64 protein-coding genes and 1 other RNA gene (1 of these 65 cut by a window edge) are annotated in these 53,947 nt (G+C 66.2%); 32 read left to right on the forward strand and 33 right to left on the reverse strand.

Annotated elements, in window-relative coordinates; translation table 11 throughout:
• Positions 1-90 precede the first annotated feature (90 nt).
• The 3 genes from C4S70_RS14305 to C4S70_RS14315 all read right to left on the reverse strand — a co-directional run bounded on the left by C4S70_RS14305 (position 91) and on the right by C4S70_RS14315 (position 3,338).
• Positions 91-801, reverse strand: a complete 711-nt coding sequence (locus tag C4S70_RS14305) for an SDR family oxidoreductase (RefSeq protein ID WP_235003837.1) — start codon at positions 799-801, stop codon at positions 91-93.
• Positions 802-848: 47 nt separating this feature from the next.
• Positions 849-2,324 (reverse strand): carnitine 3-dehydrogenase, encoded by a 1,476-nt coding sequence (locus C4S70_RS14310; RefSeq protein ID WP_104008797.1) that lies wholly within the window; start codon positions 2,322-2,324, stop codon positions 849-851.
• Positions 2,325-2,420: 96 nt separating this feature from the next.
• Positions 2,421-3,338, reverse strand: a complete 918-nt coding sequence (locus C4S70_RS14315; RefSeq protein WP_104008798.1) for a BKACE family enzyme — start codon at positions 3,336-3,338, stop codon at positions 2,421-2,423.
• Positions 3,339-3,416: 78 nt separating this feature from the next.
• Between C4S70_RS14315 and C4S70_RS14320 the strand changes: the two genes are divergently transcribed.
• Complete coding sequence (locus C4S70_RS14320; RefSeq protein WP_104008799.1) at positions 3,417-4,391, forward strand: GlxA family transcriptional regulator; 975 nt, start codon at positions 3,417-3,419, stop codon at positions 4,389-4,391.
• A 70-nt stretch (positions 4,392-4,461) separates the two neighbouring features.
• Here C4S70_RS14320 and C4S70_RS14325 read toward each other — a convergent pair whose 3' ends face one another.
• On the reverse strand, positions 4,462-4,884 hold the full coding sequence (locus C4S70_RS14325) for a PaaI family thioesterase (RefSeq protein WP_104008800.1): 423 nt from the start codon (positions 4,882-4,884) through the stop codon (positions 4,462-4,464).
• Between the two features lie 40 nt (positions 4,885-4,924).
• On the opposite strand from C4S70_RS14325, the gene C4S70_RS14330 reads away from it, so the two are divergent.
• Positions 4,925-5,728 (forward strand): enoyl-CoA hydratase, encoded by an 804-nt coding sequence (locus C4S70_RS14330; RefSeq protein ID WP_104008801.1) that lies wholly within the window; start codon positions 4,925-4,927, stop codon positions 5,726-5,728.
• 402 nt (positions 5,729-6,130) lie between these two features.
• On the opposite strand, the gene C4S70_RS14335 is transcribed toward C4S70_RS14330, so the two are convergent.
• The 3 genes from C4S70_RS14335 to C4S70_RS14345 form a co-directional block, all read right to left on the reverse strand.
• Complete coding sequence (locus C4S70_RS14335) at positions 6,131-6,358, reverse strand: hypothetical protein (protein ID WP_104008802.1); 228 nt, start codon at positions 6,356-6,358, stop codon at positions 6,131-6,133.
• 154 nt (positions 6,359-6,512) lie between these two features.
• Positions 6,513-7,178, reverse strand: a complete 666-nt coding sequence (locus C4S70_RS14340; RefSeq protein ID WP_104008803.1) for an alpha/beta hydrolase — start codon at positions 7,176-7,178, stop codon at positions 6,513-6,515.
• Complete coding sequence (locus tag C4S70_RS14345) at positions 7,175-7,807, reverse strand: DNA-3-methyladenine glycosylase family protein (RefSeq protein WP_104008804.1); 633 nt, start codon at positions 7,805-7,807, stop codon at positions 7,175-7,177. Before C4S70_RS14345 ends, C4S70_RS14340 begins: the two co-directional genes overlap by 4 nt.
• A 99-nt stretch (positions 7,808-7,906) precedes the next feature.
• Between C4S70_RS14345 and C4S70_RS14350 the strand changes: the two genes are divergently transcribed.
• The 6 genes from C4S70_RS14350 to C4S70_RS14375 all read left to right on the forward strand — a co-directional run bounded on the left by C4S70_RS14350 (position 7,907) and on the right by C4S70_RS14375 (position 12,965).
• Positions 7,907-9,151, forward strand: coding sequence for an MFS transporter (locus tag C4S70_RS14350; RefSeq protein WP_104008805.1), 1,245 nt, complete (start codon positions 7,907-7,909; stop codon positions 9,149-9,151).
• A 43-nt stretch (positions 9,152-9,194) separates the two neighbouring features.
• A complete protein-coding gene (gene trmFO, locus C4S70_RS14355; protein WP_104008806.1) occupies positions 9,195-10,568 on the forward strand; it encodes a methylenetetrahydrofolate--tRNA-(uracil(54)-C(5))-methyltransferase (FADH(2)-oxidizing) TrmFO in 1,374 nt (457 codons plus the stop codon).
• 17 nt (positions 10,569-10,585) lie between these two features.
• Positions 10,586-11,431: a tRNA glutamyl-Q(34) synthetase GluQRS gene (gene gluQRS, locus C4S70_RS14360; RefSeq protein ID WP_104008807.1), complete on the forward strand. Its 846-nt coding sequence runs from the start codon at positions 10,586-10,588 to the stop codon at positions 11,429-11,431.
• Between the two features lie 242 nt (positions 11,432-11,673).
• Positions 11,674-11,961, forward strand: a complete 288-nt coding sequence (gene rpmB, locus C4S70_RS14365) for a 50S ribosomal protein L28 (RefSeq protein ID WP_104008808.1) — start codon at positions 11,674-11,676, stop codon at positions 11,959-11,961.
• 108 nt (positions 11,962-12,069) lie between these two features.
• Positions 12,070-12,420, forward strand: a complete 351-nt coding sequence (locus tag C4S70_RS14370; RefSeq protein ID WP_104008809.1) for a hypothetical protein — start codon at positions 12,070-12,072, stop codon at positions 12,418-12,420.
• Positions 12,421-12,467: 47 nt separating this feature from the next.
• Positions 12,468-12,965 carry a copper chaperone PCu(A)C gene (locus C4S70_RS14375; protein WP_104008810.1) on the forward strand — a complete coding sequence of 166 codons (498 nt, stop codon included), beginning with the start codon at positions 12,468-12,470 and terminating at the stop codon, positions 12,963-12,965.
• A 34-nt stretch (positions 12,966-12,999) separates the two neighbouring features.
• Here C4S70_RS14375 and C4S70_RS14380 read toward each other — a convergent pair whose 3' ends face one another.
• Positions 13,000-13,701: an NAD-dependent deacylase gene (locus C4S70_RS14380; protein ID WP_104008811.1), complete on the reverse strand. Its 702-nt coding sequence runs from the start codon at positions 13,699-13,701 to the stop codon at positions 13,000-13,002.
• 43 nt (positions 13,702-13,744) lie between these two features.
• On the opposite strand from C4S70_RS14380, the gene C4S70_RS14385 reads away from it, so the two are divergent.
• Positions 13,745-14,206, forward strand: a complete 462-nt coding sequence (locus tag C4S70_RS14385) for a low molecular weight protein-tyrosine-phosphatase (RefSeq protein ID WP_104008812.1) — start codon at positions 13,745-13,747, stop codon at positions 14,204-14,206.
• A 161-nt stretch (positions 14,207-14,367) separates the two neighbouring features.
• Here C4S70_RS14385 and C4S70_RS14390 read toward each other — a convergent pair whose 3' ends face one another.
• A complete protein-coding gene (locus C4S70_RS14390; protein ID WP_104008813.1) occupies positions 14,368-15,333 on the reverse strand; it encodes a LysR family transcriptional regulator in 966 nt (321 codons plus the stop codon).
• A gap of 86 nt (positions 15,334-15,419) precedes the next feature.
• Here C4S70_RS14390 and hisD point away from each other — a divergent pair, with 86 nt between their 5' ends.
• The 3 genes from hisD to cuyB all read left to right on the forward strand — a co-directional run bounded on the left by hisD (position 15,420) and on the right by cuyB (position 18,518).
• On the forward strand, positions 15,420-16,718 hold the full coding sequence (gene hisD / locus C4S70_RS14395; RefSeq protein ID WP_104008814.1) for a histidinol dehydrogenase: 1,299 nt from the start codon (positions 15,420-15,422) through the stop codon (positions 16,716-16,718).
• Positions 16,719-16,729: 11 nt separating this feature from the next.
• Positions 16,730-17,740 (forward strand): D-cysteate sulfo-lyase, encoded by a 1,011-nt coding sequence (cuyA, locus tag C4S70_RS14400; RefSeq protein ID WP_104008815.1) that lies wholly within the window; start codon positions 16,730-16,732, stop codon positions 17,738-17,740.
• 100 nt (positions 17,741-17,840) lie between these two features.
• Positions 17,841-18,518: a cysteate racemase gene (gene cuyB, locus C4S70_RS14405; RefSeq protein ID WP_104008816.1), complete on the forward strand. Its 678-nt coding sequence runs from the start codon at positions 17,841-17,843 to the stop codon at positions 18,516-18,518.
• Positions 18,519-18,545: 27 nt separating this feature from the next.
• Here cuyB and C4S70_RS14410 read toward each other — a convergent pair whose 3' ends face one another.
• Positions 18,546-18,845 carry a hypothetical protein gene (locus tag C4S70_RS14410; RefSeq protein ID WP_235003839.1) on the reverse strand — a complete coding sequence of 100 codons (300 nt, stop codon included), beginning with the start codon at positions 18,843-18,845 and terminating at the stop codon, positions 18,546-18,548.
• Positions 18,846-19,118: 273 nt separating this feature from the next.
• Here C4S70_RS14410 and lepA point away from each other — a divergent pair, with 273 nt between their 5' ends.
• Together lepA and C4S70_RS14420 are read left to right on the forward strand one after the other, a co-directional pair.
• Entirely contained in the window at positions 19,119-20,918 is a 1,800-nt protein-coding gene (gene lepA / locus C4S70_RS14415; RefSeq protein WP_104008818.1) for a translation elongation factor 4, read from the forward strand.
• 71 nt (positions 20,919-20,989) lie between these two features.
• Positions 20,990-21,211, forward strand: coding sequence for a DUF2905 domain-containing protein (locus C4S70_RS14420; protein ID WP_104008819.1), 222 nt, complete (start codon positions 20,990-20,992; stop codon positions 21,209-21,211).
• A 19-nt stretch (positions 21,212-21,230) separates the two neighbouring features.
• On the opposite strand, the gene C4S70_RS19330 is transcribed toward C4S70_RS14420, so the two are convergent.
• The 4 genes from C4S70_RS19330 to rpsF form a co-directional block, all read right to left on the reverse strand.
• Positions 21,231-21,365 carry a hypothetical protein gene (locus tag C4S70_RS19330; RefSeq protein ID WP_268807790.1) on the reverse strand — a complete coding sequence of 45 codons (135 nt, stop codon included), beginning with the start codon at positions 21,363-21,365 and terminating at the stop codon, positions 21,231-21,233.
• A 167-nt stretch (positions 21,366-21,532) separates the two neighbouring features.
• Positions 21,533-22,153, reverse strand: a complete 621-nt coding sequence (gene rplI, locus C4S70_RS14425; protein ID WP_104008820.1) for a 50S ribosomal protein L9 — start codon at positions 22,151-22,153, stop codon at positions 21,533-21,535.
• A 12-nt stretch (positions 22,154-22,165) separates the two neighbouring features.
• Positions 22,166-22,393, reverse strand: coding sequence for a 30S ribosomal protein S18 (gene rpsR, locus C4S70_RS14430; protein ID WP_104008821.1), 228 nt, complete (start codon positions 22,391-22,393; stop codon positions 22,166-22,168).
• 29 nt (positions 22,394-22,422) lie between these two features.
• Positions 22,423-22,776, reverse strand: coding sequence for a 30S ribosomal protein S6 (gene rpsF, locus C4S70_RS14435; RefSeq protein WP_104008822.1), 354 nt, complete (start codon positions 22,774-22,776; stop codon positions 22,423-22,425).
• Positions 22,777-23,051: 275 nt separating this feature from the next.
• Here rpsF and C4S70_RS14440 point away from each other — a divergent pair, with 275 nt between their 5' ends.
• Positions 23,052-23,591, forward strand: a complete 540-nt coding sequence (locus C4S70_RS14440) for a hypothetical protein (protein WP_104008823.1) — start codon at positions 23,052-23,054, stop codon at positions 23,589-23,591.
• A 101-nt stretch (positions 23,592-23,692) separates the two neighbouring features.
• On the opposite strand, the gene C4S70_RS14445 is transcribed toward C4S70_RS14440, so the two are convergent.
• Positions 23,693-24,802, reverse strand: a complete 1,110-nt coding sequence (locus tag C4S70_RS14445) for a porin (RefSeq protein ID WP_104008824.1) — start codon at positions 24,800-24,802, stop codon at positions 23,693-23,695.
• Positions 24,803-25,078: 276 nt separating this feature from the next.
• Entirely contained in the window at positions 25,079-25,708 is a 630-nt protein-coding gene (locus C4S70_RS14450; protein WP_235003840.1) for a cytochrome P460 family protein, read from the reverse strand.
• A 99-nt stretch (positions 25,709-25,807) separates the two neighbouring features.
• Between C4S70_RS14450 and C4S70_RS14455 the strand changes: the two genes are divergently transcribed.
• The gene (locus C4S70_RS14455; protein ID WP_146064220.1) at positions 25,808-26,149 is read left to right on the forward strand and encodes a hypothetical protein; all 342 of its coding nucleotides are present in this window, start codon (positions 25,808-25,810) and stop codon (positions 26,147-26,149) included.
• 6 nt (positions 26,150-26,155) lie between these two features.
• Here C4S70_RS14455 and C4S70_RS14460 read toward each other — a convergent pair whose 3' ends face one another.
• From C4S70_RS14460 to fumC, 4 genes are all read right to left on the reverse strand, one after another.
• Positions 26,156-28,213, reverse strand: a complete 2,058-nt coding sequence (locus tag C4S70_RS14460; protein WP_104008860.1) for an ASKHA domain-containing protein — start codon at positions 28,211-28,213, stop codon at positions 26,156-26,158.
• Between the two features lie 91 nt (positions 28,214-28,304).
• On the reverse strand, positions 28,305-28,529 hold the full coding sequence (locus tag C4S70_RS14465) for a ribbon-helix-helix domain-containing protein (protein WP_104008826.1): 225 nt from the start codon (positions 28,527-28,529) through the stop codon (positions 28,305-28,307).
• Positions 28,526-28,714, reverse strand: coding sequence for a DUF4169 family protein (locus tag C4S70_RS14470; RefSeq protein WP_104008827.1), 189 nt, complete (start codon positions 28,712-28,714; stop codon positions 28,526-28,528). The genes C4S70_RS14465 and C4S70_RS14470 overlap by 4 nt, the downstream gene beginning before the upstream one ends.
• Positions 28,715-28,836: 122 nt before the next feature.
• Positions 28,837-30,234, reverse strand: a complete 1,398-nt coding sequence (fumC, locus tag C4S70_RS14475; RefSeq protein WP_104008828.1) for a class II fumarate hydratase — start codon at positions 30,232-30,234, stop codon at positions 28,837-28,839.
• 211 nt (positions 30,235-30,445) lie between these two features.
• Here fumC and C4S70_RS14480 point away from each other — a divergent pair, with 211 nt between their 5' ends.
• Positions 30,446-31,030 carry a hypothetical protein gene (locus C4S70_RS14480; RefSeq protein ID WP_104008829.1) on the forward strand — a complete coding sequence of 195 codons (585 nt, stop codon included), beginning with the start codon at positions 30,446-30,448 and terminating at the stop codon, positions 31,028-31,030.
• 6 nt (positions 31,031-31,036) lie between these two features.
• On the opposite strand, the gene C4S70_RS14485 is transcribed toward C4S70_RS14480, so the two are convergent.
• Both C4S70_RS14485 and ssrA read right to left on the reverse strand, forming a co-directional pair.
• Entirely contained in the window at positions 31,037-31,501 is a 465-nt protein-coding gene (locus C4S70_RS14485; protein ID WP_104008861.1) for an SspB family protein, read from the reverse strand.
• A gap of 154 nt (positions 31,502-31,655) precedes the next feature.
• Positions 31,656-32,004: a transfer-messenger RNA gene (gene ssrA / locus C4S70_RS14490) on the reverse strand.
• Between the two features lie 99 nt (positions 32,005-32,103).
• On the opposite strand from ssrA, the gene C4S70_RS18525 reads away from it, so the two are divergent.
• On the forward strand, positions 32,104-32,289 hold the full coding sequence (locus tag C4S70_RS18525; protein WP_146064221.1) for a hypothetical protein: 186 nt from the start codon (positions 32,104-32,106) through the stop codon (positions 32,287-32,289).
• Positions 32,290-32,291: 2 nt separating this feature from the next.
• On the opposite strand, the gene C4S70_RS14495 is transcribed toward C4S70_RS18525, so the two are convergent.
• The gene (locus C4S70_RS14495; protein WP_104008862.1) at positions 32,292-32,744 is read right to left on the reverse strand and encodes an iron-sulfur cluster assembly scaffold protein; all 453 of its coding nucleotides are present in this window, start codon (positions 32,742-32,744) and stop codon (positions 32,292-32,294) included.
• 80 nt (positions 32,745-32,824) lie between these two features.
• On the opposite strand from C4S70_RS14495, the gene hisI reads away from it, so the two are divergent.
• On the forward strand, positions 32,825-33,184 hold the full coding sequence (gene hisI / locus C4S70_RS14500; RefSeq protein ID WP_104008830.1) for a phosphoribosyl-AMP cyclohydrolase: 360 nt from the start codon (positions 32,825-32,827) through the stop codon (positions 33,182-33,184).
• 82 nt (positions 33,185-33,266) lie between these two features.
• On the opposite strand, the gene meaB is transcribed toward hisI, so the two are convergent.
• Positions 33,267-34,256: a methylmalonyl Co-A mutase-associated GTPase MeaB gene (gene meaB / locus C4S70_RS14505; RefSeq protein ID WP_104008831.1), complete on the reverse strand. Its 990-nt coding sequence runs from the start codon at positions 34,254-34,256 to the stop codon at positions 33,267-33,269.
• A gap of 148 nt (positions 34,257-34,404) precedes the next feature.
• Between meaB and C4S70_RS14510 the strand changes: the two genes are divergently transcribed.
• From C4S70_RS14510 to C4S70_RS14555, 10 genes are all read left to right on the forward strand, one after another.
• Entirely contained in the window at positions 34,405-35,046 is a 642-nt protein-coding gene (locus C4S70_RS14510) for a DUF3108 domain-containing protein (protein WP_160114882.1), read from the forward strand.
• Between the two features lie 43 nt (positions 35,047-35,089).
• A complete protein-coding gene (gene hrpB / locus C4S70_RS14515) occupies positions 35,090-37,543 on the forward strand; it encodes an ATP-dependent helicase HrpB (RefSeq protein ID WP_104008833.1) in 2,454 nt (817 codons plus the stop codon).
• A gap of 63 nt (positions 37,544-37,606) precedes the next feature.
• Positions 37,607-38,011: a PaaI family thioesterase gene (locus tag C4S70_RS14520; RefSeq protein WP_104008834.1), complete on the forward strand. Its 405-nt coding sequence runs from the start codon at positions 37,607-37,609 to the stop codon at positions 38,009-38,011.
• 9 nt (positions 38,012-38,020) lie between these two features.
• Positions 38,021-38,683, forward strand: a complete 663-nt coding sequence (locus C4S70_RS14525) for a DNA-3-methyladenine glycosylase I (RefSeq protein ID WP_104008835.1) — start codon at positions 38,021-38,023, stop codon at positions 38,681-38,683.
• 45 nt (positions 38,684-38,728) lie between these two features.
• Positions 38,729-39,409, forward strand: coding sequence for an eCIS core domain-containing protein (locus C4S70_RS14530; RefSeq protein WP_104008836.1), 681 nt, complete (start codon positions 38,729-38,731; stop codon positions 39,407-39,409).
• 145 nt (positions 39,410-39,554) lie between these two features.
• Complete coding sequence (locus C4S70_RS14535) at positions 39,555-40,457, forward strand: Hint domain-containing protein (RefSeq protein WP_104008837.1); 903 nt, start codon at positions 39,555-39,557, stop codon at positions 40,455-40,457.
• A 79-nt stretch (positions 40,458-40,536) separates the two neighbouring features.
• A complete protein-coding gene (locus tag C4S70_RS14540; RefSeq protein WP_104008838.1) occupies positions 40,537-41,823 on the forward strand; it encodes a lipoprotein-releasing ABC transporter permease subunit in 1,287 nt (428 codons plus the stop codon).
• Complete coding sequence (locus C4S70_RS14545; protein WP_104008839.1) at positions 41,816-42,496, forward strand: ABC transporter ATP-binding protein; 681 nt, start codon at positions 41,816-41,818, stop codon at positions 42,494-42,496. The genes C4S70_RS14540 and C4S70_RS14545 overlap by 8 nt, the downstream gene beginning before the upstream one ends.
• Before the next feature lie 400 nt (positions 42,497-42,896).
• Complete coding sequence (locus C4S70_RS18690) at positions 42,897-43,070, forward strand: hypothetical protein (RefSeq protein ID WP_160114883.1); 174 nt, start codon at positions 42,897-42,899, stop codon at positions 43,068-43,070.
• A 13-nt stretch (positions 43,071-43,083) separates the two neighbouring features.
• Entirely contained in the window at positions 43,084-43,497 is a 414-nt protein-coding gene (locus C4S70_RS14555) for a cytochrome c (RefSeq protein ID WP_380218666.1), read from the forward strand.
• 40 nt (positions 43,498-43,537) lie between these two features.
• Here the strand turns inward: C4S70_RS14555 and C4S70_RS18695 are convergent, their stop codons facing one another.
• The 3 genes from C4S70_RS18695 to proS all read right to left on the reverse strand — a co-directional run bounded on the left by C4S70_RS18695 (position 43,538) and on the right by proS (position 45,577).
• Entirely contained in the window at positions 43,538-43,702 is a 165-nt protein-coding gene (locus tag C4S70_RS18695) for a hypothetical protein (protein ID WP_160114884.1), read from the reverse strand.
• A gap of 27 nt (positions 43,703-43,729) precedes the next feature.
• Positions 43,730-44,071: a hypothetical protein gene (locus C4S70_RS14560; protein ID WP_146064223.1), complete on the reverse strand. Its 342-nt coding sequence runs from the start codon at positions 44,069-44,071 to the stop codon at positions 43,730-43,732.
• A 153-nt stretch (positions 44,072-44,224) separates the two neighbouring features.
• Entirely contained in the window at positions 44,225-45,577 is a 1,353-nt protein-coding gene (gene proS / locus C4S70_RS14565; protein WP_104008842.1) for a proline--tRNA ligase, read from the reverse strand.
• Positions 45,578-45,777: 200 nt separating this feature from the next.
• Here proS and C4S70_RS14570 point away from each other — a divergent pair, with 200 nt between their 5' ends.
• From C4S70_RS14570 to C4S70_RS14580, 3 genes are read left to right on the forward strand one after another with little or no spacing between them, the layout of a single operon-like run.
• Positions 45,778-46,839 carry an AI-2E family transporter gene (locus C4S70_RS14570; RefSeq protein WP_268807791.1) on the forward strand — a complete coding sequence of 354 codons (1,062 nt, stop codon included), beginning with the start codon at positions 45,778-45,780 and terminating at the stop codon, positions 46,837-46,839.
• A gap of 2 nt (positions 46,840-46,841) precedes the next feature.
• Positions 46,842-47,537 carry a P-loop NTPase family protein gene (locus C4S70_RS14575; RefSeq protein WP_104008844.1) on the forward strand — a complete coding sequence of 232 codons (696 nt, stop codon included), beginning with the start codon at positions 46,842-46,844 and terminating at the stop codon, positions 47,535-47,537.
• Positions 47,538-47,586: 49 nt separating this feature from the next.
• Positions 47,587-49,131, forward strand: coding sequence for a Ppx/GppA family phosphatase (locus C4S70_RS14580; RefSeq protein ID WP_104008864.1), 1,545 nt, complete (start codon positions 47,587-47,589; stop codon positions 49,129-49,131).
• 6 nt (positions 49,132-49,137) lie between these two features.
• Here the strand turns inward: C4S70_RS14580 and C4S70_RS14585 are convergent, their stop codons facing one another.
• The 6 genes from C4S70_RS14585 to scpA form a co-directional block, all read right to left on the reverse strand.
• The gene (locus C4S70_RS14585) at positions 49,138-49,428 is read right to left on the reverse strand and encodes a hypothetical protein (protein ID WP_327315676.1); all 291 of its coding nucleotides are present in this window, start codon (positions 49,426-49,428) and stop codon (positions 49,138-49,140) included.
• A gap of 137 nt (positions 49,429-49,565) precedes the next feature.
• A complete protein-coding gene (locus tag C4S70_RS14590) occupies positions 49,566-50,579 on the reverse strand; it encodes an endonuclease/exonuclease/phosphatase family protein (protein ID WP_104008846.1) in 1,014 nt (337 codons plus the stop codon).
• 41 nt (positions 50,580-50,620) lie between these two features.
• On the reverse strand, positions 50,621-51,298 hold the full coding sequence (locus tag C4S70_RS14595; protein ID WP_104008847.1) for a molecular chaperone DjiA: 678 nt from the start codon (positions 51,296-51,298) through the stop codon (positions 50,621-50,623).
• The gene (locus C4S70_RS14600) at positions 51,277-51,831 is read right to left on the reverse strand and encodes a GNAT family N-acetyltransferase (RefSeq protein ID WP_104008848.1); all 555 of its coding nucleotides are present in this window, start codon (positions 51,829-51,831) and stop codon (positions 51,277-51,279) included. Before C4S70_RS14600 ends, C4S70_RS14595 begins: the two co-directional genes overlap by 22 nt.
• Positions 51,828-52,436, reverse strand: a complete 609-nt coding sequence (locus tag C4S70_RS14605; protein ID WP_104008849.1) for a VOC family protein — start codon at positions 52,434-52,436, stop codon at positions 51,828-51,830. The genes C4S70_RS14600 and C4S70_RS14605 overlap by 4 nt, the downstream gene beginning before the upstream one ends.
• 97 nt (positions 52,437-52,533) lie before the next feature.
• A protein-coding gene (gene scpA / locus C4S70_RS14610) for a methylmalonyl-CoA mutase (protein WP_104008850.1) crosses the window boundary here: on the reverse strand, positions 52,534-53,947 show its 3' portion. It continues 716 nt past the right edge of the window; the window shows 1,414 of its 2,130 coding nt (coding positions 717-2,130); the start codon falls outside the window, past its right edge; its stop codon occupies positions 52,534-52,536.

Below are 53,947 nucleotides of genomic sequence, written 5' to 3' on the forward strand. Positions count from 1 at the left end.
ACAAGGCTCAGACGCCATACACCGCCCCGTCATCACCCTCGGCCAAGGGCGGTGACGGGGGCAGATTAGCAAAGCCAAGATACAGAAGGGTCAGGGCCTGGGATCGGGGTTCACCGTGTGCCCGTCCACGGCAATCACCTGTCCCGACACCAGCCTTGCGGCGTCCGACGCCAGAAAGACCGCCATCTCGGCCACGTCGCGCGCCTCGATGAACCGCCCCATCGACGTGCCCGCGGCATAGCCGGCATAGACCTGATCCCGCGTCATCCCCTTGGCGGCGGCTTCGCGCTGCAACACGCCCTCCATCCGCAGCCCCTCGACCGCGCCGGGACAGATGGCATTGGCGCGCACGCCGTAGGCGCCCAACTCCATCGCCAGCGTCTTGGTCAGCCCGATCACGCCCCATTTCGCCGCCGCATAGGGCGACCGGTTCGGATAGCCATATTGACCCGCCGTCGAAGAGGTCAGGATCATCGCCCCCGCCCCCTGCGACTTCATCATCGGCGCGGCGTATTTCGCGGCCAGGAACGCACCATCGAGGTTGACCGCGATGCAGGCCCGCCAGTCGTCCAGCGTCACGCCCTCCACCGGCGCCGTCGGCCCGGCGATCCCGGCATTGGCGCAGAGCACGTCCAGCCCGCCCCATCCCCGGCGGATCTCGTCGAACATCGCCGCCATTGCCGCCTCGTCCGCAACGTCCACAAGCGACCGCCCCCAGCCATCGGGGCAGGTGTCCAGCGCCGCGCCATCCACATCCGCCACCCAGACCCGCGCGCCCCGCGCCGCGAACGCCTCTGCCATCGCGCGCCCCACGCCCGAAGCCCCGGCGGTGATCAAAACCCGCTGGCTCACTTCGGCGCGCGGATCGACGCGCCCGCCCCCTCGGGATAGCCCAGCCCCGCCTGCGCCCGCGCGATCCGCGCCATGTTGGCCTCGATCTCGGCGCGCGGCGCACAGGGGCGACGGGTTTCTAGACTGACATGCAGCAGGAAATGCTCGCCCGTCGCGATCAGATCCTCGCCACGACACATCCGGTGAAACAGGTGCAGCTTCTTGCCCTGCCCCAGCAGCATCTGCGTGCGCACCGCGATCCGGTCGCCCGCCAGTGCCTCGTCCAGATGCCGGATATGGCTCTCGGCGGTGAAATAGCTGCCCCCCGAAGCGATGTAATCCGCATCGCAGCCGATCAGCTCCATGAAACGGTCGGTCGCGCGCGCAAAGGCGTCCAGATAGCGCGATTCGGTCATGTGCCCGTTATAGTCGGTCCAATCGAGCGGCACGGCCTGCGCAAAGGTCAGGATCGGGCGCGAAAGGTCCTCCACCTCGTCGATCCGCCGCGCCAGGTCGGTGCCTGCCTTCAGCCGCGCATCCTGCGCGTTCAGCACCGCACCCGCGCCCCAGTCGTTCGCCTTGAGCGCCCGCATCATTCCGACCAGGTTATCGTCGCGGATCCGCTCCAGTTCGCGGATGGAATAGGCGCCGGATTGCGCATCCGACTGCTCGGCGATCATGTCCACCAGATCGTCGGTGAATTCGGGCACGTCCATCAGCCGGGTCCAGGGCCACTGCAGCGCCGGGCCGAACTGCGCCATGAAATGCCGCATCCCCGCCTCGCCGCCGGCCACACGGTAGGTCTCGAACAACCCCATCTGCGCCCAGCGAATACCGAAGCCCATGCGGATCGCTTCGTCCACCTCTTCGGTGGTGGCGATCCCGTCCTTCACCAGCCACAAAGCCTCGCGCCAGACGGCCTCCAGAAAGCGATCCGCAACATGGGCTTCGATCTCCCTGCGCAGATGCAGCGGGAACATACCCATGGCCTCCAGTGCCGTCTTCGCCCGAGAAATCACTTCGGGGTCGTTTGCCTCGGTGGTCACCAGTTCCACCAGCGGCAGCAGATAGACCGGGTTGAACGGATGCGTCACCACGATCTGACCGGGGCGCGCCGCGCCCTGCTGCAACTGCGAGGGTCGGAAACCGCTGGTGGACGACCCGATCACGGCGCCCGGATCGCATGCCGCCTGGATCTCGCCATAGACCTTCCGCTTCAGCTCCAGCCGTTCGGGCACGCTTTCCTGCACCCAAACCGCGCCTCCCACGGCCTCGTCCAGCCGCCCGTGAAAACTCAGCCGCCCCTCCGGCGGCAGCGGCGCGTCCGACAGGCCCGGCAAGGACCGCCGCGCATTCGCCAGAACCTCGCCGATCTTCCGTTCCGCCTCTGGGTCGGGATCGAACACGCGCACGTCCCACCCGTTCAACAGAAACCGCGCGGCCCAGCCGCCACCGATCACGCCCCCGCCGACAATCGCCGCAACACCCGCCATGACAGACTCCTCCCGCTTCTTTCTGGTCCGAAATACCCCGGGGGTCCGGGGGCTGGCCCCCGGTCCCGCCCCGTCCACCCGCGCGGCCGGCCCGCCTCAACGCGCCCGCGGCGCCCGCTTCACCAGACCCAGCTTGCCCCGCACCTCCTCGGGGCCGATCACCCGCGCCCCCATGTTCTCGACGATGGTCACCGCGCGCTCCACCAGTTGCGCATTGGTTGCCAGCACGCCCTTCTCCAGCCAAAGGTTATCCTCCAGCCCCACGCGCACATTTCCCCCCGCCAGCACGGCGGCGGCAACATAGGCCATCTGGTTGCGCCCCAGCGAAAAGGCGCTGAAGGTCCAGTCCTCGGGCACGTTGTTCACCATCGCCATGAAGGTGTTCAGGTCGTCCGGCGCGCCCCACGGCACCCCCATGCACAGCTGCACCAGCGCCGGACTCTCCAGGATCCCGTCCTTCACGAGCTGCTTGGCATACCACAGATGCCCGGTGTCAAAGGCCTCGATCTCGGGCTTCACGCCCAGCGCGGTCATCATCCGCCCCATCGCCTGCAACATGCCCGGGGTGTTGGTCATCACATAGTCCGCCTCGGCAAAATTCATCGTGCCGCAATCCAGCGTGCAGATCTCGGGCAGACACTCGGCCACATGCTCCACCCGCGCAGCCGCGCCGATCATGTCGGTGCCCGCCTCGTTCAGCGGCAGAGGCGCCTCGGGCGGCCCGAACACCGCATCGCCCCCCATTCCCGCGGTGAGGTTCAACACCACGTCCACATCCGCCTCGCGTATCCGCTCGGTCACCTCGCGGTAATACTCCACCTTGCGCGACGGCACCCCGGTTTCAGGGTCGCGCACATGGCAATGCACCACGGCCGCGCCGGCCCGCGCCGCCTCGATCGCGCTTTCCGCAATCTGCGCCGGGCTGCGCGGCACATGCGGGCTGCGATCCTGCGTGCTGCCCGATCCGGTCACGGCACAGGTAATGAAGACCTCTCGATTCATGGACAGTGGCATCGGCACTCCTCCTGTGAACTTTCGCAAATCCTGCCCTGCCTTGCCCGTCACAAGTTTTCTCAATACGAAGAAAACTTGATGACACGCGAAAAAAACATCCTGACAACCGGCACCGCCCCCCTCGACGTGGCCGTGCTGGTGATGAATGACAGCAACACACTGTCGCTGGCGGCGGCCGTGGACCCGATGCGCGCGGCCAACCGGGTGGAGCGGCGGCGCCTCTTTCACTGGCACTACCATACCGCTACCGGCGCCCCGGCGCGGCTGACCAGCGGCATCGACGTCCCCGGAGAGGCCCTCGCGCGCCTCGATCGCTGCGACCTGCTGCTGGTGGTGGCGGGCTTCAACCTCGAACGACACGCAACCCCTGCCCTCTGCGCCGGGCTACGCCGAATCGCCGCGACCGGCGCGGCAATCGCCGGCATCGACGGAGGCCCGTGGCTCATGGCTACGGCCGGCCTGCTCGACGGCCGGTGCGCCACCACCCATTGGGAAGACCTCGACCGCTTTGCCGCACGCTTCCCCGAGATCACGGTCCTGCCCCACCGCTATCATATCGATGGACGATTTCTCACCAGCGGCGGAGCCATGCCGGCGGTGGACATGATGCTGCACCTGATCGGCGCGCGTTTTGGCGCACCGCTCGCCACGCGGGTTGCGGGCGCCTTCATCCACGACACCCCCGCCCGCCCGATCCGCGCCCAATCCCGCATCGGCGCCGACCCGCGCCACAACCACGTCACCGCCCGCGCCAGCGCCCTGATGGAACAGACCATCGGCGCGCCCCTGCCGGTGCGCGACATCGCGCGCCAATGCGGGGTCAGCCCGCGCGTGCTGGAACAGAACTTCCGCCAGCGCCTCGACACGACGCCACGGGCGCACTACCTCGCGCTGCGCCTCGCCGAAGCCCGCCGCCTGGCCACCGATACCGGCCTGCCCATCATCGACATCGCGCTCGCCACCGGCTTTGCCTCGCCCTCCAGCTTTGCGCGCGCCTTCCGCGCGGCACATGGCACTTCCGCCCGCGCCCTGCGTCGGGTCCACTCTCCCTGACCAGCGCCCCGCTTCTTTCTGGTCCCCAATACCCCCGCCGGAGGCACGCGCCCGCAAGGGCGCGTTCATCTCACCGCGCGGGCGGAATCGAATAGGTCATCGTCGCCCGCGCCACCGGCTCCGGCCTGCCTTCGGAAAACATCAGCACATCCCCCACCGCCAGGCTGCGGCCCAGCTTGAGCAGCCGGCATTCGGCCACCACGTCGCGACCCGCCTCCGGCTTGCGCATGAAATCCACCGAACAACTCGTCGTCACCGCCAGCGCCTTGCGCCCTACCCGCGCCAGCACCATCGCATAGACCGCGCAATCGGCCAGCGCGAACATGGATGGCCCCGACACGGTGCCGCCCGGCCGCAAGTGGCGTTCATCCGTCAACAGCCGCATCGTCAAGGACGTCTCTTCCAGCCGGTCGATCGCGAAATCGTCGCGAACCTGCGGGAACACCTCGGCCATGTAATCCATGACCTCCTGCGCATTCATTGCCAGAGTCATTCTTTCCCTTTCCTCCTGCCCATCCTAGAGTTGCCCCGAGATGCACGAGGAGGACAAGATGGCAATTCTGGAACGTCACGACACAGGTGCGGTCGCCCATCTTCGGATGAACGCCCCCGAGCGCCTCAACGCGCTCAGTGACGAGATGCTGGCCGCCCTGCAATCCGCATTCGACGCGCTGAAGGAGGATCGCTCGATCCGCGCGGTGATCCTGTCAGGCGCGGGCAAGGCATTCTGCGCAGGACATGACCTCAAGCAGATGACCGCCGCCCGCCAGGCGCAGGACGGCGGCAAGGCCTACTTCAAGGATCTCTTCGACCGCTGCACCCGGATGATGCTGACGATCCAGGAACTGCCGCAGCCGGTCATCGCCCGGGTGCACGGCATCGCCACCGCAGCGGGCTGCCAGTTCGTGGCATCCTGCGATCTGGCCATTGCGGCCGAGGGCACGAAATTCGGCGTGAACGGCGTCAACATCGGCCTTTTCTGTTCCACCCCCATGGTCGCGCTCAGCCGGAACATTCCGCGCAAGCAGGCCTTCGAGATGCTGACCACGGGGCGGTTCATCGACGCCACCCGCGCCGAGGCGCTGGGCCTCATAAACCGCGCCGTCCCGCCCGAGGATCTGGAGCGTGAAACGGCGGAACTGGCAGAAACCATCGCGTCGAAACTGAGCGCCGCGGTAAAGATCGGCAAGCGGGCCTTTTATGAACAGGTGCAGATGCCGATCGAACAGGCCTATGCCTATGCAGGCGAGGTCATGGTCGAAAACATGCTCTATCGGGATACGGAGGAAGGCATCGCCGCCTTCATTGAAAAGCGCGACCCAGAGTGGCAGCAATGACCGGCCCTGCCCCTGACCTGGACCACGCCGCCCCCATAATTGCGGCAGAACGGGGGCAAGACTTGGATTGTTTCATGGCAAGAACCTGACTGTTTCCAAAATCAGACTCAGAAACCGCCATCAATCGTGCTACGTTTACAATGTATTAAGTATTCTGTTGTGTGACGAAACATTTTTGCTGGACCGTCTTGCTCGATCGGTGCTCATGGTCATGCGCCGGGGTGGTGATCGGCAAGGCGGCCCAATTGATTCCGCTCCCTGTCTTTCCGACCAGGACGGGATCGCCACCGAGCACAGCCCCAACCTTGCGATCACGGCAGGTGGTCACAGCATGTGAGTCCGCCGCTGTGCCGCGCTCACATACCCCCCCGTTTCAGACCGATACCCCCTTCGCATGGAGGCTCAAACCTGCCCCGACTGCCGGCATTCGCGCCGAACGCCGGTGATCTCGGCGGCCGGCAAATGTGGCAGCGCCTTCGGGCGGCTTCGCCTCAGCTGCCGTCGCTGATCCCGGTATCGCGCGGTGCGGCTCTTGCCGCTTGTCCAAACCATAACCCCCAGAACAATAACAAAAATCCCGATGTTCGGACTCGAAAACAACAAAATCATTCCAATCAGTACGATCAGCATTCTCTGATCCCGTTTGTATTTGCATTGGCTCCTGTCGCTATATCGCGTCAGACCAAAAACTCAAAAGATTTTCCTCAAATTCCCCCAAAATGCGACCCAAAGCCCAAAAGAGGCGAACAATTCGCCGCAAACAGCGAAATTGTAGAAGACCGCCTTACAACCCCAACTTGTCTCGCATGAAGGCCAAAGCAACCCCGAGTCCATCCGGGGAAATCCCGTGGCCGGTGCCTTTCATGACATGCGCATAGACGTCCTTGAAGCCGGCCTTCTGCAGCCCCTCGACCGCCTCGGGCAGCGACTGGACAGGCACTACGTCGTCCTGATCGCCATGCACCAGAAGCACCGGCATGCGCACCTTGACCTCCTCGGCCAGAAGATCGGGATGCAAGAGACGGCCCGAAAAGGCGACGACGCCCGCAATGGGATCATCGCGGCGCGGGACGATGTGCAGGCTCATCATCGAGCCCTGCGAGAACCCGAACAGCACCACCTGCTCAGGCAGCACGTCCTCGTCCACCATCAGCGCGTCGAGAAAGGCGTTCAGATCATCGGCCGCCGCCTGCATGCCAAGTTCGGCCTCTTCCTGCGACGATCCGTCGATCCAGGGGATCGGGAACCACTGATAGCCGAACGGCATGCCGGGAATCGATTCGGGCGCGTCCGGCGCCACGAACAGCGTATCGGGCAGATGCTCGCCCAGCGGATCGGCCAGGCTGAGCAGGTCGGCCCCATTGGCGCCATAGCCATGAACGAAAACCACGATTGAACGGGTCGTGCCCGACAGCGGCCCCTTGCGGCCGGCCCTGAGAACGCGTGTCATCTGATCCCTTCCCTGCCTCGTGCCAGACGGTAATAGGCCCACAACAACCGCGCCGCAACCGACCGCCAGGGCGACCAGGCCTCGGCCATTTGCCGCAGTGCGCGCTCCTTCGGGCGTTCTGGCAACTCGAACAGGATCCGCGCCGATTCCTGCAGCGCCAGATCACCGGGCGCGAACACGTCCGCGCGACCCAAGCTGAACATGGCATAGATCTCGGCGGTCCAGACGCCGATCCCCGGAACCGCAACCAGCGACTTCACCACCTCGCGGTCGGGCATTTCGCGCAAGGCGGCATAGTCGATGCCCGCTTCGGCCAAGGCCTTGGCATAACGGATTTTCTGCCGGCTCAGCCCCGCCGCGCGCAGCTCGTCCTCGCTGGCGCGCAGGATCGGTTCGGGGGCCGTAAACCCCGCCGCCTGCATCCGCCCCCAGATCGCGTCGGCCGCCGCGACCGAAACCTGCTGGCTCACGATCGCCCCCAGAAGCTGTTCGAACCCGTCCGCGCGCCGACGCAGAGGCAAGGGGCCGGTTTGCGCAAGCGCAGCCGCAAAGCGCGGCTCGCGGTCCGCCAACCATTCCGCCCCCTCGGCCACACAGGCCGGAGTTTCGATGATACGTCCGACGGCCACAGCTACCCCCGCATTTTTCGTTCCACGCCCATGCTGACGCCACGCCGCAGGCGTGGCAACCGCATTGCATGTTAACACATTCAGGGATAGGCAGACGTCATGACCGCCGTGACCGATACCAACCCGCTCGCCGACGACCGCAAGGCAAAGCGCAATGTCGCCGTTCTGGTGGCCGCGCAGGCACTGGTGGGCGCACAGCTTCCGATGTTCTTCGTGATCGCGGGGCTGGCGGGCCAGCAGCTGGCGCCGAGTGCCTGCCTCGCCACCCTGCCGATTTCGCTGATCGTGTTCGGGTCGATGACCACGGCGCCGTGGCTCAGCCCGCTGATGCAGCGAATCGGGCGCAAACCGGGCTTCATGGTCGGCGCCACGGGCGGCGCGATCGGCGCGGCCGTGGCGGCCTATGCCCTGACGATCGAAAGCTTCTGGGTCTTCGTCCTTGGCGCCTACCTGACCGGCGTCTACATGTCGGCGCACGGTTTCTATCGCTTTGCCGCGGCCGACACCGCATCCGACCGGTTCCGACCCAAGGCGATCTCCTATGTCATGGCGGGCGGGTTGCTGTCGGCAATCATCGGCCCGCAGATCGTGGCTTGGCTGACCGGCGGCACGGCGGACGCATCGGTGATGCGGTTCTTTCCGGTCTATGCCACCGCGATCGGGCTGAACCTTGGCGGAATCCTTCTTTTCACCCTGCTCGACATCCCCAAATTGCCCCCCGCGCCCGAAGGCACCCCACGGGGCCGCACCCGGTGGGAACTCATCACCACGCCCAGGATTGCGGTGGCGATCATCGTGGGCATGGTGTCCTACGCGCTGATGAACCTGGTGATGACCTCGACCCCGCTTGCAGTGGTGGGCTGCGGCTTCGGCGTGCCGGACGCAAGCCATGTGGTCACCGGCCATGTGCTGGCGATGTATGCGCCGTCCTTCTTCACCGGCCACCTGATCGCGCGGTTCGGAGTCGAACGGATCATGGGGGCGGGGCTGTTCATCCTCGCCGCGGCAGGGGCGGTGGCCCTGCAGGGGGTGGAACTGACCAATTTCTTCGTCGCGCTGATCCTGCTGGGGATCGGCTGGAACTTCGGCTTCATCGGCGCCACCACGATGCTGGCCGGCGCGCACGAACCGCATGAACGGGGCCGGGTGCAGGGGCTGAACGACCTTCTGGTGTTCGGCGGCGTGACCTTCGCCTCGCTGGCCTCGGGCGGGTTGATGAACTGTTCGGGCGGCACGGCGCAGCAAGGCTGGACCGCCGTCAACATGGCGATGGCGCCGTTCCTGTTCCTCGCCGGAGGAGCGCTTCTTTGGCTGGTGCTGCACCCGCGCCGGGACGAATTCTAGTCGCAGGTTGCGCGACGGGCCCGCCTGCCCTATCTGGCAGCGCATGACAGAAACATTGCACATCGTCGGCGGCGGCATGGCCGGGTCCGAAGCCGCTTGGCAGGCCGCAAGAGCGGGCATCAACGTGGTCATCCACGAAATGCGCCCCAAGGTGGGAACCTTCGCCCACCGCACCGACAAGCTGGCCGAAATGGTCTGCTCCAACTCGTTCCGTTCGGACGACGACGAACAGAACGCGGTGGGCCTTCTGCACTGGGAGATGCGTAAGGCCGGTAGCCTCATCATGCAGGCTGCCGACGCACATCGCCTGCCCGCCGGCGGCGCGCTGGCCGTGGACCGTGAACCGTTCTCGCAGATGGTGACCGAGCGCCTGCGCACCCATCCCAACGTGTCGCTGTCCACCGAAGAGGTGACGGATCTGCCCGACACCGGCCACTGGATCTTCGCCACCGGCCCGCTGACCTCGCCCGCGCTGGGCGAAGCGATCCGGCGCGCAACAGGCGCCGAATCGCTGGCCTTCTTCGACGCCATCGCGCCGATCGTCTATGCCGACAGCATCGACATGTCGGTGGCCTGGCGGCAATCGCGCTATGACAAGGGCGAGACAGAGGAAGAGCGCACCGCCTATGTCAATTGCCCGATGGACCGCGACCAGTACGAGGCGTTCATCGACGCACTTCTGGCCGCCGACAAGACCGAGTTCCACGAAGGCGAAGAGACTTCCGCACCCAATCCCACCCCATATTTCGACGGCTGCCTGCCGATCGAGGTGATGGCCGAGCGCGGCCGCGACACGCTGCGCCACGGGCCGATGAAACCCGTCGGCTTGACCAACCCGCACCAGCCAGACGTGAAACCCTACGCCGTAGTCCAGCTGCGCCGCGACAACAAGCTGGGCACGCTCTACAACATCGTCGGTTTCCAGACGAAAATGAAATACGGCGCCCAGACGCAGGTGTTCCGGATGATCCCGGGGCTGGAAAACGCGCGCTTTGCCCGGCTGGGCGGGATCCACCGCAACAGCTTCATCAATTCGCCGACGCTTCTGGATTCGCAGATGCGGCTGAAGTCGCGCCCCAACATCCGCTTTGCCGGCCAGATCACCGGTGTCGAGGGCTATGTCGAAAGCGCCGCGATGGGCCTCTTGGCGGGCCGCATGGCCGCCGCCGAAATCCTGGGCCGCCCGCTGCCCGATATCCCACAGGACAGCGCAATGGGCGCACTGATTCACCACATCACCGGCGGGGCCGAGGCAAAGACATTTCAGCCGATGAATGTCAATTTCGGCCTGTTCCGCCCGGTCGAGGGTCTCAAGGGCGGCCGCCGCGGCCGCAAGGACCGGTACAAGGCCTATACCGACCGCGCCAAGGCGGCGTGGCTTGACTGGCTCGGCGCGGCGGCGCTGGACGCGGCCTGACAGGGTTGGGGCCTCGGGTGCGCTTCGTCACGCGGTTCGCCCCCTCGCCCACCGGGCCGCTGCATCTGGGCCATGCCTATTCGGCCATGCTGGCCCATGACATGGCACGCGCGGCAGGCGGCGTTTTTCTGCTGCGAATCGAGGACATAGACCGCACCCGCAGCCGCCCGGAATGGGAGGCACGGATCTTCGACGACCTGCACTGGCTCGGGCTCGACTGGCCGGAACCGGTGATGCGCCAGTCCGACCGCCTGCCCGCCTACCGGGCCGCGCTCGACCGGCTGACGGACATGGGACTCACCTACCCCTGTTCCTGCCGGCGGGCGGATATCGAGGCCGCCGCCTCCGCCCCGCAGGAAGGCGTACCGCAATTCGGCCCGGACGGGCGCATCTATCCCGGCACCTGCCGCGCGCGCCCGATGAGCGAGATGCGCGGCGGCGACGTGATCCGGCTCGACATGGCCCGGGCCACGGCGGCGCTGCCCGACACCGCGTTCACCGAAACCGGCCCGCGCCACGAGGGCACCCACCGCCTCGACCCCGGCCACCTCATTCGCGCGGTTGGCGACATCGTGCTGGCCAGACGCGGCATGGGCACGTCCTACCACCTCTCGGTGGTGGTGGACGACACCGCCCAGAACGTCACCCATGTCGTGCGCGGCGAAGACCTGTTCGACGCCACCCGCATCCACGTTCTGCTGCAAACCCTGCTGGGCCTGCCCGTCCCGACCTACCACCACCACCGGCTGATCCGCGACGACGCGGGCCGCCGACTGGCCAAACGCGATGACGCGCGCGCCATCGCGAAATACCGCGCCGAAGGCGCCGCCCCCGCCGATATCCGCCGCATGGTCGGCCTCTGACCGCCCCCCTGCTTCTTTCTGGTTCCAAATACCCTCGCCGAAGGCATGGCCCGCAGGGCCATTCCCCGCCGACGCCTGCGACAAAAACCGCCCTCCCCGGCTTGACCCGCCGCCCGATTCCGCCTAAACGCTGCCCACGAGTTTCCGGGCGCGGCCGAAGGCGGCGCCCCTGTTCATTTGGCAAGGGCACCCCTGTTCCCGCGACAGGAGCGGCCGGCCAGCAGAGATGAAGGAAGAGACACATGTCGCGCCGTTGCGAACTGACCGGTAAAGGCCCGATGACTGGCAACAATGTCAGCCACGCCCACAACAAGACCAAGCGCCGGTTCCTGCCGAACCTGAACGAGGTGACCCTGCAATCCGAAACGCTGGGCCGTTCGTTCAAGCTGCGGATCTCCTCGGCCGCGCTGCGCAGCGTCGATCACCGAGGCGGGCTGGATGCGTTTCTGGCCAAGGCCAAGGACGAGGACCTCTCGCCCAACGCGCTGAAGATCAAAAAAGAGATCGCCAAGGCCCAGGCCACGGCCTGATCGCCTTTCGCCGCATCCGCGGTTGTCAACCAGCCCCGCGCCGCCCGCGCGGGGCTGTTGGCGTTTGCGGTTGAAGCCGCAGCGAATCCGGGCCAAAACGACTCCGACATGCGGCCGAGTTTCCGAATCCATTTCGCGCTCGCTCTGGCGCTGCTGCTGGTCGTCACCGGCCAGGCGCTGGCGATGGCGCGCGGAAATGCCGGGGCGGCCGGGCAGATCGTGCTCTGCACCGGGACCGGCCCGGTCATCGTCTTCGTGGATGAGGACGGCCAACCGATCCAGCCCCCGCATTATTGCCCGGATTTCGCCCTCCACCTCATCGGCGACGCGATGCTGCCGCCCGAAACGGCGGTGCCGGCGCAATTGCGTCCCGCGCCGATGCCGCCGGAACCGGCGCGCTTCGCGGTGCCGCGCCCCCTCCCGGCGCCCAACGCGCGCGGCCCGCCCCGCCCTGTCTGACCTTTCGTCCTGCACAACCCACAGACCATTCAGACAGGAGACGGACCATGTCCCTCAAGACGCTTGCCTGCGCGGCCGCGGCCGCCATCACCCTTGCCCTGCCCGCCTGGGCGGATACCACCGGCATCATGATTCAGGATGCCTATGCGCGCGCTTCGATGAAAATGTCCAAGACCGGTGCGGCCTTCATGGTCATCATGAATCACACCGACCAGGACGACCGCCTGATCGAGGCCCGTTCGGACATCGCCGATCGGGTCGAGCTGCACACCCATGTCGCGACCGGCGACGGCGTGATGAAGATGCAAGAGGTCGAGGACGGCTTCCCCATCCCGGCCGGCGGCATGCATGCGCTGGCCCGCGGCGGCGATCACGTCATGTTCCTCGGCCTCAGGAAACCCCTGGAACAGGGCGACAGGATCCCGCTGACGCTGGTCTTTGAAAAGGCCGGAGAGGTGCAGATCGAAGTCCCCGTGGACCTGACCCGAAAGCCCGGCATGGCCATGCAACACAACCACGGCCAGATGCAGAACACGGATAACTGAAGCCTCCACGGGCCGGCCGCCGCACGGCCGGCCCCTACCCTTCGGCCCGCGCCAAGAGCATCTCCACCCAGTCCGGCACGACCTGCGTGGCAGGCCCAAGGAACCGCTCGGCAAAGGCGGCGCTGACTTCGGACGGCTCCAGATTCAGTTCCACCGTATGCGCCCCCGCCGCCGCGGCCTCGTGCACGAAGGCCGCCGCCGGATAGACCTGCCCCGAGGTGCCGATCGCGGCAAAAATGTCGGCCTCGGCCAGATGACGATAGATCCTGTCCATGTGATAGGGCATCTCGCCGAACCAGACCACGTCGGGCCGCCCGGCCGCGGCGCCGCAGGACGGGCAGGGCTCGCCGACCGCCATCTCCTCCGGCGCGCGCCAGCGATGCCCGCACACGGCGCACAGCGCGCCCGCCAGTTCCCCGTGCATGTGGATCACGCCCGACGCGCCCGCCTTTTCGTGCAGCGCGTCCACGTTCTGCGTCACGATCACCACCTCGCCCGGCCAGTCACGCTGCAGCCGGGCCAGCGCGCGGTGCGCCGCGTTCGGTTCGGCCTGCGCCGCCTTGACGCGCCGGACGTTGTAGAATTCCTGCACCAACGCGGGGTTGCGGGCAAAGCCTTCGGGCGTGGCCACGTCCTCGATCCGGTATTGCGTCCACAACCCTCCTGCATCGCGGAACGTGCCCAGACCGCTTTCGGCCGAGATGCCGGCGCCAGTCAGTATGACGATCTTTTCCATGTCCCCTCCTTGCGATAGAGAACCTTGCCGAAAGGAGCCGCCCATGACCACCCGGATTCTGTTCGTCTGCCTTGGCAATATCTGCCGCTCGCCCGCCGCCGAAGGCGTGTTCCGCGCCCTGATGCCCGAGGCCGTGACCGACAGCGCCGGCACCTCGGACTGGCATGTGGGCGAACCACCCTATGGCCCGATGCAGGCCGCCGCCCGTGCCCGCGGCTACGACATCTCGGACCTGCGCGCCCGGCAGTTCGTGGCCCCGGACTTCGATCGCTTCGACCTGATCCTGGGAATGGATCGCGGCAATATCGACCGCATTGAGCGGCTGCGCCCGGCCCGGTCACAAACCCCTGTCCGCCTGTTCACGGATTTCGCCCCCGAAACCGGCGCCACGGAGGTGCCCGACCCCTATTACACGCGCGATTTCGACGGCGCGCTGGATCTCATCGAACGCGCCGCGAAAGGACTGCGACAGGCGATCCTCGCCGGCGCCGCCTTCAAGATTTAAGAAAACCCGAAACTCCGGGAATTTCTTGCGAAATCTCGCAGGGCCGGGCTTGCGCGGATGGCTTCCTGCGGAAAGGGATGAAGCAATCCCTTTCCCAAGAGCGCGCCATGCCCCTGATCGACACCCCAATCGACGGCCCCCGGCTTTTTCAGCTGATCCGGTCAGCCGTCAACCAGGCGCAAGTGGCCCTCCAGCCAAGGCAGGCGCGACACGGCCGGATCGAGCATCTGGCTGCGCAGCAGCTGCCGCATTGCATTGGCGATCTCGCGCGGCACTCGGTCGCTCCAGTCCGCGCCAGCGAACAACGAAATCGTTCGCGAAAAGGCCGCGCCGGGCAGGGCAAAGGCGTCGATCTGATCATGGAACCGCTCGGCCCGCATATAGCCAAGCCCCGTGGTGATCGCCCAGCCCAGCCGCCGTGCCACCATCGCCATCAGCGCAAGATGGCTGCCGATCTGGAACCGGTCCTCGAAATCCAGTTTCTGCCGCGACAGGTGCGTTTCGATCTGTCGGCTGATGAGCTGTTCGGCCGAGTAGCGCAGGAACGGCAGCGCCGCGAGATCCCGCAGGACATGCTGTCGGTCGCTCACCTCTCCCTTGGGCGCGACAAGGATGAAGGGATCGCGCACCAGGGGATATTCGACCACGCCCTCCAGAACCTCGCCCGTGCTGGCGGCCACGGCGACATGCAGGTTGCCCTCCTTGATCGCCTTGGAAATTTCGTGGCTGGGCGCGGTCGTCAGCGTGAACCGGCAGCGGGTCAGGCTGTCGGCCAGAATGGTCGCCAGCCGGGGTGTCAGATCATTGTCGAAATCGTCGATCAGCCCGATGGACAGCGTGCTGAGATTGCTCAGGTCCATCACGGTCAGTTCGCTTTGCGCCAGACGCAGTTCGGACAGAACCTTGCGCGTCCGCGCCAGAAAACTGCGCCCCGCCGGGGTCAGGCGCATCGGACGGCGGCCGTGATCGACCAGCTCGACACCCAGTGCGGCTTCGAGGTTGCGCATCTGCTGCGACACCGCCGGCTGGCTGAGCCCCGTAATCTCGGCCGCCTGCGCCACCGAGCCGGTCCGCGCCAGCGCCTCGAACACTTCCAGCCCGCGCAAGGTCACACCTTTCATCAGCATTTGCCGGCCTCCTGCAGTTTCAACTTTTTTGAAACTCCGGGCCGCACCGGTCAAGCCCCGTCAAGCCCCCGCAAGCGAGGTCATCCATGCCCGTCGAGCACCTGAAGAAAGCCACCGGACTACCGCCGAACCCGAAAGGCGACGCTGCCGACGTCGTGCAGGTCATGCTGGCCTGCCTCAAGAATCAGGGCGAAGCCGCCGCGCGGGACTATGCCAGACGGCTTGATGGCTGGCGCGGAGAGATCGTGGTGGACGATGCCACGATCGCCGCAGCCGCCGAACAGGTGCCGGCCGATCTCAAGGATGCCATCGGCTATGCCCACGACAACATCCGGCGCTTTGCCAAAGCCCAGCGAGCGACGGCGCAGGATATCGAGGTCGAACTGCGCCCGGGCCTGTTTGCAGGGCAAAGGCAGATCCCGCTGACCACGGCCGGCGCCTATGTGCCGGGCGGGCGGTATGCGCACATCGCCTCGGCGCTGATGACCATCACCACCGCCCGCGCCGCCGGCGTGCCCAACGTGATCGCCTGCGCCCCGCCGCGCGACGAAAACGGGATTCACCCTGCAGTGCTCTATGCAATGTCGCTGGCCGGCGCCGACCGGATCCTCTGCCTGGGCGGGGTTCAGGGCGTGGCCGCGTTGGCCTATGGCCTGTTCGGCGGACCGCCCGCCGACATCCTGGTCGGTCCCGGCAACCAGTTCGTGGCCGAAGCCAAGCGGCAACTGTTCGGCCCCGTGGGCATCGACATGTTTGCCGGCCCGACCGATTCGATGATCCTCGCCGACGCCACCGCCGACCCGCTCACCGTCGCGTGGGATCTCGCCGGCCAGGCCGAACACGGCTACAACTCGCCCGTCTGGCTGGCCACCGACGACCGCGCGCTGGCAAGCGAGGTTCTGCGCCTCGTGCCCCGCTGCATCGCCGAACTGCCCGACCCCAACCGGGGCCAGGCCCAGGCAGCCTGGGACGCGCTGGGCGAAGTCATGCTCTGCGCCGACCGCGAGGAAATGGCCGCGACCGCCGATGCCTACGCCCCCGAACACCTGCATGTGCAGGCCGCCGACCTCGACTGGTGGAGAACGCGGCTGCGCGCCTACGGCTCGCTGTTTCTCGGCGCGTCCGCCACCGTCGCCTTTGGCGACAAGGCGTCCGGCCCGAACCACGTTCTGCCCACCTCGGGCGCGGCCCGCTACACCGGCGGGCTTAGCGTGCACAAGTTCCTCAAGACCGTGACCTGGCAGCGCGTGGACGACCCCGCCCTGCCCGACCTGGCCCGTGCCACCGCCACGATCAGCCGGGCCGAAGGCATGGAAGGCCACGCCCGCACCGCCGATATTCGGCTCGACAGACTGCGCGCGCAGGCAAGGCGCGCCGCAAATTGAAAGGACAAGGCATGAACCTCGCCAAGTTCCCCCGTATCCGGCTCGGCCACCTGCCGACCCCGCTCGAACCGCTCCCGCGCCTGTCCGAGGCGCTCGGCGGCCCGGAAATCTGGATCAAGCGCGATGACTGCACGGGGCTTTCGACCGGCGGCAACAAGACGCGCAAACTGGAATTCCTGATGGCCGAGGCGCAGAAGCAAGGCGCCGACATCGTGCTGACGCAGGGCGCGACGCAATCCAACCACTGCCGCCAGACCGCCGCCGCGGCGGCGCGGCTGGGGATGGACTGTCACCTGCTGCTCGAGGACCGCACCGGCTACGACCACGAAAACTACCGCTACAACGGCAATGTCCTGCTGGACGTCCTGCATGGGGCAACCGTCGAACATCGCGGACCGGGACTGGACATGAACGCCGAACTCGATGTCGTGGCCGACAGGTTCCGCGCCGAGTGCCGCAATGCCTATGCCATTCCCGGCGGCGGCTCCAATCCCACCGGGGCGCTCGGCTATGTCAACTGCGCGCTGGAACTCCTCGGCCAATTGGTCGATCTCGGCCTGAACGTGGACCACATCGTCCACGCCACCGGCTCGGCCGGCACGCAGGCGGGGCTGGTCACGGGACTTTGCGCGATGAATGCCGGGATCCCGGTGCTCGGCATCGGCGTGCGCGCGCCGAAGGAAAAGCAAGAGGAAAACGTTTTCGCCCTCGCCGCCCGCACCGCCGAGAAACTCGGCTGCCCCGGCGTCGTCCGGCGCGAGGACGTGGTCGCCAATTGTGATTATGTCGGCCCCGGCTACGGGATGCCCGCCGAAAGCACGCTCGAAGCCATCGACCTCTTCGCCCGATACGAAGCCATCCTGCTGGACCCGGTCTATTCCGGCAAGGGCGGGGCGGGTCTCATCGACCTCATCCGCAAGGGCCACTTCTCCAAGGGCGAACGCGTGGTTTTCCTGCATACCGGCGGCGCGATCGCCCTGACCGGCTATACCCACGAATTCGACGTGGCGGCCAAAGCATGACCCCGCCCCTTCATCTTGCGCCAAATACTCCCGCCGGAGGCATCGCGCGCAGCGCGATTCCGGGTCTCGCGCCCGCGACCGGAAACGGGACAGCAGAGGCATGAAACCCGTCGGCATTCTCGGCGGCATGGGGCCAGAGGCCACGATCCTGCTGATGCAGAAGGTCCTGGCCGCCACCCCTGCGCGCGACGATGCCGACCATGTGCCGCTGATCGTGCACCAGAACCCGCAGGTGCCTTCGCGCATCGCCGCCCTGATCGACGGAACCGGTCCGGACCCGGCCCCCGTGCTGGCGCGAATGGCCCGCGACCTGGAGGCGGCGGGGGCGCGGGCTCTGGCCATGCCCTGCAACTCCGCGCATCACTACGCAGGCGCGATCCGCGCGGCATCGCGCCTTCCGTTTCTCGACATGCTGGCGCTGACCACCGATGCCCTGGCCGCACGCGGCGCGCGGACAGTCGGCCTCTTGGCTTCGCCGGCGGTGCGGCTCACCGGGGTCTTCGATGCCGCCTTTGCCGCGCGCGGGCTCTCGTCCCTGTTTCCGCAGGACGATGCACCGATCCTGTCCCTGATCCGCGCGGTCAAGGCAGGCGCGCCCGCGGATTCGTCCATCATGACCCGCGAGACCGAAGCCCTGCTGTCCCGCGGCTGCGATCACATCCTGATCGCCTGCACCGAGCTCTCTCTCCTGACCCCGGATCTGCCCGGCGGGATCGCGTGGACCGACAGCCTTGACTGCCTGACCGACGAAATCATCCGCTTTGCCCGCTCCGCCTGAACGATTTGACCCGCACCGGGGCACGGTTCAGCCGCAGACCTCCTGCACACGCGCGCCAAAGGCCTTGTAGCGTTCCCACAGGATCTCGTCCCCGCGCCGGTCGGACTGGCGGACTTCCTGCGCCATATGCGGTTCCTTGATCCATTTCGCCACCTTGCGGCGTTCGCGGAAACTCAGGCTGCCGTTCGCCACCTTCTGGATACAGCGGCAAAGCTCGGGCGTCGCCGCCGAACGATCCGACTGGCGGCATGCGCGTTCGATCACCCCCGCCGACACGGGCGCGGCCGACATTGCCGCCAGAGCAACCGATCCCACAAGAATCGCCATCACCATATTCATTTCTGCACCCATCTTGCCTCGTGGCCGCCGGAGCCCGCCCGGCCCCCGTTCTTGCCCGGCACTATGACCCACAAACGCAGCCGTTTCAATTCGCCGCCGAATCAGTCGCCAAGGGGCCAATGACACGGCTTCGGCAAACGGGTCCGCGCCTCAACTTTGCGAAATTCTTGCCTGCCACAGACAAAGCCCTGAAATTCCGCCCGGATTTCCACCGGTCAAGTCTGCTTGACGGGCTGCGCGATCCCCTCCATATCCGCAGCCATGACCGACCTTTCGCATATCCGCAACTTCTCGATCGTCGCCCATATCGACCACGGGAAATCGACCTTGGCCGACCGGCTCATACAAGAGACCGGAACGGTCAAGGACCGCGACATGAAGGAACAGCTGCTCGACAGCATGGATATCGAGCGCGAACGCGGCATCACCATCAAGGCCAACACCGTGCGCATCGAATATGACGCGGATGACGGCGAACACTACGTTCTGAACCTGATCGACACGCCGGGCCATGTGGATTTCGCCTACGAGGTAAGCCGGTCCATGCGTGCCGTCGAAGGTTCGCTTCTGGTGGTGGACAGCACGCAGGGGGTCGAAGCGCAGACGCTGGCCAATGTCTATCAGGCGATCGAGGCGGATCACGAGATCGTGCCTGTCCTGAACAAGATCGACCTGCCCGCATCCGACTGCGACCGGGTGGCCGAACAGATCGAGGACGTGATCGGCATCGACGCCACGGACGCGATCCGTGTCAGCGCCAAGACCGGCGAGGGCATCCACGAGGTGCTCGAGGCGATCGTGACCCAGCTGCCGCCACCCAAGGGCGACCGCGGGGCGCCGCTCAAGGCGATGTTGGTGGACAGCTGGTATGATTCCTACTTGGGCGTGGTCGTTCTGGTTCGGATCATGGACGGGGTGCTGAAAAAGGGCGACCGCATCCGCATGATGTCCACCGGCGCCACCCACCAGGTGGACCGGATCGGCGTGTTCCGTCCGCAGATGGAAAGCGTCGATGAACTCGGCCCCGGCGAGATCGGCTTCATCACCGCTTCGATCAAGCAGGTTCGCGACACCCGCGTGGGCGACACAATCACCCATGAACGCAAACCCTGCGCCGAGCCGCTGCCGGGGTTCAAGCCGGCCCAGCCGGTGGTTTTCTGCGGCCTCTTTCCGGTGGACAGCGCCGAGTTCGAGGATCTGCGCACTGCGATCGAGAAGCTTGCCCTGAACGACGCGTCCTTTTCCTACGAGATGGAAACATCAGCCGCGCTGGGGTTCGGCTTTCGCTGCGGGTTCCTCGGGCTTCTGCACCTGGAGGTAATCCGCGACCGGATCGAGCGCGAATATGACATCGAGCTCATCACCACCGCGCCCAGCGTGATCTATCACATCTACATGAAGGACGGCTCGATGTTCGAGCTGCACAACCCCGCCGACATGCCCGACCCGTCCAGGATCGACCGTATCGAGGAACCGCGCATCAAGGCGACGATCCTCGTGCCCGACGAATATCTGGGCGATGTGTTGAAGCTGTGCCAGGACCGGCGCGGCATCCAGCTGGACCTGACTTATGCCGGCAACCGGGCGATGGTGGTCTATGATCTGCCGCTGAACGAGGTGGTGTTCGACTTCTACGACCGGCTGAAATCGGTGACCAAGGGCTATGCCAGCTTCGATTACCAGTTGACGGGATATCGCGCCGACAATCTGGTGAAGATGCAGATCCTCGTGAACGAGGAACCGGTGGATGCGCTGTCGGTGATGGTGCACCGCGACCGGGCCGAGACGCGCGGCCGGGCGATGGTGGAAAAGCTCAAGGAGCTGATCCCGCGCCACATGTTCAAGATCCCGATCCAGGCGGCGATCGGCGGCAAGGTGATCGCGCGGGAAACGCTCAGCGCCCTGCGCAAGGACGTGACGGCGAAATGCTATGGCGGCGACGCGACGCGGAAACGCAAGCTGCTGGAAAAGCAGAAGGCCGGCAAGAAGAAGATGCGCCAGTTCGGCAAGGTGGACATCCCGCAAGAGGCGTTCATCTCGGCCCTGAAGATGGATACCTGACACGCCGGGGGCTTTCACCGGCGCGCGCCCTGCCCTATCTGTGACCCGCAGCGTCACGGAAAGGGCAAGCCATGGCACGTTTCCTGATCGTTCTGGGTGTGATCCTGATCCTCGCCGGGATCCTGTGGCCGCTGGCCGCAAAACTGGGGCTGGGGCGCCTGCCCGGCGACATCGTGATCGAGCGCGAAAACACCCGCATCTTCATTCCCGTGACCAGCGCGATCCTGGTTTCGGTTGTTCTGTCGGTGGTGCTGAACCTGATCCTGTGGCTGACGGGCGGCGGGCGCCCCTGACCGCGCTGCCGAGGCCGCGTCAGAATTTCTTCTCGATGTCCTTCACCGTCTTGGTGATGACATGACCCGCGGTTTCGATGTCGCGCCCCGCGCCCTTGGCCGTTTCGCAGGCGGCAAGACCCAGAAGGGCCAGGCAGGCAAGAATCGCGCGCAAGTCTCGTGGCTCCGTTCGTTGTCCATTCCGCCACCGCATAGCCGCAGGCAGGCGGAACAGGCAAGGCCCCCAACGGCCCATCGGCGGGTTCCAACCGATGGCGGGGTGCAAAACGAAAAGGACCGCCCCGGCAGGAGCGGCCCCGATTTCCTGGCGCCAGACAAGGATTATTCCTTGCTCTCCTCCTTGCCCTCCTCGGCGGGGGCGGCGGCCAATTCCTCGTCTTCCGACGCGGCCGACCCGATGTCCTCGAACAGTTCGGCAATCTCGAATTCGGCCTGGGCCTCTTCCTCGGCGGCCAGTTCCTGGATCGACTTGCCCGACGCCTGCAGTTCGGCCTCTTCGGCCGACCGGGCGACGTTCAGCTTGATCTCGACCGTGACTTCGGGGTGCAGGACCACGGACACGGTGTGCAGGCCCAACTCCTTGATCGGGCCGGTCAGCACGACCTGCTTGCGGTCGATGGTGAACCCTTCCTCGGTGGCGGCGGCAGCGGCGTCACGGGGCGTGACCGAACCATAAAGCGCCCCCGATTCCGAAGCGGAGCGGATGATGACGAACTGCTGGCCGTCCAGCTTCTCGGCCAGCGCCTCGGCTTCCTTGCGGGTCTCGAGGTTGCGGGCCTCCAGCTGTGCCTTCTGCTCTTCAAAGCGGCGGATGTTGGCCTCGGACGCGGTCAGCGCCTTGCCCTGCGGCAGCAGATAGTTGCGCGCATAGCCGGGCTTGACGTCCACGACGTCGCCCATCTGGCCCAGCTTGGCGACACGTTCCAGAAGAATGACTTGCATCGCGGGGCCTCCTTATTTCACGACATAGGGCAGCAGGGCGAGATAGCGCGCGCGCTTGATCGCACGGGCCAGTTCACGCTGCTTCTTGGCCGAGACGGCGGTGATGCGCGACGGCACGATCTTGCCGCGCTCGGAGATGTAGCGCTGCAGCAGGCGGGTGTCCTTGTAGTCGATCTTGGGCGCGTTGTCGCCCGAGAACGGACAAACCTTGCGGCGGCGGAAAAACGGTTTTGCGGCCATGGGTCAGGCTCCTTTCCTTCGGGCGGGGATCAACGGCGGTCGCGGCGACCGTCGCGGTCGTCGCGCTTCTGCATCTGGACCGACGGGCCTTCTTCGTGCTCGTCCACCTTGACGGTCAGCACGCGCATCACGTCCTCGTGCAGGCGCATCAGGCGCTCCATCTCCTGCACGGCCGGCGCCGGGGCGTCGGTCTTCATGAAGGCATAGTGGCCCTTGCGGTTCTTGTTGATCTTGTAGGCCATCGTCTTGAGGCCCCAGTATTCGCTGTCAACGACCTTGCCGCCGTTGTCGGCGAGAATCGCGCCGAAATGTTCGATGAGCCCTTCGGCCTGCGCGTTGGACAGGTCCTGACGCGCGATCATTACATGCTCGTAAAGCGGCATGTGCACTCCTGTTTCTGTCAAGGCGCATTTCAAAGGTGGGGCCAGTCCTTTCGCGGCCCCGCCACGAGGGATGCGCGGTTCACATGGTTTGCGAAAGGATGGCCTCGTATACACGGATTCGCGTCCGGGGCAAGGGGGGCATCACCGCGCTGTGGCCCAGGCGACCGTTCTGCCCGCCAATTTCCGCGTCCTTGCCCAAATCCTGACGTTTTGTCAGCGATCATGTGAACAGACGGCCAAAAGGCCGCGTCAAAATCGGGACAGGAGCGACCAAAATGGCCGCAACGGGCGAAATCATGATGCAGGAGCAGGTCAGGCTGCCCGATCTTCAACCTGCGAAACGCAGCTACAGGGATGCGATTCCGCTGATCATAGCCTTCGCGCCAAACTGGCCGATCGTTTCGGCAATCTTCAGGATCGTCGGCACCGCGCTGATCATCAGTTCCGGGGCAATGTGGCTTGTGACGGGATCGCAGTTCAGCCCGGACCTCATGCTGATGAAGCTGGGGCTGTCGCTGATCTTTCTCCTCAGCGGCCTGGCCATGCTGATGGTCCATCACGTGGACAACCGTCCCGACGCCTATTTCGACCCGATCCGGTGCGAGGTGCGCGTTCTGCGCAAGGACAAGCGTGGCCGCCCGCGGTCGGTGCTGCGCCGCGACTATGACTCGCTGGGATCGGCCCGTTTCCACGGCCGCTTGGTCGAGGTCTTCGACGTGGACGGGTCGCTGCTGATGCGACTGCCGGTCGATGACGCGGAAACCCGTCACGCCCTGCGCATGCAGCTGAGCGGTTTCGTCAACATCACCAGCTGACCGGGTTCGAATACAAATGGGTGCCGGGGGACGGCGGACCCGAAAAAGGCGCGTGACGGGAAACCGCCACGCGCCTTGAGTTTTCCCGGAGCGGCTGGAATTCAGAACTTCCAGCGCGCGCCGGCCAGGATCGACGAAGCGTCCTTGTAGCTGGTGCCCGGCTCGCTCAGTTCGTAGTTGCGCCAGGCGACGTAGGCTTCGACGTTTTGCCTGTCGAACTTCTGAACGGCGCCGATGCCCCAGGACTTGGACTGCGACCCGGCGACGGTCATGTCGTCGCCGTCGTAGTAGTCAACCGCCAGCGCCGTCTTGCCGGCTGCGAACCAGTCCGCCTGATAGCCCAGCTTGCCATAGGCATAGTTGCCGCTGTTGCTGCGGTCGCCCAGGGCGACGGTCACGTTGAAGCCCGAATCATGCAGCGCGCTGAACGACCCGATCGTGTCGTGGAACTTCGCGGCCGCGCCCGGATCGGTCTCGGCATACGCCAGAGCACCGCGCAGCTTGAAGCTGCCGGCCTCGCCGGAATAGCGCACCGCGATATCGGTCACGCTTTTGTCGGAGCCGACGGTCAGGATATCTTCACCGTAGGAGACCGCAACGCTGAACCCGCTGAAGGACGGGGTGTCATAGCGAACGCGGCCCAGGCGACCGCCGTCGAAGGACGGAAAGGCCGAACCCAGCGTCTTGGTGGAAATCGCGCCGGCGGTGGTGCGGAACTTGTAGCCGCCCGCCGTATCGCCGATACCGTTGTATTGCGCCAAGGAGGTGCCGGACAGGTCGATATCGGCAATGCCGTCGCTGGCCATGCTGCCTTGACCGAACGAGAACTTGCCATACTGGTCGGTGGCCCAGGCAAAATCCGCCTTGCGCAACGACTTGCGGTTCCAGTTGATCCAGTCAGGCTTGGAACCTTGGGTCATGCCCGCCGAAGCCCGCAGCCCCAGCGCAGTTTCAAAGTTGAAGCTGAGCGTGCCGTTCGCCATTTCCTGACGCAGCCACAGGCCGACCCGGCTCTTCGAGTTGGTGTTGTCCACCAGGTTCGAATAGCTCTTCACGCCGTCGTCCACCGACTGATAGGCCGGGTTGAACTGCCCGTAGAGCACCACCGAACCGCCCGAGCCGTTTTCGTATTTCATTTCAGCCGCAGCAGGCACGGCCAGACCCGTGGCGACGGTAGCCGCCACGACAGGGAGGAGACGTTTCTGTTTCATTGTCCCGTTCTCACGGGTGTTAAAAAATGCATGCCGTCACGCGGGGAGGAGGATCCGCGCGCCGACATGTCGGATGTAAGTCCGTCTTCCACCGTTCCAACCGCACGGGAAAAAGGAAATTCCGTGACCCCACGGCACTTCACTCAGTTAGGTCACAGAGACGCAACGTCAAATTTTTTCATCAACCAAACGCGGCCACGCGCCCTGATGGCGCATGGCATTTCTTTTATCGCAACCGCCATGCCTCGCCAATGGAGTCGGGGACGGCCCGGCGGGTCACCTCATCCTGATCGCGTCGGTGGTGAACAGGAAGTCATCCCCGCCCGCGCCGGAATGGCACGCGATGCAGCCCTTGTCGGCGCCCTTGGCAACCTTGCCGGCCAGCCGCATCCCCTTGGGATTCTTGTCCAGCGACCCGTCGGGAAGGAACTTCACCCAGAACCAGTCCTGATCTTCTGGGTCGAACCCGGCCTCGCGCCGGAACATCACCGTGATCGCACCCAGATGCTTGGCCGGATCGGCCTGCACCTCTTCGACGCTGACACCGGCCGGACCATAGTTGCGCTTGACGACCAGATCGCCGGTATGCCCGTCGATGGTCGCCTTCGTATAGAAGGTTTCCAGCATCATGCCGTGCGGATCGGTGCCTTCATAGGGCAGCGCGCATATCGCATTGTCGCCGGCCAGGTTGAGCGACTCCATCGCCGCCCAGATCTTCGCCGCATAGGCCGCGTCATCGTCACTGCCAAAGGGCGGCATCCCGTCTGCGAATGCCAACCCGACCGAACAGAGCGCCAGAACCGCGGCCGTCGCAAGTCGTTTCGTCTTCGATCTCCCTTGTGCCTTGTCGTTGACGCCGCCAGCCTGGCCCCGCCCCCCGAGCACGAGGAAATCAAAGCCGCTCACCTTGCCGAGATCGGTTCGTGCATAAGCGTGAATGGACTTACCCCCCGCTGGCGGGAATGCTTTCGTCAAGCACTCGCGGAACGAAACAGTGGGGCCGGCATGGCGCGACTTGTCCCGATCCTCATGTGCGTTCTGGCGCTTTGGCCCGCAACGGACGGCCGGGCCGGAACTGCGGGCCATGCGGTCTGCATCCTTAACGCCACGTCCCGGCCGCTCTTGCTCGTGGCCGAGGCCCCCGACGGCACGCGCGCGGCGGCAGAAGTCGCACCCGGCAAGGCGCTGTGCAGTCGGGCCAAACGGCCCGCAACCGGCAACGGCATGGTCGGCGCGTTCACCGACATCGACGAGATCGAAGGCTGCTCGCGGCTCACCCGGCCCGGCCGGACGCAGGTTCTGGTCGAATACCACGATTTCGACCGCTGCATCTGGTCCGAGGACTGACCGCCCCTAGCCCCGACGCCGGCGTCTGCGGCCGCCCGTGGCGCCTTCGCCTCCGCCGGTGTTGAAGGACACGTTCGGCAGGGTCACGACCTTGGCCAGCTCCGGGAACGGGTCGGTCTTGTGCGGAATTGCGTTGGCGGCGACGAAATGCTCCTGAAACCGCGGCTCGATCGCGGTTTCGACCTTGGTGATTTCGCGCACCACGCGCTCGATCTCGGCCCGCGCGCCGATATTGCACAGCGCAATCCGCGCGCCCGTGCCGGCGGCGTTGCCGGCGCTGGTGACCTTGTCCAGCGGACAGTCGGGGATCATCCCCAGCACCATCGCGTGCCTGGTCGAGATATGCGCGCCGAACGCGCCGGCCAGCACCACGCGGTCCACCCGGTCCACCCCCATTTCATCCATCAAGAGCCGCGCGCCGGCATAAAGCGCCGACTTGGCCAGCTGGATGGCGCGGATGTCGCCCTGGGTCACGGCGATGCGCGGGCCGCCGGTCGCGCTGGCGTCGTGGATCAGGTAGGAGTGCGTCCGGCCTTCCGGGATGCAGCGCGGCGTGCCCACCTGCTCGGCCGAGCCGATCAGACCGCTTTCGTCCAGGATCCCGGCCATGCGCATCTCGGCCACGGCCTCGATGATGCCCGACCCGCAGATGCCGGTGATGCCGGTCGCGGCGACGGCCTGCGCAAAACCTTCCTCGTCGGACCAGAGGTCACAGCCGATCACGCGGAACCGGGGTTCCTTGGTCACCGGGTCGATCTCGATCCGCTCGATCGCGCCGGGTGCGGCGCGCTGGCCGCTGGAAATCTGCGCGCCCTCGAAGGCCGGGCCGGTGGGCGAGGAACAGGCCAGCACCCGCCCCTTGCGGCCCAGCTGGATCTCGGCATTGGTGCCCACATCCACGATCAGCACCAGATCATCGGACTTGTTCGGCTCTTCGGCCAACGCAACGGCGGCGGCGTCCGCCCCCACATGCCCCGCGATGCAGGGCAGGACATAGACACGGGCGTTTTCGTTCATCACCGTCAGGTCGAGGTCGCGCGCATCCAGCGTCACCGACTCCGACGTGGCCAGCGCAAAGGGGGCCTGCCCCAGCTCCACCGGATCGAGCCCCAGCAGCAGGTGATGCATCACCGGGTTGCAGACGAACACTGCCTCGAGGATCTGGAACGGCCGGATGCCGGCCTCGGTCGCGATCGCCTCGGTCAACCCGTTGATCGCGTTGCGCACGGCATTGGTCATCTCGGCCGCGCCGCCGGGGTTCATCATCGCGTATGAAACCCGGCTCATCAGGTCTTCGCCAAAGCGGATCTGCGGGTTCATCACGCCCGAGGACACCTTGACCTCGCCATTGCGCAGGTCGGTCAGATGCGCGGCGATGGTGGTCGAGCCCAGGTCGATGGCAAGGCCGTAGATCCGGTCCTCGGTCAGGCCGGGCCATATTTCCACGATCCGCGCCGCGTCGTCGCGGTGATCCTTGTTCAGCGCCACGGTGACCTGCCACTTGCCCTTGCGCAGAACGGGTTGCAGGCGCGACAGGATCGACAGGTTCGCCGTAACCTTCTCTATCCCCCATTGATCGCGCAGCGCGACGGCCAGCCGTTCCAGATCGCCGGTGGGTTCGTGCATGTCCGGTTCGGCTACTTCGACGAAATAGAGATGCGTGGCCGGGTCCATGGTGATCGCCCGCGCGGTCGCCTCCTTGCGAACCACCTGTCGATGCACCTGGCTTTCGGGCGGCACGTCGATCACCACGTCGCCTTGCACAGTGGCCTGACAGCCCAGCCGCCGGCCCTCCTTCATCCCGCGCTTGTCCTTGTAGCGCTGTTCGACCTTGTTCCATTCGCTCAGCGCATCCGGCGTCACCGTAACCCCGTGCTTGGGGAACTCGCCGAACTGCGGCTGCACCTGACATTTGGAACAGATCCCCCGCCCGCCGCAGACACTGTCAAGGTCCACGCCCAGCTGCCGGGCCGCGGTCAGGATCGGCGTGCCCTTGGGGAAACGCCCGCGTTTGCCCGACGGGGTAAAGATGACAAGAGGATCCTGCGTGTTCTCGGCGGTCATGTCCCGGTCCTGTTCGTTCGCGCGTGCGACGAACATATGCGCCTGCGCGGGAAACGAAAGGCGGTCAGCGGCAATTTCCGGTCCGCCCGCGTCATCCGGCCCGGCCGCGATACCAGTTCAGCACATAGACCCGGATCGCCGAGGCGAGTCCCGACTCGACGCCGCGCGCCTCGTCGATCTCGGCGGCCAACTGATTCAGGGGCTTGCCCTGAGCCGCCGCGATCTCACGGAAGGCGGTCCAGAACGCGTCCTCCAGCGATACGCTGGTGCGGTGCCCGCGCAGGGTCAGCGACCGCTTGACCGGGCGGCTGCTCATGCGCCGTCGTCATCCTTGCGGTGCCGGTCGAGATGCCGACGGGCCTTCTCCTCCTCGGCCCGCTCGAGTTCACGTTGGGCGCGGGTGCGACCGAACCTTGCGGCGTTCTCGTCCGCGCGGGCCTTTTTCTCGGCGCGGATGCGCTGCTTGCGGACGGTGCGAAGATTGACGATGCGGGCGGTCATGGGCGGCCTCGGTCGGGATCTGGGGCCAACGCTAGCGGCGCGGCGCAGGGCGATCAACCGCAAAGAAAAGGCCGCCGGATTACCCCCGGCGGCCTTGCGTCAACGATCGCGCGGCGCGGCGATCAGGCGTCCCTGGGGCCGATCATCTGTTCGGGGCGAACCACACGATCAAAGGTTTCCTCGTCCACGAAACCCAGCCGGACCGCCTCTTCGCGCAGGGTGGTGCCGTTCTTGTGCGCGGTCTTGGCAACGATCGTGGCCTTGTCATAGCCGATTTCGGGCGCCAGCGCCGTGACCAGCATCAGGCTTTCGCGCATCAGCTTCTCGATCCGCTCTTCGTTGGCCTTCAGCCCGTTCAGCAGCCGCTTGGTAAAGCTGTCGGAGACGTCGCCCAGAAGCTGGATCGACTGCAGCAGGTTGTAGGCCATCATCGGGTTGTAGACGTTCAGTTCGAAATGGCCCTGGCTGCCGGCAAAGCCGATCGCCGCGTCATTGCCCATCACATGGGCACAGACCTGGGTCATCGCCTCGCACTGGGTCGGGTTGACCTTTCCCGGCATGATCGAGCTGCCCGGTTCGTTCTCGGGCAGGATCAGCTCGCCCAGACCCGAGCGCGGGCCGGAGCCGAGGAAGCGGATGTCGTTGGCGATCTTGTAGAGCGACCCGGCCACCGTCTTCAGCGCGCCGGACATGAACACCATCGCATCATGGGCGGCGAGCGCCTCGAACTTGTTGGGCGCGGTGACGAAGGGCAGGCCGGTGATCTCGGCGATGTTGGCGGCAACGGTGGTATCCCAGCCCTTGACCGTGTTGAGCCCGGTGCCGACCGCGGTGCCGCCCTGGGCAAGCTCGTAGATCCCGCCCAGCGCCATCTCGACCCGCGCGATGCCCTGCCGCACCTGATGGGCATAGCCCGAAAACTCCTGCCCCAGAGTCAGCGGCGTGGCGTCCTGGGTATGGGTGCGGCCGATCTTGATGATGTCCTTGAACTCTTGCTGTTTGGCCTCGAGCCCCGCCAGCAGCGTCTTCAGCCCCGGCAGCAGCACGTCGTGGGTCAGCTGCGCGGTGGCGATGTGCATCGCGGTGGGGAAGGTGTCGTTGGACGACTGGCCCATGTTGACGTGGTCGTTGGGGTGCACCGGATCCTTGGATCCGATCACGCCGCCCAGGATCTCGATCGCGCGGTTGGCGATCACCTCGTTGGCGTTCATGTTGGACTGGGTGCCGGACCCGGTCTGCCACACCACCAGCGGAAAGTTGTCATCGAACTTGCCCTCGATCACCTCGCCGGCGGCCTGGATGATGGCATCCGCGACCTTGGGATCCAGCTTGCCATTGGCCTTGTTGGCCATGGCGCAGGCCTTCTTGATGACGCCCAGCGCGCGGATGATCGGCACCGGCTGTTTTTCCCACCCGATGGGAAAGTTCATCAGGCTGCGCTGGGTCTGCGCGCCCCAATACTTGTCTGCCGGAACTTCGAGCGGGCCGAAGCTGTCGGTTTCGGTGCGGGTCTGAGCCATCTGTCACTCCGTCCTGATAAGCCGTGCATGCAGTCGCATGCCGTTTAGCGGCGCCGGCGCTACGGCGCAATCGGCCAGTTCGGCGCAGGCCGACCGTTTCACGATCGCGGCACGCGCCCATATGCGCCATTGCCGCGCAACCGCCAGGCTGTAAGATGACACTCTGATCGGTCGGCATTTGCCCCGGGGGTCAAGGGAAGAGGAAACCCAAATGCAGCCCAACGCACGATTCGGCCTGAACGCCATCCCGCTCCGGCTGATCCCTCTGATCGCGCTGACGCTCATCCTGCTGTCGGGCTGGTTCTCGCCCGCATCATCAAGGCACGGTGCCCCGATCGAGGACTTTGTCGGCGACTATGTCGGCGAAGCAATGATGGTCACCGCCGACGGCGAAACCCAGCGCCGCGATCTGAGCGTGAGAATTCGGGAAACAGAAGACGGGTTTTCCGTCAAATGGACCACGATCACCTACAAGGCCGAGGGCAGAACCAAGCAGAAGACCTACGAGATCGAATTCCTGCCCACCGACCGCCACTGGATCTATTCCGCGGCGATGCGACGCAACGTGTTCGGACACGAGGTGCCGCTTGATCCGATGAAGGGCGAACCCTTCGTCTGGGCGCGGATCATGGGCAAGACGCTGACCGTCTATTCATTGTTCATCGATGACATGGGCGGCTATGAATTGCAGCAATACGACCGCACCTTGGCCGATGGCGGTCTGCAGCTGGAATTCAAGCGGTTCCGGAACGGCGAGATGATGCGCTCGGTCACCGCCTTTCTGGAACGGCAATAGCGCCGGCTATTTCCGGAACTTGTCCAACGGCACGATCTCGGCATCGGCGTGGCTGGCCGGTGCCTCTTCGGCTTCGTCCGGTTCCACCTGAGCGTCGCCTTCCTCGTCCAATTCGTCTTCGGTCGCCTCGAATCGCAGCCCGAATTCCACCGAAGGGTCGACAAAGGTGCGAATCGCATCGAACGGCACATGCAGACGCTCGGGCGAATCGCCGAAGTTGAGCGTGACGCTGAACCCGTCGTCATCCACCTCCAGATCCTCGAACCAGTGCTGCAGCACAATGGTCATGTCCTTGGGATACCGCTCGGCCAGCCAGTCGGCGAGTTTCACGCCGGGATGGCGCGTGTCGAAGGAAATGAAGAAGTGATGCGCGCCCGGCAGGCCGTTTTCGGCCACATCGTCCAGAACCTTGCGGATCAGACCCCGCATCGCGTCGTGCATCAGGTTTCCGTAGTCGATTTCGCGCGCCATCACGTTCCCCTTGGCTGGTTCCGAAAGCATAGGGGATTCGGTGAAAAACGAAAGACCGCGCGCCATTATTCGGGGCAGATTTTCGACCGGCGCGGACCCGCTGTCGGCACGGGTTCGAACCACGTTCGGGCCCTGCGAAACTTGGGGAAATAAAAGTGCAGGCTTCTGTTGCCAGGTGCCTGCGAACCCCGCCTTACGCGGCTAGGCGAAAGGACTTGATTTTCGGTCTTTCGGACTGCTTACGCAGCCAGAGCAACCGGAGCACGATTGTCGTTGGCAATTATGCTTTTCGGACCGATAACGGTGGTACCTCACCGGGACAAAGCAACGCCTTTACACGTTCGTCGATCCTGTTTCGGCCCCATGATCCCCCAACGAAGGCATTTGGTGGAGCCGCCGGGTACCGCCCCCGGGTCCGATCCGCTTATTACGCGCGCGTTTATGTCCATAGTTCCCTGAGGAACAAGGCGAATATAGGCCAACGCGATCGCGATTTGAAGAGGGGGAGGCAGGAAAAATCGCCCCGCCGCAGCCATGGGCGCGCCAAGATTGTGCCCGTTTTCATGGTCAGGCTGGGTGCCGGAAAGTTTTGGGAAATAACCATGCGCACATTGCTCATCATTACCGGCCTGGCGGTCCTGGCAGGGTGCAGCAGCCCACGCGGCGTGGGATTCGACGACTATTCGACCTATACGCAATCCAACCCGCGGCCCGCCGACCCCGAAGCGATCCATGAAGAAATCCTGATCGAGCGCGGAATCCGAAAGCCGTCGGACGCGACCGACTGAATTCAGGCGCAGTGTGCCTGTTCTGCCTTTTCCATCGCCTCGGCGGTGGCCTCGAGCGCGAGCAGGATCGAGGCGTGACGGTTCTTGTAGTCCCGCGCGGGCAGCAGCACCTTCAGCCCGTCGAACGGCGGCTCGGGCACGGGGCCGTTTTCCTTGAGCATCGCGCGCAGCTGATCGCGCGCCTTTTCCACCTGCTCGCGGGTGCATCCGATGATGTTGCGCCCCACGACCGAGGCAGAGGCCTGGCCCAGCGCGCAGGCTTTCACGTCCTGCCCGAAATCGGCGATGCGCCCGTCCTTGACCTTGACATCCACCGTCACCGTGGACCCGCACAGCGGCGAGCGTTTCTTGACCGTGGCATCGGGGTTTTCCAGTCGCTCGTGATGCGGAATGTCCGCGGCCAGCGCGAGAATCTGCGTCGAGTAGAGCTTGATCAGGTCGTTGTCCCCGGACATGGGTCTTCCTTTCGGGCTTTCGCTTGCCACGTTTCCCATACATAGTCGCGGCACCTGTGGTTGCAAAAGGTTTTTGGCCGATGACTTTCGATCCTTCGACCTTGGTCTACAACGAATCCGGACTGATCCCGGCGATCGCTCAGGACGAGGGGTCCGGCGAGGTGCTGATGATGGCCTGGATGAATGCCGAGGCCGTGCGGCGCACGTTGCAGACGCGGCGCGTCACCTACTGGTCGCGGTCGCGGCAGGCGTTCTGGGTCAAGGGGGAGAGTTCCGGCCATGTGCAGGAGCTGGTGGATTTCCGCGTGGATTGCGACCGCGATTGCGTCCTGGTGATCGTGCGCCAGACCGGGCCGGCCTGTCACACCAACCGGCGCAGCTGTTTCTATACGGCAGTGCGCGATGGCGAAGAGGTCGAGCTGATGTCGCCCGAGGCATGAGGCGGACAGGCCGCGGGAATGGCCCCTGCGGGGCCATGCCTTCGGCGAGAGTATTTGGAGCAAGATGAAGGACCGGGTGCGATCAGGCAGCCCGGTCGTCCTTGTCGAGCTCGGCCAGAAGGTCGCGCGCGGCGGCGGCGGGGCTGAGGCTGCCTTCGGCAACGCGGGCGGCCAGTTCGTCCATCGCGGCGCGGGCCTCGGTCGTTTCCAGTTTTGCCAGCAGGGCGTGGCGAACCTCCTGGTCGAACCAGTGGCGGGCCTGTGCCGCGCGGTTGCGCGCCCAGAAGCTGTGTGCCTTGCGCCACTCCACCAGTTTCTGCATCTCCGCCCAGGCCTCTTCGAGCCCCTCTTCCTGAACGGCCGAGACGGTCATCGCCTTGGGGAAGCCTTCGGGATCCTGCGGGCGCTTGCGCAACAGCCGCAGCGCGCCGGCATAGTCGGCACAGGTGCGGATGGCGGCGGGTTTCAGGTCGCCGTCGGCCTTGTTCACGAGGATCAGGTCGGCCATCTCCATGATGCCGCGCTTGACCCCCTGCAATTCGTCCCCGCCGGCGGGCGCCAGCAGCAGCAGAAACAGGTCCGACATTTCCGCCACCACGGTTTCCGATTGCCCCACGCCCACGGTTTCGATCAGGATCACGTCAAAGCCCGCGGCCTCGCACAGCGCCACTGCCTCGCGCGTGCGGCGGGCGACGCCACCCAGATGCGATTGCGACGGCGAGGGCCGGATGAAGGCGTTGCGGTCGCGCGAGAGGCGCTCCATCCGGGTCTTGTCGCCCAGGATCGAACCGCCCGAGCGGGCCGAGGACGGGTCCACCGCCAGCACCGCAACCTTCAGTCCCTTGGCAGTCAGCATGCAGCCGAAGGCCTCGACGAAGGTGGACTTGCCCACGCCCGGCGTGCCCGAAAGGCCGATGCGCAGTGCCTCGCGGTGGTGCGGGCGCAGCCGGTCGAGCAGTTCGGTCGCCTGCGCGCGGTGGTCCTCGCGGCTGCTTTCGACCAGGGTTATGGCGCGGGCCAGCGCGCGCCGGTCGCCCTGCAGGATCCTTTCGGCCAGTTCGTCCAGGTTCATCTTGTCCGCCTCCGCTTGCCCCGCGCTTCTTGCCGTGCGACAGCGAAGTTGTCCAGTTTGTGAAACGGAGCGGGTCCGAATGTCACGGGGTCTGGTTTGCCTCATCCTGTCCTGCCTTGCGTGGGGGATACCCGCGCAGGCGGAGACCATGCGCTTTGACGTGACCGCGCTGGGGTTCAAGGTAGGCGCATTCGAGATGTCGGCCGAGGAAACCGCGACCCGGTATTCCGTTTCCGCCCGTTTCGGCACGACCGGCCTTGTCCGCCTGTTCCGGGACATGGGGTTCGAAATGCGGGCTTCGGGCCGGCGGCTGGGACGGGAATTCTTTCCGGATGACTATTCCGAAGAGGTGAATACCGGTCGCCGGACGTCGTCTGCGCGGCTGCACTATGTCGGCGGCGTGCCGCAACTGACCGGGGGCGCTGTCAGCGACGGCGAAGTGGCGCCGCTGGATCCTGCCACTCAGGGGGGCACGCTGGATCCCCTGACCGCGCTGTTCACTGTGCTCAGGGATCAGAACGCCGAAACCCTCTGCAAGGCGGACATGCAGATATTCGACGGCGGGCGACGCACGCGGGTCATTCTGACCGGACGGATCGACACCGGAGCGGCGGTCACCTGCACCGGGCAGTTCCGGCGGATCGCCGGTTATCCGGACCACGACCTGGAGGCGCGCGGCGTGGTGCCGTTGACCATCCGCTACGCGCCCGGGGACAACGGCAGGATGCGGGCGCAATCGGCGCTCTTGCGCACGAGCTACGGGCCGGTGGGGCTGCGGAGGCGGGACTGACCGGCTCTGGACGATGCGCGCGGGTTCGGGAATAAGGCGGGCGATGACCACGCCCTTGCCCATCGACGATGCCCTGCCCGAACTGCTGGACGCCTTGCGCGACCACGGCAGGGCCGTGCTGCAGGCGCCGCCGGGGGCGGGCAAGACGACGCGCGTCCCGCTGGCGATCCTGCAGGCGGGGCTGGTGCGGGGCCGGGTCGTGATGCTCGAGCCGCGCCGCCTGGCCGCCCGCGCCGCGGCCGAGCGCATGGCCGAAACGCTGAGCGAACCGGTGGGCCAGACCGTCGGATACCGGATGCGGGGCGCGACCAAGGTGTCGAAGGCAACCCGGATCGAGGTCGTGACCGAAGGGATCCTCACCCGGATGCTGCAACGCGACCCCGACCTGCCCGGTATCGGCGCGGTGATTTTCGACGAATTCCACGAACGATCCCTGAATGCCGACCTCGGGCTGGCGCTTTGCCTCGAGGTGGCGGGCGCGCTGCGCGACGACCTGATGCTGCTGGCCATGTCGGCGACGCTGGATGCCGGCCCGGTGGGCGCGCTGATGCAGGCCCCGCTGGTGACGTCGCAGGGGCAGAGCTTTCCTGTGGAAACCCGATGGCTCGACCGCCCTCTGGGACCGAAGGCGCGGCTGGAAGAGGCGCTGGCGGACCTTGTGGTGCGGGCCGAGGCCGAGACGCGCGGCATGGGCGGCGGACTTCTGGTATTCCTGCCCGGCGAGGCCGAGATTCGCCGCGCCGAGGCCGCGCTGTCCCGGCGCCTGCCGGCAGATTGCCAGATCCGGCCGCTCTATGGCGCGATGCCCTTTGCCGCCCAGCGCGCGGCGATCGCCCCAGCCCGAAACGGGCGCAAGGTGGTGCTGGCAACCTCAATCGCGGAAACCTCGCTGACCATCCAGGACGTGCGGGTGGTGGTGGACATGGGGTTGGCGCGGCGGGCGCGATTCGATCCCGGCTCGGGCATGTCGCGTCTGGTGACGGAGCGGGTGACGCGGGCCGAGGCCGAACAGAGGCGCGGCCGCGCGGGCCGGGTGGCCGAAGGGGTCTGCTACCGGCTGTGGACCAAGGGCGAGGAAGGGGCGCTCGCCGCCTATCCGCCCGCGGAAATCGAGGCCGCCGACCTGACCGGGCTGGCGCTGGAGCTGGCGCAATGGGGCGCGCATGAAGCCGACCTGCCGTTCCTGACCCCGCCGCCGGCCCCGGCGATGGCCGAGGCGCGGGCGCTGTTGCGCCTGCTGGGGGCGCTGGACGGGCGCGACCGCATCACCGATCATGGCCGCGAACTGGCCGCGCTGCCGCTGCATCCGCGTCTGGCGCACATGCTGGCGGTGGCGGGGCCCGATGCCGCGCCCATCGCCGCCCTGGCCGAGGACCGCGACCCGCTGCGCGGCGCGCCCTGCGACCTGTCGCTGCGGCTCAGGGCTCTGCGCGACCCCGCAGCGTTCCGGCGCGAACAACCCTTCGAGGCGAACCGCGCCGCGCTGGACCGGATCCGGGCCGAGGCCGACCGGCTGCGCAAGGCGGCGGGCAAAGCCCGGCGCGCAGGGCTGAGCACCGCACAGATGGCCGCGCTGGCCTGGCCCGATCGGATCGGCCGGCGGCGCAAGGGGGACGCGCCGCGCTTTGTCCTGTCGGGTGGCAAGGGCGCGGTGATGGAGGATCACGACCCGCTGGCGGGCGCGCCCTGGATCGTCGCCATCGACACCGACGGCAACCCGCGCGAGGCCCGCATCCGCATGGCGGCGCAGATCGGCGAGCGCGAGATCCGCGACCTCTTTGCCGACCGGATCGAATGGGTGGATGTCTGCGAATGGTCGAAGCGCGACCGCCGGGTGATCGCGCGCCGGCAGGAACGGTTCGGCGCGGTGGTACTGGACGACCGCATCTGGAAGGACGTGCCCGAGGACGCGGTGGCCCGCGCCATGCTCGACGGGGTGCGCGACCTGGGGCTGCGGCTCGACGGCGCGGCGGCGCGGCTGGCGCGGCGGGTGGAACTGCTGCGCACCGCCGGCCACGACCTGCCGGATTTCTCGGAAACCGGGCTGATGGAGACGCTCGAGGACTGGCTGTTGCCGATGCTCGGCGGCGTGCGCAGCGCCGAGGACTGGAAGCGGTTCGATCCCCTGCCCGCCCTGCGCGCCGCGCTGAGCTGGGAGCAGACGCAGCTGCTGGACCGGCTGGCGCCCGCGCATTTCACCACGCCGCTGGGACGCAAGGTGCCGATCGACTATGGCCCCGAGGGCCCGGAGATCGCGGTGCGGCTGCAGGAGCTGTTCGGCGTTACCGAACACCCCGCCGCCGCGGGCCAGCCGCTCAAGATCACGCTGCTGTCGCCGGCGCAGCGCCCGGTGCAGGTGACGCGCGATCTGCCCGGCTTCTGGGCGGGGTCATATGCGGATGTGCGCAAGGACATGCGCGCGCAATACCCCAAGCACCCCTGGCCGGAGGATCCCACCCGGGCCGACCCGACCTTGCGCGCCAAGCCGCGCCGCTGACCCCTTGCCGGGCGCCGCCGCCCGCGTCTAAGGTCGCGGACAGCTGCAAACGCGGAGACCCCCATGACCCCCGAACTCGCCGAGAAGGTTCTGTCGGAATATTTCGCCGAATGGGTGCAGGCGCTGGACCTGACCGTGGCCGAGATCAACGGCGAACGCGCCCTCTTTCGGATGCCGCTGGGCAACCATCTGGCGCGGGTCGGCGGGATCGTGTCGGGGCAGGCGCTGGCCGCGCTGGCCGACACCGCGATGGTCTTTGCCATCTTCGGCCACACGGGCGAATTCAAACCCTACGCCACCACCGACCTGCACACCCAGTTCCTGCGCCCCGGCGTTGGCAGCGCAATCCTGTGCGATGCCCGCGTGGTGCGCGCCGGCAAGCAGCTGGTCTTTGCCCGCGCCGAGATGAGCGAAGAGGACAGTGGCAGGATCGTCGCCACCGCCACCGGCACCTTCTACGCGCCGTGAGAGGGACACATGCGCAGCTTTGACGAAATCTACGCCATCTCCGCCGCCCGTCACGGCGGTCCGGAAGCGCTCGAGGCCGCCTTGCCCCGCCCGCTCTCGGTCGGGGAACTGGCCGCGATGCCCGATGACCGCTGGCTTTCGGTCATGACAAAATGCATCTTTCAGGCTGGGTTCAACTGGAAAGTCATCGAGTCGAAATGGGCCGGGTTCGAAGAGGCCTTCGACGGGTTCGACGTCGGCCGCTGCGCCTTCATGGATGACGAGAAATTCGACTCGCTTCTGCGCGACACCCGGATCGTGCGCAACGCGCCAAAGATCGCCACGGTGCGGGAAAACGCGGCCTTCCTGCTGGAGTTGCGCGAAGAAGGCGGCGCCGGCCGCGTGCTGGGGGGCTGGCCGTCCACCGATTACATCGGCCTTCTGGACATGCTGAAGAGTCGCGGCGCGCGGCTGGGCGGGATGACCGGGCAATACGCGATGCGGTTCGCGGGCCGCGACAGTTTCATCCTGTCCCGCGACGTCACCGCCCGGCTGGTCGCCGAAGGCGTGATTGACAAGCCCGCAACTTCGAAATCCGCGCTGCGCGCGGTGCAGGCGGCGTTCAACACCTGGATGGACCAATCGGGCCGGTCGCTTACCGAAATCAGCCGCGTTCTGGCGATGAGCCTGTGACGGCCGTTCTTGCCCGGCCATGCCCCAGCGGCTAGCGTCCGTTCCATGAGACTGCGCGCGATCGCCCTGTTCCTGATCCTTTCCGCCTGCGGCCGGCCCCTGACCGATACCGAGGCGGCCTTTGCCCAGCGCATACACGGCGCGTCGCTGGACACGTCAAAGGTGCGGCTGGTCGAGGGCGCCCCGGTCGGCCCGATCACCTTTCACCGCAAGGCGCGCCCGCGCGTGACCTGCCGCGAACGCATCCTGCCGCCGCCGCGGGACGAGATCGTCACCACCAAGCCCGCCGCGGTGACGCTCTACAACCACGTCTTCTTTACCCGCGACTGGTATGCGCCGAACTACCTGCCCGGCTATCCCGATCGGCTCTATCTGCTTCAGGCGATGCTGCTGGCGCATGAACTCACCCATGTCTGGCAATGGCAGAACCGCGCCCTGACCGGCTACAGCCCTTGGCGGGCGGCGGTCGAGCACGGCGTGATGGATGACCCTTATCTTTTCGACCTGTCCGAGACGCCAGACTTTCTTGATTTCGGCTATGAACAGCAGGGCGGCATTGTCGAGGAATACGTCTGCTGCCGCGCAATCGACCCTCAGGGCGCGCGCACCCGGCGGCTGCACGAGATGCTGCGCCGGGTCATGCCGGTGTCGGACCTGCCCAAGGGCCGCGAAAGCGACGTCTACCTTCCGTGGAAAGATGCGGATCTCGGGGGTGTCTGCAGCTGATCGCGGTGTGGCAACCCGACCGCAAAACCGGCACCACCGCCCCGAAAAGCTGGCCTGCGGCGGCGTCCAATGTTAAGAAGGGTTCGAGCCGACCACGGATAACGAAACGATCCGGGCGGCAAGAGGCAGTTTCAAGGGCAGCACGATGGCATCGTTCATCGACAATTTCTACATCATGGATCCCTATGCGCCCCCGAATCCGGGGGCGACGCTGATCCGTCATGACTATGTGGTCAACGACCGCAACAATGACGACCTGATCGGTGGCGGACGCGACATGATCGACGGCGTGCGCATCCGCGCCGCCTATCCCGGCGACACCGTGACGGTCGAGTATCCGGACGGCACCGTTGATACCATCGTCGGCGTCACATTCTACCTGCGCGACGGGCGCGAGGTGTTTTCGCCCATCGACGGCAAGACCTTGCAGGACGCCACCTTCATCAGCTCCAGCTGGGTGCCAACAAATGTCGCGGTCACGCCCGAGCAGATGCAGCTGATCTGCTTCGCCCCCGGCACGCGTATCCGCACGCCGGACGGGGCCCGCCCGGTCGAGACGCTCGCGGTTGGCGATCTGGTCACGACGCTGGACAACGGCCAGCAACCCATCCGCTGGATCGGCCGCCGCGTGGTCGAAGGCCGCGGCGACTTTGCGCCCATCAGGTTCCGAAAGGGCGCGATCGGCAACCGCCGCGATCTGCGCGTGTCGCCCCAGCACCGGATGCTGGTGACGGGCTGGCGGGCCGAGCTTCTGTTCGACGAAGCCGAAATCCTGGTGGCGGCCCGCCATCTGGTCAACGGCGACACGATCCATCCCGACCCCTGCGGTGACATCGAATACATCCACCTGATGTTCGACCGGCACGAGGTGATCTTTGCCGAAGGCGTGCCGACCGAAAGCTTCCACCCCGGCGACTACGTGATGGCGCAGGACCGCGCACTGATGGCGGAACTGACGACCCTGTTCCCGGAGCTGAAAACCGCGCCCGAATGGATGACCGCGCGGCGCGTGGTCAAGGGATACGAGGCCGCGCTGATCGCCGCCTGATCCACCCACCCCCGGCGCGCCCGCTTGACCTTTGCGCAGCGGCCCCGCATGGTCGCCCCGCGACCGAGCAGAGAGACCCATGGCCGGCAACCCCGCCCCTTTTGCCCCCTATGAATGGATGATCGCCTGGCGCTATCTGCGCGCCCGCCGGGCCGAAGGCGGCGTCAGCGTGATGACCTGGATTTCGCTGATCGGCATTACGCTGGCGGTTTTCGCCCTGATCGCCACGCTGGCGGTGCGGTCCGGGTTCCGATCGGAGTTTGTCGGCACCATCCTGGGCGCCAACGCCCACGTCACCGTCTACAGCGCGGCGCGCGTGACCGAAACCGGCCGGCGCGACCGCACGATCCCCGACTATGCCGAAATGGCCAAACGCATCGCCGCCGTGCCTGGTGTTCTGCACGCCGCGCCGGTGGTGCGCGGACAGGTAATGATCTCTTCGGCCAATCGCAGTTCGGGCGCAGAGGTGCACGGCATTTCGGCCGCCGATCTTGCCCGCCTGCCCGGCATCGTGGACGGCGACGGCGACTACGGCGACCTCTCCCGCTATGACGACGGCATCGCCATCGGCGCCGGCATCGCCCGCGAACTCGGCGTGACCGCAGGCGACCGGGTCAAGCTGATCTCGCCCAACGGGGTGCGCACGCCGATGGGCACCAGCCCGCGGGTCAAGTCCTATCCGGTGGTCTATGTCTTCTCGGCGGGCCGCTACGACATCGACCGCACCCGCATCTACATGCCCTTTGCCGAGGCGCAGTCCTACTTCAACCGCGAAGGCGTCGCCGACGAGCTTCAACTGCGCGTGGCCGACCCTGAGGCGGTGGACAGGCTGGCCCCCGCGATTCAGGCCGCCGCGGGCGAGAACGCCCTGGTCTGGACCTGGCGCGACGCCTCGGGCGGCTTCCTGCGCGCGCTCGAGGTCGAGGACAACGTGATGTTCGTGATCCTGTCCATCCTCGTTCTGATCGCCACCATGAACATCGTCTCGGGGCTGATAATGCTGGTCAAGAACAAGGGCCGCGACATCGGCATCCTGCGCACGATCGGGCTTGGCGAGGGGGCGATACTGCGCGTGTTCTTCATCTGCGGCGCGGCCACGGGCGTCACCGGAACGATTTGCGGCGTGATCCTCGGCAGCCTGTTCGCGATCTACATCGATCCGATCTTTTCCTTCGTGAACTACGTGATGGGCGGCGGCGTCTGGGATCCGGCGATCCGCGGCATCTACGCCCTCCCGGCCGAGTTGCACCTGGCGGACGTACTCAAGGCGGTGGCGCTGTCGCTGGGGCTCTCGTTCGTCGTGACCATTTTCCCGGCCCGCCGCGCGGCCCGGCTGAACCCGGTCGAGGCGCTGCGCTATGAGTGACCCGGTCCTGCGCCTGTCGGCCATCGAAAAGACCTACAACCCCGGCACCCCCGGCGAAGTCCGCGTGTTGCGCGGGGCCGATCTGACGATCCGGGCGGGCGAAGTCGTGGCGCTCGTCGCCCCCTCGGGCGCGGGCAAGTCCACGCTTCTGCATATCGCGGGGCTGCTCGATCAGCCGGATGCCGGCGGGGTGGAAATCGCAGGGCAGGACATGACCGGACAGAGCGACCGCGCCTGCACCGCCGCGCGGCGCCGCGACGTCGGCTTCGTCTACCAATTCCACCATCTGCTGCCCGAATTCACCGCCGAGGAAAACGTAGCCCTGCCCCAGCTCGCCAACGGAGAATCGCGCTCTCGGGCCCGCGCCCGCGCGCTCGACCTTCTGGCCCGGGTCGGGCTTTCAACCCGCGCCGACCACCGTCCCGCCGCCCTGTCGGGCGGCGAGCAGCAGCGCGTCGCCTTCTGCCGGGCGCTTGCCAACGCCCCGCGCCTTCTGCTGGCGGACGAACCCACCGGCAATCTCGACCCGGCCACCGCCGATCATGTGTTCGACACTCTGATGGACCTCGTTGCGCATACCGGCATGTCCGCTCTGATCGCCACCCACAACCCCGACCTGGCCGCCCGCATGAACCGCACCGTCCGGCTGGAGAACGGCCGGCTCGTATCCTGACCCGTTCCTTCATCTTGCCTGAAATACTCCGGGGAGCGCGAGGGGCAGCGCCCCTCGCATCGGTCGGATCGCGCCAGCGATCCGAAACCGCCCGCCTCTCCCGCTTGACCTGAATCATGGCGCGCCACAGGCGGGCCGGTCAAACTGACACGGCGAATGCAGAGGGGAATTTTCATGCAACGCGTGTTCGTGCCTTTGCTGGCTGCGGTTCCGCTCCCGCTGGCGGCCTGCGCGACCACGCCCGAAGCCCAGGGGCGCGCGATATCGCGAAAATTGCACCCAATGCCACGTTCGGACAGGGGCCGGGGACGGCCCGATGACCGCCGCCTTGCCCATCCCTCCGGCCAACCTGCGCTCCCTTGCAGCCCGCAACGACGGCGCCTTTCCCTCGGAACGGGTCATGACCACAATCTACGGCTGCTGGGGCGAGGACGACCAGGCCCTGATGCCGTCTTTCGAAACCGCACTCGACGGACCGCAGGTCAACTGGTCCGCATCGGACGGCCACACCGTCCCGACGCCCGAGGCGCTTGTGGCTCCGGCCGGATACCTCAGCACATTGCAGGACCGATGAAGGAACACCGCCCATGACCAACGGACATATCATGCTCACTCTGACCCTGGCCGCCGGCATGACGTTCGCCGGGCCGGTCCAGGCCCAGGATCCCGAGCGGGGCGCCGAACATTTCCGACTGAATTGCGCCACCTGCCACGGCATCGACGGGACCGGACATGGACCGATGGCCGGCGTTCTGGTGATCAAACCCGCCGACCTGACGCGGCTGAGCGCCGCAAACGGCGGCGCGTTTCCGACGGGACGCGTCGTCCGCCGCATCGACGGGCGCGACCCGCTGGTCAGCCACGGCAGCCCGATGCCGATCTTCGGTCAGTATTTCCAAGGCCGCGACGTGGCGATCAAGGCCCCTGACGGACAGCCGATCCTGACCAGCGAACCGATAGCGGATCTGGTGGCCTATCTCGAAACGATCCAGAAAAACTGACCTGTTCCCGATCGGGTGCGCCTTGACCGTTCCGGGCAGGTCAATTGCCGGGGCAGCGGGTGACCTCAAGCCCCTTGCCCATGGACCCGATCAGGGGATCCACCGCGCCCCGCAGGGCGCTGTCATAGTCCACCAGCAAGTGCGCATAGGTCGTCTCGCCCCATTCGCCTTGACCCGCACAAGCCGGGTTCTTCTCGACGCGCATGTAAAAGATGGCCTCGCCGTCTGCTCCTTACACCCCCGACAACACGAACCAGTCGTCGCCGTTCGCCTCGTAGGTTACCGAGCCGCCGTTGCCGACAAACGCACCCCGCGTGAACTCTTTGTATTGGTCCATGGCGCCCGCCGGTATCGTTCCCCCGTGGATCGCGACCGTCGCCCGGCCGTCCGGCGTCTGATAAATGCGGCCCTTCCCGTCCTTCATCTCGGTCCAGGCGGAGAAATCCACCGGGACCATTCCGGCGATACCGAATTCGGGGTTCTCGTAACGCGTCAGATCTGCAGCGCGCACCGCCGCTGCGCCCGCCGCGGAAACCGCCAGACACGCCAAGGCCGTCTTGATCAGGTTGAACATCGCGGTCTCCACCAAACGAAAGTCCCGCCAGCCTTGCACAGCCTGCGCCCGTCAGCAATAGCCGCGGCACGTCATGGTTCCGCCGATCAGAAAAGGGGAAGCCCGGCGGCTCCCCTTTCCCGTGCGGTTTCTGCGTCGCAAAATCGGAGGCGGTCAAAGCCCCCGGACCTTGTGCCCGGCATAGATCTCGGCCACGCGGGCCACCGCGGCCTCCGGACTCAGTTCCTCGCTTTCGCCGGTCCGGCGCGAGGTCAGCTCCACCACCCCGTTCTTCAGCCCGCGCGGGCCGACGGTGATCCGCCAGGGCAGGCCGATCAGGTCCATCGTCGCGAACTTGGCGCCGGCGCGTTCCTCGCGGTCGTCATAGAGCGGCTCCAGCCCCGCCGCCGTCAGCGCGGCGTAAAGCTTTTCACAGGCGGCGTCGGCCTCGGCATCGCCCTGCTTCAGGTTGACGATGCCGCAGTGGAATGGTGTGACGCCCTCGGGCCAGATGATGCCGTTGTCATCGTGGCTGGCCTCGATGATCGCTCCGACCAGACGGCTGACCCCGATCCCGTGGCTACCCATGTGAACCGCGATCTGGTCGCCGTTCGGCCCTTGCACGGTGGCGCCCATCGGTTCGGAATATTTGGTGCCGAAATAGAAGATCTGGCCGACCTCGATCCCGCGCGCGCTGCGGCGGCGATCCTCGGGGATCTGGTTGAACAGCGCCTCGTCATGGGTTTCGTCGGTGCGAGCATAGAGCGAGGTGAACTCCTCCATCACCGCGCGGCACTGATCCTTGTCGTTATAGTCGATCTCGCGCTCGCCCAGACGGATGTCGGTCACGGCGCTGTCATAGAACACCTCCGATTCGCCGGTTTCCGCCAGCACCAGAAATTCGTGCGTGTCCTCGCCGCCGATCGGACCGGAATCGGCACGCATCGGGATCGCCTGCAGCCCCATCCGTTCATAGGTGCGCAGATAGCTGACCAGATGGCGGTTGTAGGCGTGCAGCGCGTCCTCTTTCGTCAGGTCGAAATTGTAGCCGTCCTTCATCAGGAATTCGCGCCCGCGCATCACGCCGAACCGCGGGCGGATCTCGTCGCGGAACTTCCACTGGATCTGATACATGGTCAGCGGCAGATCGCGGTAGGATTTGACATGGGCGCGGAAGATGTCGGTGATGAGCTCCTCGGCCGTGGGCGTATAGAGCATGTCGCGGTCATGCCGATCCTTGATCCGCAGCATTTCCTCGCCATAGGCGTCATAGCGGCCGGATTCGCGCCACAGATCCGCCGATTGCAGGGTCGGCATCAGCATCGGCAGATGGCCGGCGCGGATCTGTTCCTCGTGAATGATGTTCTCGATCTTGCGCAGCACCTTGAAGCCCAGCGGCAGCCAGGAATAGATTCCGGCGCTGGCCTGCTTGATCATGCCGGCGCGAAGCATCAGCCGGTGGCTGACGATCTGGGCTTCGGCGGGGTTCTCCTTGAGAACCGGAAGGAAATAGCGGGAAAGGCGCATGTCTGCTGTCCCTCGTGACGGATTGCGTTTGCGGGGAAATAGGACAAAGGCGGCGGGCAGGCAATCGGCAAGGCGCGATTTATGCGCGCGCGATCGGGCCACCGCCCGCCGCCAAGCCTTCTCGCCGGGCCGGCGCTCTTGCATGGCCGGCGGTCATGGGCCAAGAACGTCGAACAGGACGCAACGAAGGACCCAAGCCGGTGACGGTCAAGCAGCAAGCGAAATACTGGGGCATCGGCCTTGCGGTCTTTGCGACCGTGCTATGGATGCTGGGCGATGTGCTGCTGCCCTTCGTGCTGGGCGGTGCGATCGCCTATTTCGTCGATCCGCTGGCCGACCGGCTGGAACGGCTCGGCCTGTCGCGGGTTGCCGCCACCGCCGTCATCACGCTGGCCTCGGTGCTGCTGTTCGTCATCATGGCGCTTCTCGTCATCCCGACCCTGATCAGCCAGGCGCAGGATCTGTTCCGGATCATGCCGGAGCTGTTCCGCGACCTGCGTGGCGCGATCGAACGCCACTTTCCGTCGCTTCTGGATCAGAACTCGACGGCGCACCAGACGCTGGCGGCGATCGGGGACAGGCTCAAGGAACGGGGCGGCGCGCTGATCCAGACGGCATTCGCGTCGGCCATTTCGGTGATCAACATCCTGTTCCTGATGGTGATCGTGCCAGTGGTATCGGTCTATCTGCTGCTCGACTGGGACCGGATGGTTGCGCGCATCGACGAGTTGCTCCCGCGCGACCACGCGCCGGTGATCCGGCAACTGGCCTCCGAGATCGACGCGACGCTTTCCTCCTTCGTGCGCGGCATGGGGACCGTCTGCATCATCCTGGGCACCTATTATGCCGTCGCGCTGATGGCGGTGGGGTTGGATTTCGGGCTGGTGGTCGGTTTCGTGGCCGGGCTTGTGACCTTCATCCCCTATCTCGGCGCGCTGATCGGCGGGGCGCTGGCGATCGGGCTGGCGCTGTTCCAGTTCTGGGGGGACTGGATGTCAATCGGGCTGGTCGCGGGCGTCTTCGCCATCGGCCAGATGGTCGAGGGCAACATCCTCACCCCCCGTCTGGTGGGGCAGTCGGTCGGGCTGCATCCGGTGTGGCTGTTGCTGGCGCTTTCGGTGTTCGGCGCTCTGTTCGGGTTCGTGGGCATGCTGGTCGCCGTGCCGCTGGCCGCGGCGCTGGGGGTTCTTGCACGGTTCGCCGTCGCCCAATACCTGAAGAGCCGCCTTTACCTGGGCAATGTGGAACTGGACGAACCCTGATAATGGCCGAACAGCTGAGCTTTGACCTGCCCCGCCGCACCGCGCGGGCGCGCGAGGATTTCTTTGTCTCGCCCGCCAACGCGCTGGCGGTGGCGCTGATCGACGACTGGCGCAACTGGCCCGGCGGCAAGCTGGCGCTGAGCGGCCCGGCCGGGTCGGGCAAGACGCACCTGACGCATGTCTGGGCCGCACACACCGGCGCGCGGATCGTCCCGGCGGGGGATCTGACCGAGGACGCGGTTCCGGATCTCGCCCAAGGCCCCGTCGCGGTCGAGGACGTGCCGGAAATCGCCGCCGATCCGCGCGCGCAGGCCGCCCTGTTTCACCTGCACAACCTGGTTCTGGCACAGGGGCACCGGCTGCTGATGACCGGGCGCGACGCGCCGCGACACTGGGGGCTGACCCTGCCCGACCTGCAAAGCCGGGTCGAAGGGGCGCAGAACGCGACGCTGGACGAACCCGACGACGCGCTTCTGGCCGCCGTTTTGGCCAAGCTCTTTGCCGACCGGCAGATCACGCCCCGGCCCGATGTGATCCCGTTTCTTCTGCTGCGGGTCGAACGGTCCTTTGCGGCCGCCGCAGCGGTGGTGGACCATCTGGACCGGGGCGCGCTGAAAGAGGGCAAGCCGTTGACGCGACAGCTTGCCGCGCGGCTTCTGGCCGATTTCCGGTCACATGGGGACGGGTCTGGCGATTGACCGGAACGGCGCGATCCCGCATCCTGCGCAGGGTCCAGAGGGGGATGCCATGAACGAGCAACCGCGAGCCGAGAACCCGAACTGGGGGCCTTTCGGGCGTCCGCTGTTCAACGACCCCAGTTCGCGCGCCCTGTCGCGGGTGGGCGTGGTGGATGTCGGGTCGAACTCGGTGCGGTTGGTGGTGTTCGACGGCGCGGCGCGGTCGCCGGCCTATTTCTACAACGAAAAGATCATGTGCGCGCTGGGCGAGGGGCTGGCCGAGACCGGGCGGCTCAGTCCGCGCGGGCGGGAACGGGCCCTGAACGCGATCCGCCGGTTCCAGGAAATCGCCAGGGGCCTGCGCCTGCCGCCGCTGATCGCGGTGGCCACGGCGGCCGTGCGCGATGCAGAGGACGGGCAGGATTTCTGCGATGAGGTGCTGCGCGAAACCGGCCTGCGGATCTGGATCATCGACGGCGACGAAGAGGCCCGGCTGTCGGCGCAAGGGGTGCTGCTGGGCTGGCCCGGCGCCTATGGTCTGGTCTGCGACATGGGCGGGGCGTCCATGGAACTGGCCGAGATCGACGGCAACACTGTGGGCAAGCGGATGACTTCGCCGCTGGGGCCTCTCAAGCTGCGCCATATCAAGGGTGGCCGCCGCGCCCGCAAGGCGGTGATCAAGGACGTGGTCGAGGACATGCGCCGGCAGATGGGCAAGCAGCGCGACCGGCTGTTCCTGGTCGGCGGCAGCTGGCGCGCGATCGCCCGGATCGACATGGCCCGGCGCGGCTATCCGCTGACCGTTCTGCACGAATACCGCATGACCGCGAAATCGGTCCGCGACACGCTGCATTTCATTGAAAAAAGCGATCTGGAAAAACTGCGCAACAGGGCCGTCGTCTCCGCCGCCCGGATGGAGCTGGTGCCGATCGCCATCGACGTGCTGCACCGGCTGGTGCGCACCTTCAAGCCCCATGACATCGCCATCTCGAGCTATGGGATCCGCGAGGGGCTTCTGTATGAGCAGATGCCGCAGGAACTGCGCGACCGCGACCCCCTGATCGAGGCCTGCTGGTTCGCCGAAGCCAAGGACGCGCGGATGCCCGGTTTCGGCCGCAAGCTGTTCGATTTCGTGATGCCGCTGTTCCGCTCAGCCAAGCCGTCGCGGGTTCGGATCATCAAGGCCGCCTGCCTGCTGCATGACGTCAGCTGGCGGGCCCATCCAGACTATCGCGCGGATGTCTGTTTCGACTATGCCACCCGCGCCAATCTGGGCGGGCTGAAACATTCCGAACGGGTGTTCCTGGGGCTGGCCCTGCAGCACCGCTATCGCAACAAGCGGCCCTCCGAGCGGTTCGGCGCCTTCTACGACCTGATCGACGACCGCAGCGGGAAAGAGGCCGAAATCTTGGGAAAGGCGATGCGGCTGGGCGCGATGCTGTGGATGCAGCCGGACACGGCCATCGGGGAATTGCGATTCCAGCCCAAGAAAAAGCGGCTGGAACTGGTGCTGCCGCCCGAGGCGGAGCCGCTGTTCGGCGAGGTGGCCGAGGCGCGGCTGATGTCGCTGGCTCAGGCGCTCGAGGCCGAGGTCAGCGTGACCTTCAAGACCTGAAGCGCGCTACAGGTCCGTCGATTCCACCTCCTCGCCGTTTTCCGGTTCCTTCTCCGGTTCGTCCTGGGGGTCGGGTTTCCGCCGGATGATGATGTCACCATTTGGCAGGATCTCGGGCTTTTCATAGCGGCTCCAGTCCTGCACCTCGTCCACGAGATCCATGAAGGCCGGCCCCATCTCTTCGATGAAACTGCGCATGGACGGCCCGAATTCCTCGGCCAGCCCCCGCAGCTCCTCCAGCTTCGGCTCCATCTCCTGGCGCAGCCCTTCCATGAACATCTCAAACCCGCGTTGCATGAGAGAGCTTCCGTCTCCCTCCTCGGCCACGGCTGGCGCGACCGAAAGCGACAGGGCGATGGCAAGCGGGGCAAGGGCAAAACGGCATGTCATGAAAACGAAGATAGGCGCGATGCGCCCGAGCCGGAAGGGGATGTTCAGATTTCGATGTCCAGCGTCACCGGGAAATGGTCCGAGGCCGCCAGTAGCGCCTCGCGCAGCTCGGGCACGCGCCAGCATCGTTCATTGTCCAGCGGGTGCCAGATGCGCCATTCCGGCCGGCGCGACATCAGATCCTGCGAGATCATGATATAGTCCAGCAGCGCCTCGAGATACTGCTCCTGGTCGGGAATGCGGAACCGGGCCGTGGTCGGCACCGCGCCGGGGCACGGCTGCACCGCCCGGCGCGCGTGCGGGTCGAAAAGATCATCGCCCAGAAGGATCTCGACCGAGGACCGCCCGAACAGCTCTTCGAACTCGTCCAGGCCGGGGCCATCGTTCAGATCGCCCATCAGGATGACTGGCTCTCCCGCCGCCAGATGCGCGTCGATGCGCGCGCGCAGCCAGATCGCCTGGGCCAGCTGCTTGCGCCGGTTGGCAATCGCCGCACGGATCATGCCGTCGCGGGTCTTTTCCCCGTAGGGCGCAACCGATTTCAGATGCGCGCCGATGATCCGCAGATGGGTGCCCTGCGCCGTGGTCACGTCCAGCTCCAGCGGCGGCTTGGAGAAGGTCACCAGATCCTCGGTTCCGTCGATGTCCAGATCGATGCGGAACACGCCGTCGAACCGGGGCGCCTCGCGGCTGCCCTTCTTGCCGGTGGCATCTCCTTTCGGATCATGCCGCGCGGTCAGCCGGTCGGGGTCGTAAAGCATCGCGATTTCCTGATGGGTTTCGTTGGCAAACCCCATCGCCACCGACCGCGTGCGCAGATCGAATGCCCGCGCAAACCGTTCCAGCGCCCGCACCGTGTCCTGCCGCCGCCCCGTGTTCGGGGCCTCGATGATCATCACCGCGTCCGCATCCATCGCCGTGAACACGATGCCCAGCGCCTCGACCTGCCGGGCGCGGGTCACGCCTTCGCGCCCCGACGGTTCGTCATCGACCAGGATTTCGTCGTCGCGGTCGAACAGCTCCGCGAACCATTCCACGTTGTAGGTGGCCAGTCTCATCGTCCACCATCATGCCCCGCCATGGCCGCCCCGCCAAGCGGTCAGGCCACACCGTTGATCTGGTCCCAGGCCCGGTTGATGGCAATGAGCCGCTTCTCGGCCAGCCGCACCGCCTCTTCGGGCACGCCGCGTGCCATCATCGAGTCGGGATGCGTCTCGCGCACCAATTCACGCCAGACCTTGCGGATCTCCTCGATCGGCATGTCGCGCGTCACGCCCAGCACGGCATAGGGGTCGGACTGCTCCTGCGGCACAAAGCGTGCACGCAGGGTCCGGAACGTCTTTTCCTCCAGCCCGAAGATCTCGGCCACGTCCTCGAGAAAGGCGTTCTCGTTGGGGTGGTAGAATCCGTCGGCCATGGCGATATGGAACAGCCCTTCCATGAGGTCTTCCAGAACCTTGGGATTGTCGCGGAACATGCGCGCGATCGACCGGGCATACTCCCGGTACCCGGCAACGTCCGTCCGCGCGAGGTTGAACACCCGCGCCGCGCCCGGTTCGTCCTTCCTGGCGATCTGAAACACCTCGCGAAAGGCGGCGACCTCGTCGCGCGTCACCTGCCCGTCCGCCTTGGCCATCTTCGCGCCCAGCGCGATCACGGCAATGGCAAAGGCCACGGTCCGCTCGGGCGGGGTGCGCAGGCGTTCGAACACGGCGCGCAGGGGCTCTCCCTTACGCAAGGCCGAGACGGCTTCGGTTATCCGCGACCAGATCGACATGGCCGCACCCTAGCGGCCCGAATCCGTCTTGTCAGGTGCGTCACTCGGACCCGCGCCAGCATTTTCTGCATCAGCACCAGATCCAGCCAGCGGTCGAACTTGAACCCCACCTCGGGCAACCGCCCCACCTCGACAAAACCGAGGGCGGCGTGAAAGGCAATGCCGCCCGGATTGGCCCCGCTGACCCCGGCGATCAGGACACGCACGCCCCGCGCCCGCGCCTCCGCCTCGAGCCGCGCCATCAGCGCACGCCCGATTCTCCGCCCGCGCAACCGGGGCGCCAGATGAATCGTGTGCTCGGCGGTGTGAACGTAACCCGGTCCGGAACGAAACGGCGCGAAGGCGGCAAAGCCGATCACTTCGCTGTCATGCTCGGCCACGACGAAGGCCCCGCGCCGCGCCGCAATCTCCGCCGCGATGCCGCTTTCGGTCTTTTCTTCGGTCGTGAAAGTGACGAAGGTGTCGCGGATGATCGGGTTCCAGATGGCGCAGATAGCGGCGGCGTCCCCGGGCGCGGCCGCTCGGATCGTCACGCTAGCACCCGTTCGCCGTGGGGCGTCTCGAACCGCGCCGACAGCGCCGCGGACCCCGCCTCGAACTCCACCCGCCGATCGCTGAATCCCGCCAATGCCTGCGCCAGCTCACCGGCGCGGGGATGTCGAACGGTCAACCGCGTCAACCGGCACCCCGAAGGCGCCAGCATCGCCGCCGGGTGCTGGTCGCCCTCCCACTCGATCAGCGCCGGAAACAGATTGTCGAACGGCAGCATTCCGTCCTCCGGCACGGCCATGCGCCAACGCAAGTCGCCCCGGCTCACCGCCACCGGCCGCCCCGCGCCCTCCGGCAGCCGCGCCAGCGCCGTCTCCAGATCATCGACCCGGCAAATCCAGTTCGACAAACGCGGCACACCCTTGAACCGATCCAGACCGAACCACCGCGCCCGCGCCGGCGCCGGCGCCGCCGGGTCCACCGCGATCGCTTCCAGATACAACCCGTCCGCCAGTCCCAGCAGCCGGTTATGCGTCCCGAACAAGTCGTGCCGCCCACCCGGCTGCATCGCCACGCCCAGCGCCGCCTCGACATGCGCGGCGGCCCGCGTCAAATCAGCTCCGGCAACGGCAATGTGATCCAGCTCCATAACCAACCGGCCCCCTGTTTCCTCTTGCCCTAAATATCCTCGGGGGTGAATTGCCCCAAAGGGGCAAGAGGGGGCAGACAGCCCCCCCCCCGCCGCATCACCTCCGCGCCTCGCGGATCAGGCGCAGAATGTCCTTCGCCGCTTTCGGAATATTCGTGCCGGGTCCGAAAATCGCCTTGACGCCGGCCTTGTAGAGAAAATCATAGTCCTGCTGAGGGATCACCCCGCCGCAGATCACGATGATGTCCTCGGCGCCCTGCGCCTTCAGCGCCTCGACCAGCTGCGGCGCCAGCGTCTTGTGACCCGCCGCCTGGGACGAGATACCGACCACGTGCACGTCGTTGTCCACCGCGTCCTGCGCCGCCTCTTCCGGCGTCTGGAACAACGGCCCCACATCCACGTCGAACCCGATATCGGCAAATGCCGTCGCGATCACCTTGGCGCCGCGGTCGTGCCCGTCCTGCCCCATCTTGACCACCAGCATCCGCGGCCGGCGGCCTTCTTCCTCGGCGAACCGCTCCACCTCCTTCTGGATCGCGGCAAAGTCCTCGTCGCCCTCGTAGGCCGCGCCATAGACCCCGGCCAGCGTCTTCACCTCGGCGCGGTGCCGCCCGAACACCTTTTCCATCGCCATGCTGATCTCTCCCACCGTTGCCCGCGCCCGCGCCGCTTCGACCGCCGCTTCCAGAAGGTTTCCGCCCTCCTTCGCGCGGCGGGTCAGTTCCTCCAGCGCCGCATCGCAGGCCGCCTGATCGCGTTCCGCCTTGATCTTCTGCAGCCGCGCGATCTGCGCCTCGCGCACCTTCTGGTTGTCCACCTCGAGAATGTCGATCAGGTCTTCGCGGTCCTTGCGATACTTGTTGACCCCGACGATCACCTCTTCGCCCCGGTCGATCATCGCCTGCCGACGCGCGGCGGTTTCCTCGATCCGCATCTTCGGCATGCCGCTCTCGACCGCCTTGGTCATGCCGCCCATCGCCTCGACCTCTTCCATGAGCGCCCAGGCTTTCTCGACCAGCTCGTTGGTGAGCGCCTCGACATAGTAGGAGCCCGCCAAAGGATCGACGACATGGGTGATGCCGGTTTCCTCCTGCAGGATCAGCTGGGTGTTCCGCGCGATCCGGGCCGAGAAATCGGTGGGCAGCGCGATCGCCTCGTCCAAAGCGTTGGTGTGCAGCGACTGGGTGCCGCCCAGAACCGCGCTCAGCGCCTCATAGGCGGTGCGGATCACGTTGTTGTAGGGATCCTGTTCCTGAAGCGACACGCCCGATGTCTGACAATGCGTCCGCAGCATCTTGGAGCGCTCGTTCTTTGCCCCGAATTCGGTCATCACCCGGTGCCACAGCGTGCGGGCCGCGCGCAGCTTGGCAATTTCCATGAAGAAATTCATGCCGATGGCGAAGAAGAAGCTCAGCCGGCCGGCGAACTTGTCCACGTCCATGCCGGCATTGATCGCGGCGCGCACATATTCGCGCCCGTCGGCCAGCGTATAGGCCAGCTCCTGCACCAGG

It is taken from the genome of Jhaorihella thermophila (assembly GCF_900108275.1).
In the GTDB taxonomy this organism is placed as follows: domain Bacteria; phylum Pseudomonadota; class Alphaproteobacteria; order Rhodobacterales; family Rhodobacteraceae; genus Jhaorihella; species Jhaorihella thermophila.

Coding starts and splice junctions, on each gene's coding strand:
- C4S70_RS14380 (WP_104008811.1), bottom strand. CDS start 13,701: ATGGAAAAGATCGTCATACTGACTGGCGCCGGCATCTCGGCCGAAAGC.
- C4S70_RS14470 (WP_104008827.1), bottom strand. CDS start 28,714: ATGACCGCCCGCATCGTCAATCTTCGCACCGTCCGCAAGCAGCGCATC.
- hisI (WP_104008830.1), top strand. CDS start 32,825: ATGACTTTCGATCCTTCGACCTTGGTCTACAACGAATCCGGACTGATC.
- C4S70_RS18690 (WP_160114883.1), top strand. CDS start 42,897: ATGACCACAATCTACGGCTGCTGGGGCGAGGACGACCAGGCCCTGATG.
- C4S70_RS14390 (WP_104008813.1), bottom strand. CDS start 15,333: ATGCTGATGAAAGGTGTGACCTTGCGCGGGCTGGAAGTGTTCGAGGCG.
- C4S70_RS14330 (WP_104008801.1), top strand. CDS start 4,925: ATGCACGAGGAGGACAAGATGGCAATTCTGGAACGTCACGACACAGGT.
- proS (WP_104008842.1), bottom strand. CDS start 45,577: ATGCGCCTTTCCCGCTATTTCCTTCCGGTTCTCAAGGAGAACCCCGCC.
- C4S70_RS14480 (WP_104008829.1), top strand. CDS start 30,446: ATGCAGCCCAACGCACGATTCGGCCTGAACGCCATCCCGCTCCGGCTG.
- C4S70_RS14350 (WP_104008805.1), top strand. CDS start 7,907: ATGACCGCCGTGACCGATACCAACCCGCTCGCCGACGACCGCAAGGCA.
- hrpB (WP_104008833.1), top strand. CDS start 35,090: ATGACCACGCCCTTGCCCATCGACGATGCCCTGCCCGAACTGCTGGAC.
- C4S70_RS14410 (WP_235003839.1), bottom strand. CDS start 18,845: ATGGCGATTCTTGTGGGATCGGTTGCTCTGGCGGCAATGTCGGCCGCG.
- C4S70_RS14510 (WP_160114882.1), top strand. CDS start 34,405: ATGCGCTTTGACGTGACCGCGCTGGGGTTCAAGGTAGGCGCATTCGAG.
- C4S70_RS14335 (WP_104008802.1), bottom strand. CDS start 6,358: ATGCTGATCGTACTGATTGGAATGATTTTGTTGTTTTCGAGTCCGAAC.
- C4S70_RS14575 (WP_104008844.1), top strand. CDS start 46,842: ATGGCCGAACAGCTGAGCTTTGACCTGCCCCGCCGCACCGCGCGGGCG.
- C4S70_RS14420 (WP_104008819.1), top strand. CDS start 20,990: ATGGCACGTTTCCTGATCGTTCTGGGTGTGATCCTGATCCTCGCCGGG.
- C4S70_RS14555 (WP_380218666.1), top strand. CDS start 43,084: ATGACCAACGGACATATCATGCTCACTCTGACCCTGGCCGCCGGCATG.
- C4S70_RS14590 (WP_104008846.1), bottom strand. CDS start 50,579: ATGAGACTGGCCACCTACAACGTGGAATGGTTCGCGGAGCTGTTCGAC.
- C4S70_RS14445 (WP_104008824.1), bottom strand. CDS start 24,802: ATGAAACAGAAACGTCTCCTCCCTGTCGTGGCGGCTACCGTCGCCACG.
- C4S70_RS14455 (WP_146064220.1), top strand. CDS start 25,808: ATGGCGCGACTTGTCCCGATCCTCATGTGCGTTCTGGCGCTTTGGCCC.
- C4S70_RS14485 (WP_104008861.1), bottom strand. CDS start 31,501: ATGGCGCGCGAAATCGACTACGGAAACCTGATGCACGACGCGATGCGG.
- C4S70_RS18525 (WP_146064221.1), top strand. CDS start 32,104: ATGCGCACATTGCTCATCATTACCGGCCTGGCGGTCCTGGCAGGGTGC.
- C4S70_RS14580 (WP_104008864.1), top strand. CDS start 47,587: ATGAACGAGCAACCGCGAGCCGAGAACCCGAACTGGGGGCCTTTCGGG.
- rpsF (WP_104008822.1), bottom strand. CDS start 22,776: ATGCCGCTTTACGAGCATGTAATGATCGCGCGTCAGGACCTGTCCAAC.
- C4S70_RS14525 (WP_104008835.1), top strand. CDS start 38,021: ATGCGCAGCTTTGACGAAATCTACGCCATCTCCGCCGCCCGTCACGGC.
- hisD (WP_104008814.1), top strand. CDS start 15,420: ATGCCCGTCGAGCACCTGAAGAAAGCCACCGGACTACCGCCGAACCCG.
- C4S70_RS14305 (WP_235003837.1), bottom strand. CDS start 801: ATGGCAGAGGCGTTCGCGGCGCGGGGCGCGCGGGTCTGGGTGGCGGAT.
- C4S70_RS14440 (WP_104008823.1), top strand. CDS start 23,052: ATGGCCGCAACGGGCGAAATCATGATGCAGGAGCAGGTCAGGCTGCCC.
- C4S70_RS14595 (WP_104008847.1), bottom strand. CDS start 51,298: ATGTCGATCTGGTCGCGGATAACCGAAGCCGTCTCGGCCTTGCGTAAG.
- C4S70_RS14310 (WP_104008797.1), bottom strand. CDS start 2,324: ATGGCGGGTGTTGCGGCGATTGTCGGCGGGGGCGTGATCGGTGGCGGC.
- C4S70_RS14540 (WP_104008838.1), top strand. CDS start 40,537: ATGGCCGGCAACCCCGCCCCTTTTGCCCCCTATGAATGGATGATCGCC.
- C4S70_RS18695 (WP_160114884.1), bottom strand. CDS start 43,702: ATGCGCGTCGAGAAGAACCCGGCTTGTGCGGGTCAAGGCGAATGGGGC.
- C4S70_RS14340 (WP_104008803.1), bottom strand. CDS start 7,178: ATGACACGCGTTCTCAGGGCCGGCCGCAAGGGGCCGCTGTCGGGCACG.
- C4S70_RS14385 (WP_104008812.1), top strand. CDS start 13,745: ATGACCACCCGGATTCTGTTCGTCTGCCTTGGCAATATCTGCCGCTCG.
- C4S70_RS14585 (WP_327315676.1), bottom strand. CDS start 49,428: ATGCAACGCGGGTTTGAGATGTTCATGGAAGGGCTGCGCCAGGAGATG.
- C4S70_RS14560 (WP_146064223.1), bottom strand. CDS start 44,071: ATGTTCAACCTGATCAAGACGGCCTTGGCGTGTCTGGCGGTTTCCGCG.
- C4S70_RS14375 (WP_104008810.1), top strand. CDS start 12,468: ATGTCCCTCAAGACGCTTGCCTGCGCGGCCGCGGCCGCCATCACCCTT.
- C4S70_RS14530 (WP_104008836.1), top strand. CDS start 38,729: ATGAGACTGCGCGCGATCGCCCTGTTCCTGATCCTTTCCGCCTGCGGC.
- fumC (WP_104008828.1), bottom strand. CDS start 30,234: ATGGCTCAGACCCGCACCGAAACCGACAGCTTCGGCCCGCTCGAAGTT.
- C4S70_RS14460 (WP_104008860.1), bottom strand. CDS start 28,213: ATGACCGCCGAGAACACGCAGGATCCTCTTGTCATCTTTACCCCGTCG.
- C4S70_RS14535 (WP_104008837.1), top strand. CDS start 39,555: ATGGCATCGTTCATCGACAATTTCTACATCATGGATCCCTATGCGCCC.
- C4S70_RS14495 (WP_104008862.1), bottom strand. CDS start 32,744: ATGTCCGGGGACAACGACCTGATCAAGCTCTACTCGACGCAGATTCTC.
- C4S70_RS14465 (WP_104008826.1), bottom strand. CDS start 28,529: ATGAGCAGCCGCCCGGTCAAGCGGTCGCTGACCCTGCGCGGGCACCGC.
- lepA (WP_104008818.1), top strand. CDS start 19,119: ATGACCGACCTTTCGCATATCCGCAACTTCTCGATCGTCGCCCATATC.
- trmFO (WP_104008806.1), top strand. CDS start 9,195: ATGACAGAAACATTGCACATCGTCGGCGGCGGCATGGCCGGGTCCGAA.
- C4S70_RS14320 (WP_104008799.1), top strand. CDS start 3,417: ATGACACGCGAAAAAAACATCCTGACAACCGGCACCGCCCCCCTCGAC.
- C4S70_RS14605 (WP_104008849.1), bottom strand. CDS start 52,436: ATGGAGCTGGATCACATTGCCGTTGCCGGAGCTGATTTGACGCGGGCC.
- C4S70_RS14315 (WP_104008798.1), bottom strand. CDS start 3,338: ATGCCACTGTCCATGAATCGAGAGGTCTTCATTACCTGTGCCGTGACC.
- cuyB (WP_104008816.1), top strand. CDS start 17,841: ATGAAACCCGTCGGCATTCTCGGCGGCATGGGGCCAGAGGCCACGATC.
- meaB (WP_104008831.1), bottom strand. CDS start 34,256: ATGAACCTGGACGAACTGGCCGAAAGGATCCTGCAGGGCGACCGGCGC.
- C4S70_RS14370 (WP_104008809.1), top strand. CDS start 12,070: ATGCGGCCGAGTTTCCGAATCCATTTCGCGCTCGCTCTGGCGCTGCTG.
- C4S70_RS14545 (WP_104008839.1), top strand. CDS start 41,816: ATGAGTGACCCGGTCCTGCGCCTGTCGGCCATCGAAAAGACCTACAAC.
- C4S70_RS14520 (WP_104008834.1), top strand. CDS start 37,607: ATGACCCCCGAACTCGCCGAGAAGGTTCTGTCGGAATATTTCGCCGAA.
- rpsR (WP_104008821.1), bottom strand. CDS start 22,393: ATGGCCGCAAAACCGTTTTTCCGCCGCCGCAAGGTTTGTCCGTTCTCG.
- cuyA (WP_104008815.1), top strand. CDS start 16,730: ATGAACCTCGCCAAGTTCCCCCGTATCCGGCTCGGCCACCTGCCGACC.
- rpmB (WP_104008808.1), top strand. CDS start 11,674: ATGTCGCGCCGTTGCGAACTGACCGGTAAAGGCCCGATGACTGGCAAC.
- C4S70_RS14325 (WP_104008800.1), bottom strand. CDS start 4,884: ATGACTCTGGCAATGAATGCGCAGGAGGTCATGGATTACATGGCCGAG.
- rplI (WP_104008820.1), bottom strand. CDS start 22,153: ATGCAAGTCATTCTTCTGGAACGTGTCGCCAAGCTGGGCCAGATGGGC.